The 42,227-nt window shown below is 71.1% G+C and carries 38 protein-coding genes, 1 other RNA gene and 1 riboswitch; of the genes, 30 read left to right on the top strand and 9 right to left on the bottom strand.

Features of this window, described 5'->3' with window-relative positions; genetic code table 11:
- Positions 1-321: 321 nt before the first annotated feature.
- Positions 322-795 (bottom strand): RDD family protein, encoded by a 474-nt coding sequence (locus TX83_RS15505; protein WP_064748865.1) that lies wholly within the window; start codon positions 793-795, stop codon positions 322-324.
- 123 nt (positions 796-918) lie between these two features.
- On the opposite strand from TX83_RS15505, the gene xerD reads away from it, so the two are divergent.
- The 19 genes from xerD (at position 919) to TX83_RS15405 (ending at position 23,400) form a co-directional block, all read left to right on the top strand.
- Complete coding sequence (gene xerD / locus TX83_RS15500) at positions 919-1,860, top strand: site-specific tyrosine recombinase XerD (RefSeq protein ID WP_064748864.1); 942 nt, start codon at positions 919-921, stop codon at positions 1,858-1,860.
- 467 nt (positions 1,861-2,327) lie between these two features.
- Positions 2,328-3,212 (top strand): DsbC family protein, encoded by an 885-nt coding sequence (locus tag TX83_RS15495; RefSeq protein ID WP_064748863.1) that lies wholly within the window; start codon positions 2,328-2,330, stop codon positions 3,210-3,212.
- Between the two features lie 218 nt (positions 3,213-3,430).
- Complete coding sequence (purL, locus tag TX83_RS15485; RefSeq protein ID WP_064748862.1) at positions 3,431-7,459, top strand: phosphoribosylformylglycinamidine synthase; 4,029 nt, start codon at positions 3,431-3,433, stop codon at positions 7,457-7,459.
- Positions 7,460-7,572: 113 nt separating this feature from the next.
- Positions 7,573-7,959 (top strand): hypothetical protein, encoded by a 387-nt coding sequence (locus TX83_RS15480; protein ID WP_064748861.1) that lies wholly within the window; start codon positions 7,573-7,575, stop codon positions 7,957-7,959.
- The gene (locus tag TX83_RS15475) at positions 7,959-8,489 is read left to right on the top strand and encodes a hypothetical protein (RefSeq protein WP_064748860.1); all 531 of its coding nucleotides are present in this window, start codon (positions 7,959-7,961) and stop codon (positions 8,487-8,489) included. Before TX83_RS15480 ends, TX83_RS15475 begins: the two co-directional genes overlap by 1 nt.
- Positions 8,490-9,249: 760 nt before the next feature.
- Complete coding sequence (gspE, locus tag TX83_RS15470; protein ID WP_064748876.1) at positions 9,250-10,965, top strand: type II secretion system ATPase GspE; 1,716 nt, start codon at positions 9,250-9,252, stop codon at positions 10,963-10,965.
- 112 nt (positions 10,966-11,077) lie between these two features.
- Positions 11,078-12,295 carry a type II secretion system protein XpsF gene (gene xpsF, locus TX83_RS15465; protein WP_064748859.1) on the top strand — a complete coding sequence of 406 codons (1,218 nt, stop codon included), beginning with the start codon at positions 11,078-11,080 and terminating at the stop codon, positions 12,293-12,295.
- Positions 12,296-12,510: 215 nt separating this feature from the next.
- The gene (gene gspG, locus TX83_RS15460; protein WP_064748875.1) at positions 12,511-12,945 is read left to right on the top strand and encodes a type II secretion system major pseudopilin GspG; all 435 of its coding nucleotides are present in this window, start codon (positions 12,511-12,513) and stop codon (positions 12,943-12,945) included.
- Between the two features lie 146 nt (positions 12,946-13,091).
- Complete coding sequence (gene xpsH, locus TX83_RS15455) at positions 13,092-13,526, top strand: type II secretion system protein XpsH (protein ID WP_261370150.1); 435 nt, start codon at positions 13,092-13,094, stop codon at positions 13,524-13,526.
- A complete protein-coding gene (xpsI, locus tag TX83_RS15450; protein ID WP_064748858.1) occupies positions 13,523-13,978 on the top strand; it encodes a type II secretion system protein XpsI in 456 nt (151 codons plus the stop codon). The genes xpsH and xpsI overlap by 4 nt, the downstream gene beginning before the upstream one ends.
- Positions 13,975-14,652: a prepilin-type N-terminal cleavage/methylation domain-containing protein gene (locus TX83_RS15445; protein WP_064748857.1), complete on the top strand. Its 678-nt coding sequence runs from the start codon at positions 13,975-13,977 to the stop codon at positions 14,650-14,652. Before xpsI ends, TX83_RS15445 begins: the two co-directional genes overlap by 4 nt.
- A 59-nt stretch (positions 14,653-14,711) precedes the next feature.
- Entirely contained in the window at positions 14,712-15,638 is a 927-nt protein-coding gene (locus TX83_RS15440; protein ID WP_064748872.1) for a general secretion pathway protein GspK, read from the top strand.
- Positions 15,635-16,798, top strand: a complete 1,164-nt coding sequence (locus tag TX83_RS15435) for a PilN domain-containing protein (RefSeq protein ID WP_064748856.1) — start codon at positions 15,635-15,637, stop codon at positions 16,796-16,798. Before TX83_RS15440 ends, TX83_RS15435 begins: the two co-directional genes overlap by 4 nt.
- On the top strand, positions 16,788-17,459 hold the full coding sequence (gspM, locus tag TX83_RS15430) for a type II secretion system protein GspM (protein WP_064748855.1): 672 nt from the start codon (positions 16,788-16,790) through the stop codon (positions 17,457-17,459). The genes TX83_RS15435 and gspM overlap by 11 nt, the downstream gene beginning before the upstream one ends.
- On the top strand, positions 17,449-18,273 hold the full coding sequence (locus TX83_RS15425) for a hypothetical protein (protein ID WP_064748854.1): 825 nt from the start codon (positions 17,449-17,451) through the stop codon (positions 18,271-18,273). The genes gspM and TX83_RS15425 overlap by 11 nt, the downstream gene beginning before the upstream one ends.
- Before the next feature lie 9 nt (positions 18,274-18,282).
- Positions 18,283-20,538, top strand: a complete 2,256-nt coding sequence (gspD, locus tag TX83_RS15420) for a type II secretion system secretin GspD (protein ID WP_075575194.1) — start codon at positions 18,283-18,285, stop codon at positions 20,536-20,538.
- Between the two features lie 74 nt (positions 20,539-20,612).
- Positions 20,613-21,452 (top strand): glycosyltransferase, encoded by an 840-nt coding sequence (locus TX83_RS15415; RefSeq protein WP_064748853.1) that lies wholly within the window; start codon positions 20,613-20,615, stop codon positions 21,450-21,452.
- On the top strand, positions 21,436-22,347 hold the full coding sequence (locus TX83_RS15410) for a glycosyltransferase (protein WP_428992571.1): 912 nt from the start codon (positions 21,436-21,438) through the stop codon (positions 22,345-22,347). Before TX83_RS15415 ends, TX83_RS15410 begins: the two co-directional genes overlap by 17 nt.
- A 159-nt stretch (positions 22,348-22,506) precedes the next feature.
- Entirely contained in the window at positions 22,507-23,400 is an 894-nt protein-coding gene (locus TX83_RS15405; RefSeq protein WP_064748851.1) for a hypothetical protein, read from the top strand.
- Here TX83_RS15405 and pyrF read toward each other — a convergent pair.
- The 4 genes from pyrF to lpxO form a co-directional block, all read right to left on the bottom strand.
- The gene (gene pyrF, locus TX83_RS15400) at positions 23,384-24,196 is read right to left on the bottom strand and encodes an orotidine-5'-phosphate decarboxylase (RefSeq protein ID WP_064748850.1); all 813 of its coding nucleotides are present in this window, start codon (positions 24,194-24,196) and stop codon (positions 23,384-23,386) included. The genes TX83_RS15405 and pyrF overlap by 17 nt on opposite strands.
- Positions 24,197-24,288: 92 nt before the next feature.
- Entirely contained in the window at positions 24,289-25,026 is a 738-nt protein-coding gene (gene map, locus TX83_RS15395) for a type I methionyl aminopeptidase (RefSeq protein ID WP_064748849.1), read from the bottom strand.
- Positions 25,027-25,230: 204 nt separating this feature from the next.
- Positions 25,231-26,892, bottom strand: a complete 1,662-nt coding sequence (gene ettA / locus TX83_RS15390) for an energy-dependent translational throttle protein EttA (protein WP_064748848.1) — start codon at positions 26,890-26,892, stop codon at positions 25,231-25,233.
- A 308-nt stretch (positions 26,893-27,200) separates the two neighbouring features.
- Positions 27,201-28,103, bottom strand: coding sequence for a lipid A hydroxylase LpxO (gene lpxO, locus TX83_RS15385; RefSeq protein WP_064748847.1), 903 nt, complete (start codon positions 28,101-28,103; stop codon positions 27,201-27,203).
- Between the two features lie 235 nt (positions 28,104-28,338).
- On the opposite strand from lpxO, the gene glyA reads away from it, so the two are divergent.
- The 9 genes from glyA (at position 28,339) to thiL (ending at position 36,720) form a co-directional block, all read left to right on the top strand.
- Complete coding sequence (gene glyA, locus TX83_RS15380; RefSeq protein ID WP_064748846.1) at positions 28,339-29,592, top strand: serine hydroxymethyltransferase; 1,254 nt, start codon at positions 28,339-28,341, stop codon at positions 29,590-29,592.
- A 132-nt stretch (positions 29,593-29,724) separates the two neighbouring features.
- Entirely contained in the window at positions 29,725-30,243 is a 519-nt protein-coding gene (gene nrdR / locus TX83_RS15375; RefSeq protein ID WP_064748845.1) for a transcriptional regulator NrdR, read from the top strand.
- A 182-nt stretch (positions 30,244-30,425) separates the two neighbouring features.
- Complete coding sequence (ribD, locus tag TX83_RS15370; RefSeq protein WP_064748869.1) at positions 30,426-31,520, top strand: bifunctional diaminohydroxyphosphoribosylaminopyrimidine deaminase/5-amino-6-(5-phosphoribosylamino)uracil reductase RibD; 1,095 nt, start codon at positions 30,426-30,428, stop codon at positions 31,518-31,520.
- A gap of 74 nt (positions 31,521-31,594) precedes the next feature.
- Positions 31,595-32,374, top strand: a complete 780-nt coding sequence (locus TX83_RS15365) for a class I SAM-dependent methyltransferase (protein WP_064748844.1) — start codon at positions 31,595-31,597, stop codon at positions 32,372-32,374.
- A gap of 165 nt (positions 32,375-32,539) precedes the next feature.
- Positions 32,540-32,707, top strand: a riboswitch (FMN riboswitch).
- A 170-nt stretch (positions 32,708-32,877) separates the two neighbouring features.
- The gene (locus TX83_RS15360) at positions 32,878-33,486 is read left to right on the top strand and encodes a riboflavin synthase (protein ID WP_064748843.1); all 609 of its coding nucleotides are present in this window, start codon (positions 32,878-32,880) and stop codon (positions 33,484-33,486) included.
- Positions 33,483-34,628 carry a 3,4-dihydroxy-2-butanone-4-phosphate synthase gene (gene ribB / locus TX83_RS15355; RefSeq protein WP_064748842.1) on the top strand — a complete coding sequence of 382 codons (1,146 nt, stop codon included), beginning with the start codon at positions 33,483-33,485 and terminating at the stop codon, positions 34,626-34,628. The genes TX83_RS15360 and ribB overlap by 4 nt, the downstream gene beginning before the upstream one ends.
- Positions 34,629-34,716: 88 nt before the next feature.
- The gene (ribH, locus tag TX83_RS15350; protein WP_064748841.1) at positions 34,717-35,184 is read left to right on the top strand and encodes a 6,7-dimethyl-8-ribityllumazine synthase; all 468 of its coding nucleotides are present in this window, start codon (positions 34,717-34,719) and stop codon (positions 35,182-35,184) included.
- Positions 35,181-35,642 (top strand): transcription antitermination factor NusB, encoded by a 462-nt coding sequence (gene nusB / locus TX83_RS15345; protein WP_064748840.1) that lies wholly within the window; start codon positions 35,181-35,183, stop codon positions 35,640-35,642. The genes ribH and nusB overlap by 4 nt, the downstream gene beginning before the upstream one ends.
- 73 nt (positions 35,643-35,715) lie before the next feature.
- Complete coding sequence (thiL, locus tag TX83_RS15340; RefSeq protein WP_064748839.1) at positions 35,716-36,720, top strand: thiamine-phosphate kinase; 1,005 nt, start codon at positions 35,716-35,718, stop codon at positions 36,718-36,720.
- Positions 36,721-36,807: 87 nt separating this feature from the next.
- On the opposite strand, the gene TX83_RS15335 is transcribed toward thiL, so the two are convergent.
- Genes TX83_RS15335 through TX83_RS15320 form a run of 4 tightly spaced genes read right to left on the bottom strand, consistent with a single transcriptional unit; the run spans position 36,808 to position 40,561 of the window.
- Positions 36,808-38,193 carry an FAD-binding oxidoreductase gene (locus tag TX83_RS15335; RefSeq protein WP_064748867.1) on the bottom strand — a complete coding sequence of 462 codons (1,386 nt, stop codon included), beginning with the start codon at positions 38,191-38,193 and terminating at the stop codon, positions 36,808-36,810.
- A complete protein-coding gene (locus tag TX83_RS15330) occupies positions 38,190-38,735 on the bottom strand; it encodes a metal-dependent hydrolase (protein WP_064748838.1) in 546 nt (181 codons plus the stop codon). The genes TX83_RS15335 and TX83_RS15330 overlap by 4 nt, the downstream gene beginning before the upstream one ends.
- Before the next feature lie 40 nt (positions 38,736-38,775).
- Positions 38,776-39,186 (bottom strand): YraN family protein, encoded by a 411-nt coding sequence (locus TX83_RS15325; protein WP_064748837.1) that lies wholly within the window; start codon positions 39,184-39,186, stop codon positions 38,776-38,778.
- On the bottom strand, positions 39,170-40,561 hold the full coding sequence (locus TX83_RS15320) for a penicillin-binding protein activator (protein ID WP_425605943.1): 1,392 nt from the start codon (positions 40,559-40,561) through the stop codon (positions 39,170-39,172). Before TX83_RS15320 ends, TX83_RS15325 begins: the two co-directional genes overlap by 17 nt.
- A gap of 75 nt (positions 40,562-40,636) precedes the next feature.
- On the opposite strand from TX83_RS15320, the gene rsmI reads away from it, so the two are divergent.
- Together rsmI and rnpB are read left to right on the top strand one after the other, a co-directional pair.
- Complete coding sequence (gene rsmI, locus TX83_RS15315) at positions 40,637-41,467, top strand: 16S rRNA (cytidine(1402)-2'-O)-methyltransferase (RefSeq protein WP_064748836.1); 831 nt, start codon at positions 40,637-40,639, stop codon at positions 41,465-41,467.
- 123 nt (positions 41,468-41,590) lie between these two features.
- Positions 41,591-41,950: RNase P RNA component class A (gene rnpB / locus TX83_RS15310), an RNA gene on the top strand.
- Positions 41,951-42,227 lie beyond the last annotated feature (277 nt).

Here is a 42,227-nt window from a genome sequence, read left to right as displayed (position 1 = left end):
GCTTGGCGAACGCCCGGCGCGCTGCGCCGGGCCGGGGCCGTACCCTCCAGTTCATGCATAGCCGCCCGAAGCCGCGTGCGGCACTGCCGCCCGGGCTGGTCGAACGCCCGGCGCGCTGCGCCTGGCCGGGGCCGTACCCTCCAGTTCACGCATAGCCGCCCGAAGCCGCGTGCGGCACTGCTCGCTGGGCTTGGCGAACGCCCGGCGCGCTGCGCCGGGCCGGGGCCGTAACCCTCCAGCTCATGCATAGCCGCCCGAAGCCGCGTGCGGCACTGCCGCCTGGGCTGGTCGAACGCCCGCGGTCCCTACGCCCCCTCGCAACTAACGCTTCGGCAATCGCACCATCCGCGTCCCGCTCGCGCGGTCGTGCCAAGTCAGCCGTTCGCGATCGAACAGCGCCCACCAGAAGCCGAGCCCGCCGGCCAGCAGCGAGAGCGTGCCCACCGCGTAGCGGATCCACAGCGCCCTCCAGCCTGGGGCCGCACCGTCGGCGCCGATCACCCGCAGCCGCCAAGGCCGCATGCCCAGGGTCTGGCCGCCGCGGCGCCAGCTCAGCGTCGCGTAACCGCCGGCGGCCAGCCAGCACAGCGCCCACTCCAGCCACCACCAGCCGGTCAGCGGCCGGATGTTCTCGTGGGTGTCGTGGCCGGCCAGAGTGAAGGCCAGCACCATCAGCAGGCCGATCAGCATCCACAGCGCCAGCACCGGCCAGAAATCGTAGAACAGCGAGAACAGCCGCCAATGCAGCAGGGCGGCGGGGCGGGGCGGGGCAGCGGTGGGGGCGGTTGCGGTCATCGCGGCAGGATACGTGCAGGAACCGGCGCAGAGGAGTGAGAAGTGAGCGCGGGCGGGGACCGCTGTTCCCCTGCAGTTGCTGCCTCACTCCTTTCCACTCGCCCCTCGCCGTAAGCTTCCCCCATGCCCACGCCCGCCGATCGCCGCACGCTCGCCATGGCTCTGCCGCCGCTGGAGGAGCGCGACGACGCCGACATCGCCGCGTTCCTCGATGCGATCTGGGCCGAGAGCGGCTTGGCGCAGCAGACGTTGCACAGCTATCGCCGCGACCTGGAAGGGCTGGCGCGCTGGCGCGACGGCCGCGGGCTGGCCGGCGCCGACCGCACCGCGCTGTTCGAGTACCTGGCCTGGCGCACCCGCGAGGGCTACTCGCCGCGCAGCAATGCGCGGCTGCTGTCGGCGCTGCGCGCGTTCTACGCCTGGCGCCTGCGCCGCGGCCTGCGCAGCGACGATCCGACGGCGCTGCTGGAGCCGCCGAAACTGCCGCGGTCGCTGCCCAAGGCGCTGGCGGAAAGCCAGATCGACGCCTTGCTGGCCGCGCCGGAGACGGACGCGCCGCTGGGGCTGCGCGACCGCGCGATGCTGGAATTGATGTACGCCTCCGGCCTGCGCGTCAGCGAACTGGTGAACCTGCCGGCGACCGCGGTCAATCTGCGTCAGGGTGTGCTGCGGGTCACCGGCAAGGGCAGCAAGGAGCGGCTGGTGCCGCTGGGCGAAGAGGCCCAGCACTGGCTCGAGCGCTACCTGAGCCAGGCCCGCCCGCGACTGGCCGGCAAGCGCGCCCTGGCGCCCTTGTTCATCGGGGCTTCCGGCGAAGCGCCGAGCCGGCAGGAGTTCTGGCACCTGGTCAAGCGCTACGCTGCCGTCGCCGGCATCGATCCGGCGCGGATCAGCCCGCATGCCTTGCGCCACAGCTTCGCCACCCACCTGCTCAACCGTGGCGCCGACCTGCGCGCGCTGCAGATGCTGCTCGGCCACAGCTCGCTGTCGACCACCCAGATCTACACCCTGGTAGCGCGCGAGCAGCTCAAGCGCCTGCACGCCAAGCACCACCCGCGTGGGTGAGGATCAGCGCTCAGGCGGCACGGCCGCCTGCTGATCCGAACGCCCGGCGCCCCTGCGCCGGGCCGGGCGCATCGGATCAGGTCGCGAGTACCCCCAACGAAGCCGCGTGCGGCACGGCCGCCTGCTGATCCGAACGCCCGGCGCCCCTGTGCCGGGCCGGGCGCGTCGGGTCAGGTCGCCAGCACCTCCGCGTCACGGCGGGCGTCGAGCGGGCTTGCCCCCCTCCCTCCCTGGCTTCCGTCCGCCGGTCCTTGTCCCCCGCACATCGGCGCATTCACCCCGGCGGCCCCGGGCCGGCGCACACTCCACGCGACGGGCGGCCCGCGCCGCAAACCGCGACCGGCATCGCCACTCGCGCGGCGATCCGGTCGCGGTACCGCGATCGCGGCGCCGCCCGTGCCACAATCGGCAGAACCTATTCCCCGTCGGGCGGTCCAAGCCCGACCTCTGAACCAAGGATTCGATGGATGAAGCGCATCATTTTCGCCGTGCTCGGCGCGATCAGCCTGTCCGCCTGCGCCCAGGCGCCGCAGGGCGCCGCCGCCAAGGCTGAGCCGGCCGCCAAGGCCGATGCCGTCGCTGCCGCACCGACCGGCAAGGCGCCGGAGGTCAAGGCCGGCAGCGCCGAGGCGCGCGCGGTCGAGGCGATCCGCCAGCTCAACCCCAACATCACCATCGACAAGGTCGGCGCGGCGCCGATGCCGGGCTTCCGCGAAGCCCTGGCCCAGGGCCAGGTGGTCTACATCAGCGACGACGGCCGCTACCTGTTCCTGCCCGGCTCGGGCGGCGCGCTGTTCGACACCCAGGCCAAGAAGAACCTCAGCGAGGACAGCCTGGCGGCGATGCGCAAGGACCTGCTGAAGACCATCCCGGCCAGCGAGCGCATCGTGTTCGCCCCGGCCAACCCCAAGCACACCGTCACCATCTTCACCGACGTCGAGTGCGGCTACTGCCGCAAGCTGCACAGCGAAATCGCCGAGTACAACCGCCAGGGCATCGCGGTCGAGTACCTGGCGTTCCCGCGCATGGGCATCGGCAGCGAGGACTACAAGAAGATGGTTTCGGTCTGGTGCGCGGCGGACCGCCGCAAGGCCCTGACCGACGCCAAGGCCGAGCACAGCGTGCCCAGCAAGGACTGCAAGAACACCGTCACCCAGCAGTACAACGTCGGCCAGCGCGCCGGCCTGACCGGCACCCCGATGATCCTCACCGCCGAGGGCGTCCAGGTCGGCGGCTACGTGCCGCCGGCGCAGCTGCGCCAGACCCTGGACAAGATCGCCGCGGACAGCAAGCCGGCGGCCGCCGGCGCCAAGCCCTCCGCCGCGGTCGCCGCGCCGGTCGGCGGCCTGTAAGCCGCGGGCCCTGCCGCGTTCGCCTCGACGCCGCCTTCGGGCGGCGTCGTCGTTTGTGGGGCGGGAAGGGGCGCACGGGGCGGGCGGGCGAGGCCCGTGCGGAGCGGGGCGACCGGGTCGGCCGGCCGCCGCGGACGCCGGCCGAAGCCTGGAGCCGCCCGAGCCGGGCCGGCGTTTTGGTTACAATACCGGGCCCTGCGTTGCACGGTTCCCCGGACATGATCGTCCTCGAGGGCCCTTCGGCCCTGTCTTCGTTCCGCCGCGATCGGCTTCAAGCCCGCCTGCAAGTCATCCACCCCGATGTGCGTCTGCTCGATGCCTGGCCCGTGTATTGGGTCGAGCCCGAGGCCGGCGCCGCGCCCGACGATGCGACCCTGCGCCGCATCCTGCAGGCGCAGCCTGAGGCCGCCGCGCGCGCCGACGGCGCGGTCTCGCGCTACGTCACCCCGCGCCTGGGCACCTTGTCGCCCTGGGCCAGCAAGGCCACCGAGCTGCTGCGCGGCGCCGGGCAGCCGGTCAAGCGGGTCGAACGCGGCACCCGCTACGACCTCCTGGGCTGGCCGGCCGATGCCGCCACCCAGGGGGCGCTGGCCAAGGCCCTGCACGATCCGATGACCCAGTCGCTGCTGGACGCACGCGACGATGCCGCGGCGCTGTTCGCGGTGCCGGCGCGCGGCGAACTGGAACGCATCCCGCTGGATCGGCTGGAGGCCGCCAACGCCCGCCTCGGCCTGGCCCTGGCCGACGACGAAATCGCCTACCTGCGCGAGCGTTACGCCGCGCTCGGCCGCGAGCCGGCCGACGTCGAACTGATGATGTTCGCTCAGGCCAATTCCGAGCACTGCCGGCACAAGATCTTCAACGCCTCCTGGACCGTCGACGGCCGCGAACAACCGCTGTCGCTGTTCAAGATGATCAAGCACACCCATGCGCAAACGCCGGAGAACACTCTGTCGGCGTACAGCGACAACGCGGCGGTGGTCGAGGGCTATGCCGCGCGCCGGTTCCGGCCGCAGCCGGGCAGCCAGGCCTACGCGGCCGAGGCGGAAATCCCTTCGGCGTTCTGCATCAAGGTCGAAACCCACAATCATCCGACTGCGATCGCGCCGTTCCCCGGCGCCAGCACCGGCAACGGCGGCGAGATCCGCGACGAAGGCGCGACCGGCCGCGGCGGCCGGCCCAAGGCCGGCCTGTGCGGTTTCAGCGTCTCGCACCTGCGCATCCCGACCCTGCCGCAGCCCTGGGAAAGCCCGCGCGCGCTCAATCCGCGCATGGCCCCGGCGCTGGAAATCATGCTCGACGGCCCGATCGGCGCGGCCGCGTTCAACAACGAATTCGGCCGGCCGAACCTGACCGGCTACTTCCGCAGCTTCGAACTGGGCCAGGGCGAGATCGCCCGCGCCTACGACAAGCCGATCATGCTCGCCGGCGGTCTCGGCGCGATCGACCGGGTCCAGGTGGCCAAGCTCGGCCTCAGGCCGGGCCATGCGGTCATCGTGCTCGGCGGCCCGTCGATGCTGATCGGCCTCGGCGGCGGCGCGGCCAGCTCGGTCGCCTCCGGCGACAGCGCGGAGGAACTGGATTTCGCCAGCGTCCAGCGCGACAACCCGGAAATGGAGCGTCGCTGCCAGGAGGTGATCGACCGCTGCGTCGCGCTGGGCGAGGCCAACCCGATCGACAGCGCTCACGACGTCGGCGCCGGCGGTCTGTCCAACGCCATTCCCGAACTGCTGCACGACTCCGGCCTGGGCGGCGTGATCGACCTGGCCAAGGTGCCCAGCGACGACCCCTCGTTGTCGCCGATGCAGCTGTGGTGCAACGAATCGCAGGAGCGTTACGTGCTCGGCCTGCCGGCCGATCGCGTGGCCGACTTCGCCGCGATCTGCGAGCGCGAGCGTTGCCCGTTCGCGGTGGTCGGCTACGCCACCGCCGAAGAGCGGCTGGTGGTCGGCTACGGCGCTACCGTCGAGTCGGTGTACGGCGACGGTGCCGAGCCCGCGGCGGACTGGCCGATCGATCTGCCGATGGACGTGCTGTTCGGCAAGCCGCCGAAGATGCACCGCGACACCCGCCATCCGGCCGCAGCGCCGTGGCCGGCGCTGGACTGGGACGGGCTGGACCTGCACCAGGCCGGCTTGCGCGTGCTCGCGCACCCGACCGTGGCGGCGAAGAACTTCCTGGTCACCATCGGCGACCGCACCGTCGGCGGCCTGGTCGCGCGCGACCAGATGATCGGCCCCTGGCAGCTGCCGCTGGCCGACTGCGCGATCACCCTGAGCGGTTTCGACGGCTTTGTGGGCGAAGCGATGGCGATCGGCGAGCGCACCCCGCTGGCCCTGCTCGACGCGGCCGCGGCGGCGCGCATGGCGGTCGGCGAAGCGATCACCAACCTGTGCGCGGCGCCGGTGGAATCGCTGAACCGGATCAAGCTGTCGGCGAACTGGATGGCCGCGGCCTCGCATCCGGGCGAAGACGCGTTGCTGTTCGACGCGGTCAAGGCGGTCGGCCTGGAGCTGTGCCCGGAGCTCGAGTTGAGCATCCCGGTCGGCAAGGATTCGCTGTCGATGCAGGCGCAATGGAGCGACGGGATTCGGGATTCGGGATTGGGGATTGGCAAGAGCGATTCCCCGGCGACCGATGCCGAATCCCGAATCTCCAATCCCCAATCCCATAAGTCGGTGTCGCCGGTGTCGCTGATCGTCAGCGCGTTCGCGCCGGTGGTCGACGTGCGCCAGCAGCTGACTCCGCTGCTGTCGCGCGAGGCCGAGACCGAGCTGTGGCTGATCGGCCTGGGCGCGGGCAAGCAGCGCCTCGGCGGTTCGGTGCTGGCCCAGGTGCATCCGGAGGCCGGCGCGGCCGACGGACTGCCCGCGTTCGCCGGCCTGCCCGGCGAGGGCGCGCGCTTCGACACCGGCGTGCCGGACCTCGACAGTCCGCAGCGCCTGCGCGATTTCTTCGAGCTGATCCGCGACGCGCGCGAGGCCGGCCTGCTGCTGGCTTACCACGACCGCAGCGACGGCGGCGCCTTCGCCACCCTGGCCGAAATGGCGTTCTGCTCGCGCCTGGGCCTGGACATCAGCCTCGACGGCTGGGGCGAAGATCCGTTCCGCACCCTGTTCAACGAAGAGCTGGGCGCGATCGTGCAGATCCACGACGAGGACCGCGCCGAGTTCGCCGACCTCATCGCCCGCCACGGCCTGATCGACTGCGCCCAGCGCATCGCCAAGCCGACCACCGCCGCTTCGGTGCGGGTCAAGGAGGACGGCAAGGTGCTGGTCGAGTGGCGCTGGGAAGAATTGTTCGACGCTTGGTGGTCGACCAGTCACGCGCTGCAGAAATTGCGCGACAACCCCGACTGCGCCGACGAGGAGCGCGCGATCGCGCGCGACTTCAACGCCCCGGGGCTGAAGCCGAAGCTGGGCTTCGACGCCAACGACGATATCGCCGCGCCGTTCGTCTCCCATGCCGTTCACATCGGCGGCGCGCGGCCCAAGGTCGCGATCCTGCGCGAGCAGGGCGTCAACGGCCAGATCGAAATGGCGGCGGCGTTCCACCAGGCCGGCTTCGAAGCCTACGACGTGCACATGAGCGACCTGATCGCCGGCCGCTTCCGGCTCGAAGACTTCAAGGGCTTCGCCGCCTGCGGCGGTTTCAGCTACGGCGACGTGCTCGGCGCAGGCCGCGGCTGGGCCACCAGCATCCTCGAGCGCAGCGCGCTGCGCGACGCCTTCGCCGCTTTCTTCGCCCGCGAAGACAGCTTCTCGCTCGGCGTCTGCAACGGCTGCCAGATGCTCGCCCAGCTCAAGCCGATCGTGCCCGGCGCCGAGCACTGGCCGGTGTTCCTGCGCAACCGCAGCGAGCAGTTCGAAGCGCGCCTGGGCCTGCTGGAAGTGGTCGAGTCGCCGTCGCTGTTCCTGCGCGGCATGGCGGGCTCGCGCATCCCGGTCGCGGTCGCGCACGGCGAAGGCCGCGCCGACTTCGCCAGCGGCCTGGACCAGGCCGCGGCCAACGTCGCGCTGCGCTACGTCGACGGCGACGGCCGCGTCGCCGACCGTTACCCGCTCAACCCCAACGGCTCGCCCGACGGCATCGCCGGCCTGACCAGCGCCGACGGCCGCGCCACCATCCTGATGCCGCACCCCGAGCGCACCCTGCGCAGCGCCAACTTCAGCTGGGCGCCGAAGGACTGGAGCGGCGACTCGCCGTGGCTGCGGATGTTCCGCAACGCGCGGGTGTGGGTGGGCTGAGACCCGTACCGCATCGATGCACGCCAAGACGGGCGCCCTGCAAGGCGCCCGTCTTCGTTGTACGGCGACATGATCGATAGGCCGAATACACCGTTGTCGAAAGAGGCGGCTGCATGCAGGGCCCACCCGAGTCTGCGCACGACTGGACGCTGAGCGCAATCGAAGTGGACCGGGGCGGCGCGACGGCGACGATTCGTTTTCTCGACTGCGGCTCGTCGCCGGCGGCCTTGCTCGCCGAGGGGCTGCGCAGACCGACCGTGAACCGGGAGCTGCCCTGGGGCGTCAGCGGATCGGTGCAGGAGATGGCCGGCCCGGTCACGCGATCGGACGGGGCCGTGTGGTTGGATCTGTGCATTCAGTCCGGCGACGCGGTGTGTGTGGAGGCGCGGCGTTTCACTTGGTTGCGGCCCGCGCGCGCTGCGGCGCTCGGCACAAGCGCAGCGGACGGGCCGAGCGGTCCGCCCATCGTCGTTCGGGACGTTCCGGAGCGCGGGATCTGATGTTCGACCAGGCATTCGCCAGTGTCTTTTCCGAGCGCGCCCATTCCGATTTCCCATTCCGGGATCGCAGTTGGATCGCGGTCGCGTTCGAAAGGAACGCCTACGACCGCACGCGCATGCCGGAATGGTTCTTCAGGGCGGCATCGAAGCGCTTCGGCGACCGCGTAGCGCTGCTTGTGGCCGGCGATGGCTTCGCCGATGCGGGGCTTGCGGAGGTGTGCGCGCTGCCCTTCGCGTGGGAAGACTATCGTGAGTTCATGGCGCGGCCGCGGGCGTATTCGCTGGCGTATCGAATGACGGGCGCCGATGCGGCGTTCGGCTGCGTCGCAGACGCCGACATGACCGTGTTCGCGGGCGAGGCTGCACGGATGGAGGCGTTGCTGGCCGATGTGGGCGGGGCCGGGCGCTTGCTGGAACACATGCGGCAAGAGTTCCTGCTGGGCGACACGGGCGGCTATCCGGAAATGGATCTGTTCTTTCAGCGGCTGTTGTTTCCGTCGAAGCGCGAGGGCAGCGATGCCGGCGCTTGAGCCGTTCCGGCGGCGCCCGCATCGGTCATCGCAGGCTCGATGGAACCCGCGGCCTGCGGACCCCGAAGATGCGCCGCCGCAGGCGATCGACATGACCGCCGGGTCGACCGGAGACGGCGACGAGCCGGACTGACCGCGAGCGCCGTCGCCGCATGGCTCACGCGGCCTTGGGTTTCCTCACCGATCCCCCGCGGGCAGGGCCGGCCTTTGAATCGCGACCGCCCGCAGCCTGCGAAGACGTGCGGCGTTCTGGTTGAGCGAGCCTTTTCCCAGTGGGGGCGGCTCCGATGCCCGTCCCCGTCCCCGGCGCCGCCGAGCCGGCAACGCACAGGGTCGCCGCCGGGTCCCGGCCGATGCCCGCGCCCGGCTTGCGCGATGCGGCGCTGCGGCGATCGCCGGCCTGCGCGCGAAGTCGGCCGGCCCGGACGGCGACGGTACGGCACGCAACGCAGGCCCGGATTCGAGCGTCCGAAAGGGCGTAGCATGAATCCGCTGTCGACGGCCGGTTTGTCCGGCGCGGAGGGCCTGTGAAGTGTGATGATCCGAGCAGTCCGATCGTGCTTGGCCGCCTGAATCCGAATACGTGCGACAACTCTCGCACACTCTGTGCGAACGCGCGGCCGGACACGCCGGCAAGGAACCGGAGCGGTCGCGCGCGGTCTGGTAGAGACCATGAGCGAAACTGCTAAAGTCCAGGGTTCACGCGCAGGAGGGTGACGTGAACGCAGTAGTGAACAGTGCCGGCGCGGGCGCCGGCGGGATCGCGGACGGCGTGGCCGAAGACGGTCAGGCCGCGGTCGATGCGCGCATCGTCGATGCGCTGCTCGCCAAGGGGCGGCTCAAGGAGCCGGATCTGGCGCGGGCGCGGCGCTTGCAGGAAGAGACCGGCGGCAGCCTGCTGGCCTTGCTGGCCCGGCTCGGCCTGGTGTCCGAGCGCGACCACGCCGAGACCGTGGCCGCGGTGCTCGGCCTGCCCTTGGTCAACGTCAAGGACGCGCCCGAGCTGCCGCCGGAAGGGGTCAGCCTGACGCCGAAATTCATGAAACAGTTCGCCGTCTGCCCGGTCGCCGAGAGCGAGGCGCGGGTCGACGTGCTGATGGCCGACCCGCAGGACGCCTATCAGGTCGACGCCCTGCGCCTGGCCACCGGCCGCGAGATCCGGCCGCTGGTCGGCTTGCGCTCGGAGGTCGGCGATCTGGTCGAGCGCTGGTACGGCCAGGGCCGCAGCGCCATGGGCGCGATCGTCGAGACCGCCGAGGGCGAAGGCGCCGGCGATCTGGACGATGTCGAACATCTGCGCGACCTGGCTTCGGAAGCGCCGGTGATCCGCCTGGTGAACCTGGTGATCCAGCGTGCGGTCGAGCTGCGCGCTTCGGACATCCATATCGAGCCGTTCGAGAATCGGCTCAAGGTGCGTTACCGCATCGACGGCGTGCTGGCCGAGGGCGAAAGCCCGCCGGCCAACCTGACCGCGGCGGTGATCAGCCGCATCAAGATCATGGCCAAGCTCAACATCGCCGAGCGCCGCCTGCCGCAGGACGGCCGGATCATGCTGCGGGTGCAGGGCAAGGAACTCGACCTGCGCGTCAGCACCGTGCCGACCGCGCACGGCGAGTCGGTGGTGATGCGACTGCTCGACCGCGAAACGGTGGTGTTCGACTTCTACAAGCTCGGTTTCACCGACGAGTTCCTGCCGCAGTTCCAGAAGGTGCTGGACCTGCCGCACGGGATCATGCTGGTCACCGGCCCGACCGGTTCGGGCAAGACCACCACCCTGTACACCGCGCTGAGCAAGCTCAACACCAGCGACGTCAAGATCATCACCGTCGAGGACCCGGTCGAGTACCAGATCGAAGGCATCAACCAGATCCAGGCCAAGCCGCAGATCGGCCTGGACTTCGCCCATGCGCTGCGTTCGATCGTCCGCCAGGACCCGGACATCATCATGATCGGCGAAATGCGCGACCTGGAGACCTGCCGGATCGCGATCCAGTCGGCGCTGACCGGTCACCTGGTGCTGTCGACGCTGCACACCAACAACGCCGCCGGCGGCATCACCCGCCTGCTCGACATGGGGGTCGAGGACTACCTGCTGACTTCGACCATCAACGGCATCCTCGCCCAGCGCCTGGTGCGCCGGCTGGAGCCGACCCATGCCGAGAAGTACCCGGCCTCGCCGGAGGAAATCGACAAATTCGGCCTGCGCCGTTACCAGCCCGAAGGCGAGATCTTCCTGTACCGCCCGCGCGGCTCGGCGCTGGCGCCGTCGGGCTACCTCGGCCGCACCACGATCATGGAGTTCCTGGTCATGAACGACGAACTGCGCCGCGCGGTGATGCGCCATGCCGGCATGGGCGAGATCGAACAGATCGCCCGCCAGGCCGGCATGCGCACCATGTACGAGGACGGCATCGTCAAGGCTCTGGCCGGCCAGACCACAATCGAGGAAGTGTTGCGTGTTACCGAAGATGGCTGATCGTTCGGGATTGGGGATTGGGGATTCGCAAAGCGGATCCACCCGACTCGATCGTCTTCGACCCCTCCCGCTTTTACTGATCCCTAATCCCTAATCTCCAATCCCGGCCTCCATGCCCCTCTACCACTACAAAGCCCTGAACGCGCGCGGCGAGCTGCTCGACGGCCAGATGGAGGCCGCGAGCAACGGCGAGGTGGTGCAGCGCCTGCAGGAGCAGGGGCATTTGCCGGTCGAGGCGAAGCTGGCTTCGGAGGCGGGCGCGGCTTCGTCGTGGAAGGGCTTGTTCAAACCCAAGCCGTTCACCGGCGCGCGGCTGGTGCAGTTCACCCAGCAGCTGTCGACCCTGCTCGGCGCCGGCCAGCCGCTGGACCGGGCGCTGACCATCTTGCTCGATCTGCCCGAGGACGAGGCGGCCAAGAGCACCGTCGCCGACATTCGCGACGCGGTGCGCGGCGGCACTTCGTTGTCGGTGGCGCTGGAACGCCAGCACGGCACGTTTTCGCGCCTGTACATCAACATGGTCCGTGCCGGCGAGGCCGGCGGCAATCTGCACGAGACCCTGGCCCGCCTCGACGATTACCTGGAACGCAGCCGCCAGTTGCAGGGGCGGGTGATCAACGCGCTGATCTATCCGGCGATCCTGCTGCTGATGGTCGGCGCCAGCCTGCTGTTCCTGCTCGGCTACGTGGTGCCGCAGTTCGGCGCGATGTACGAGAGCCTGGACGCCGAGCTGCCGATGTTCACCCAGGTGGTGCTGGCGCTGGGCCTGTTCGTGCGCGACTGGTGGATCGTGCTGATCGTCGCGCCGGCGCTGGCCTTGTGGTGGTTCGACCGCAAGCGCCGCGACCCCGCGTTCCGCGAGGCGCTCGACGCCTGGCTGCTCAAGCGCAAGTTCGTCGGCCCGCTGATCGGCAAGATCGAGACCGCGCGCCTGGCGCGCACGCTGGGCACCTTGGTGCGCAACGGCGTGCCGCTGATGACCGCGATCGGCATCGGCCGCAACGTGCTCGACAACCGCGTGCTCGCCGCCGACGTCGACGCGGCCGGCGAAGAGGTCAAGAACGGCGTGGCCTTGTCGACCGCGCTCGGCAAGGGCAAGCGCTTCCCGCGCCTGGCCCTGCAGATGATCCAGGTCGGCGAGGAGTCCGGCGCGCTGGATTCGATGCTGATCAAGACCGCCGAAACCTTCGAGCAGGACACCGGCATGGCCCTGGACCGAATGCTGGCGGCGCTGGTGCCGGTGGTGACGGTGGTGCTGGCCGGCATCGTCGCCACCGTGGTCATGGCGGTGCTGCTGCCGCTGTACGACCTGACCAACGCGATCGGGTGAGCATGAACCGCCTCTCGCCCCTGCCATCCGCCGCCGCCTGGTTGAACGCCGGCTGTACCGATGCCGGCGAGCGCCGAACTTTGCAAATCCACGCGGAACACACTCCAGGGCGGCCCAGACCGCCGGCTCGACCCCGCGGCCGCTGCCGGCGCGTTTGATACCCAGGCCGGCTCCGCGTTTTATTCAGCTACCACCACCTACGGATGACGATCGAAATGCGCAATCCCCGTTCGATGACCCGCTCCCCGTCCCCGGCCCGCCAGCGCGGCATGAGCCTGATCGAGATCATCATCGTGATCGTGCTGATCGGTGCGGTGCTCGCCTTCGTCGGCAACCGCGTGCTCGGCGGCAAGGACCGCGGCGACTACAACCTGGCCAAGGGCCAGATCCAGACCCTGGCCGGCAAGGTCGATTCGTTCCAGATGGACACCGGTCGCCTGCCGGGCTCGCTGGAAGAACTGGTCAAGCAGCCGGCCGACGCCAATGGGTGGCTCGGCCCCTACGCCAAGGATGCCGAACTCAAGGACCCGTGGGGCCATCCGATCGAGTACCGCCAGCCGGGCGAGAGCGGTCCCTACGATTTGGTCAGCTACGGCAAGGACGGCAAGGCCGGCGGCAGCAGCGTCGACGCCGACATCAAGAACAACTGAGTCCAGCGCTCATGACGCGCCTGCGGCATAGCCCTTCCCGCGCCGGAGGGCGCGGGAACGGGGCCGCGGCGCGCAGCGCCCCCGGCCGCGCCGGGCGGACTCAGCGCACGCCGGGTGCGGCCACGGTGCGCCGGACTTCGCGCGGCATGTCCTTGCTGGAGATGCTGCTGGTGATCGCGCTGATCGCCGCGATCGGCGTGCTGACCGTGGCCGCGCTCACCGGCGGCGTAGCCGGCATGCAGTTGCGTAGCGCGGCCAAGGAAGTCGCCGCGCAGTTGCGCTTCACCCGCAGTCAGGCGATCGCCACCGGGCGGCCGCAGAAATTCACCCTCGACCCCTCCGCGCACACCTGGAGCGCGCCGAGCGGTCGCCGCGGCGAGATTCCGAAGAAAGTGCGGATCGTGTTCACCGGCGCGCGCGAAGTGCAGCCGCGCCGCGGCGAGGGCGCGATCGTGTTCTTCGCCGACGGCGCCTCCACCGGCGGCCGGGTGCAGTTGGCGGTCGAGCAAGCGGCGTGGAACGTCGATGTCGCCTGGCTGACCGGCGAGGTCAAGCTCAAGCGCAGCGAGGCGCGGCGATGAGCCGGTCGCGGCGAACGCGCGCCCTGCTGTCGCGGCCCGCGCGAACGCGCGGCTATACCCTGTTGGAAGTGATCGTCGCTTTCGCTCTGCTCGCCATGGCCTTGACCCTGTTGCTCGGCACCCTGTCCGGCGCCGCCCGCCAAGTGCGCTGGTCCAACGATGCCGGGCGCGCGGCGATGTACGCGCAGTCGCTGATGGACCAGGTCGGGGTCGGCCAGGCGCTCAAGCCGGGCCAGCGCAGCGGCGATTTCGAACAAGGGCGTTACCGCTGGACGCTGGGAGTGAAGCCATGGCGCGATCCGGCGCCGGCCTCGACCCAGCCGATCGATCCCAACGCGCTGCGGCTGATGGAAGTGCAGTTGGCGGTGGAGTGGGGCGACGGCGGTTCCGGCCGGCGGTTGATGCTGCGCAGCCTGCGCAGCGCGCCGCCGTCCAACGAGATTTCGCCATGAACGGCGCCGTCGTCCGCCCGCGCCTTGCGCCGCGCGCCGCTGCGCGCGGCTTCACCCTGATCGAAGTGCTGCTGGCGATGGTGTTGCTGGTGGCCGGGCTGACCCTGGCCTTCGCCACCTTGTCGGCGGCGACCAAGACCGCCGCGCGCGGCGAGTCCCTGGCCCAGCGCAGCGAACGCGAGCGCGCCGTGGTCGGGTTCCTGCGCAAGCGCATCGCCGCGACCCGTCCGATCCCGTTCGCCTTCGACCAGAGCACGGCGGTGCCGCAGCGCTTCGTCGGCGAGCCCGACCGTCTGCGCTTCGTCGCCGACCTGCCGGACTACCTCGGCCAGGGCGGGCCGTATCTGCACGATTTCGCGATCGAGAGCGACGGCGACCAGGCGCGCATGGTGCTGTCGCTGTCGATGGTGCTGGCCGGCGAGACCATCAAGGACCCGCAGCCGCGCCCGCCGGAGTTGCTGGTCGACGGACTGAAGTCGGCACGCTTCCGTTACCGTTCGATCGACCCGCAGCGCGGCGAACTCGGCGAATGGCAGGAGCGCTGGACCACGCCGGAGCAACTGCCGCTGTTCGTCGAGGCGACCTTCGTCGATCGCGACGGCCGCCGCTGGCCGCCGCTGATCGTGTCGCTGCCGTTGGCCACCGCCAGCGGCGGCTTCGTGCCGGAGTTGTGATGAGGACGGCGCGAGCGATCGGGACGACAACGCAAGGCATCGCGCGACGCGCGGCGCCGCTGCCGGCTTGCGCCGGCGAGCGCCGCGATCCGGCAACCGCGCCTGGACGCTCGCGTGGGGCGGCGCTGCTGTTGGTGCTGTGGCTGATCGCGCTGCTGACCGCGTTGATCGGCGCCTTCGCCCTCACCGCCCGCACCGAGAACCTGCAAGGACGGGTGATGGTGCGCGGCCTGGTGGCACAGAACGCAGCGCGCGCCGGCCTGGAGTACGCCATGACCCGGGTCGCGATGAACGACCCCAAGCTGCAGTGGCAGCCCGACGGCCGCCCGCATCGTTGGCGTTTCGGCGACGCGCAGCTGGAGATCGGCATCGTCGATGAGAACGGCAAGGTCGACCTCAACCAGGGCGACGCCACCGTGCTGGCCGGACTGATGCAGAGCGCCGGCGGACTGGAGCAGGCCGAGGCCGCGCGCCTGGCCGCGGCGATCATGGATTGGCGCGATGCCGATACCCTGACCCAGCCGGCCGGCGGCGCCGAAGACGCCGACTACGCCTCGGCCGGTCGTCCTTACGGCGCCAAGGATGCGGAGTTCGAAAGCGTGGCCGAACTCGAACAGGTGCTGGGCTTCACGCCGGCGCTGTACGAAAAGATCGAGCCGCATGTCACGGTTTACAGCGGCCGCACGCGGCCCGAACCTGCGTTCGCGTCCAAGGAAGTGCTCGATGCTATCGGCATGAATGGCACACAAATCGTCGAGCAACGGCGCAGAACGCAGCCCGGATCACAATTGCCCGGCGGCACCGGCGGCGGAGATCTTCCCGGTCTCGTCGGCGAACGCAGCGGCACCTATAGTATCGACAGCCGCGCCCGGCTAGCGGATGGCCGCGAAGCGGTGTTGCGAGCGGTCGTGCGGGCGGGGGGAGGTTCCATGCCCGGCATGGCCTACACGCCGCTGCGTTGGGAGGAGGGAGCTTCGTCACGATGAATGCGCAGGTTGCCGAGGGTCGGTCGGGCAATGACCGGTTGCGACGTCTCAGCGCCCGGTTCGCGCCGGGTGCGGGCGGCTTTTTCTCTTGGTGGGGGCGCACGCTGGCGTCGTGGCTGCCGTTGCGGACCCGTCAGGCGCTCGGCGTCGACCGCGGCCGTCTGTTGCTGCAGGTCGACGGCGACAGCGTGCATCTGCGCCTGCAACAGGCCGGCGAAGTGCGCGACCTGGCGGTGCTGCCGAGCCTGGCCGACCTGACCGCAGCGGCCGCGTCCGATCCGTTGGAACCGTTGCTGCCGCCGCGCGTGGCCGAGCTGCCGCGCTGGCTGTTGTTGCCGCCGGCGTCCAGTCTGCGCCGCCGCCTGAACCTGCCGGCCGCCGCCGCCGAGCGCTTGCGCGACGTGGTCGGCTTCGAGATCGACCGGCAAACGCCTTTCACCGCCGATGCGGTGGCCTACGACGCGCGCGTGCTGGCGCGCCGCGACGCCGACGGCCAGCTCGACGCCGAACTGGTCGCGGTGCCGCGCCAGGTGCTGGACCCGCAGCTGGCCGCGATCGGCCCGCTGGCGTCGACCCTGTCGGGGATCGAAGTCGCCGGCGCCGACGGCGCACCGCTCGGGGTCAATCTGCTGCCTCCGGCGCAGCGCAGCACCCGCAGCGATCCGTTCCGCTACTGGAATCTGGCCCTGGCCGCGGTCGCCGTGCTGGCCCTGGCCGCGGCTCTGTGGCAGGTGCTGGAGAACCGCCGCGAAGCGATCGCCGACCTCAAGCAGACCATTTCCCGCAACGCCGCCGGTGCGCGCCAGGCCGCGATCCAGCGCCAGGAACTGGTCGACCTGATCCAGGGCCAGGCCTTCCTCGACCGTACCCGCAAAGCGCGGCCCAGCACCGTCGAGGTGATCGACGAACTCAGCCGCCGCTTGCCCGACGGCACTTATCTGGAAAAACTCGCGATCGAAGACGAGAGCCTGCTGATGATCGGCCTCAGCGGCGAAGCCTCGGCGCTGATCGGCAAGCTGCAGGGCACGCCGCTGTGGCGTTCGCCGGCGCTGACCGGCGCGGTGCAACCGGACCCGGCGACCAATCGCGACCGCTTCACCCTGACCGCCGAGATCGGCCCGCCCAAACCGCAAAACCCGGAGGCCGCGCGTGGCCCGTAACTGGCGATCCCTCGGCGCGGACCGCGAACGCTGGCTGGCCCTGGGCCTGCTGCTGGCGACGCTCGCGGTCGCCTATGCGGTGCTGATCCACCCCTGGTGGACGGTGCCGATGATGGAAGCCGGCGACGAACTGTCCGACCTGCAGCAGCGCGAACTGCGCCAGCGCATGGAGCTGCGGCAGGCGCCGCAGATCCGCAACCGCCTGGACGAGGTGCGCAAGCGCCAGGCCGACCGCCCTGGCTTCCTGCCCGAGGCCACCGCCGAGCTGGCCACCGCCGGCCTGGTCCAGCGCTTGGAAACCGTGGTGTTGCAGGCCAGCCCGGGCAACCGCAGCTGCGGCATCGTCAACCGCTCGCCGCTGGCCGAGCCGCGCCGCGACCGCTACGCGCGGGTGGTGGTGCAGGTGCGCCTGCGCTGCGGCGCGCCGGAGACCGCGGCGGTGCTGCATTCGCTGGAAAGCGGGTCGCCCCGGCTGTTCGTCGGCAACCTCAACCTGCTCTCCACCCGCGGCTACTTCGTGCCCGGCACCGCCGGCCCGGCCAACGACGGCGGCCTCGACGTGAGTTTCGACCTGTACGGTTACCTGCGTCCGGGCCCGGGCACGGCAGGCGCTGCCTCCGCCGCCACCAACACCGCTGCGGGGGACGCCGATGCGCCTTGACGACGCCAGCCCGCGCACCTGGTTGTTGGCCACCGTGGCCGGCTGGGCGCTGTTGTCCTGGGTGCTGGCCTTGGCCGGCATGGGCCGCAGCGTGGCTCAGCTCGACGAAGACCCGACCCTGATCAAGCCGCTGCCGCAATCGGGCAAGAGCGCTGCCGATTCGCTCGGCCCGCTGGCCAAGTACAGCGAGATCGCGGCGCGGCCGTTGTTCGTCGACGACCGCCGGCCGAAGCCGTTCTTCATGCAGGGCAAGGGCGAAGGCGAGAACCAGGCCGCCGCGTTCGACTACCTGCTGACCAGCGTGCTGATCACTCCGCAGCTGTCGATGGCCTTCCTGCAACCGGCCGACGGCAGCGAATCGGTGCGGGTCAAGCTCGGCGAAGTGCCCGAATCGCACCCTGCCTGGCGGCTGACGTCGCTGGAACCGCGGCGGGCGGTGTTCGAGGGCCCCGAGGGGCGGCGCGAACTGGACCTGCGCGTGTTCAACGGCCAGGGCGGCGAACCGCCGACCCAGGTCGCCGGGCCCACGCCGGGCAGCGTGCCGGGCGCGGTGCCGCAGCCGGGCCGGCCGATCCCGCCGCCGCAACCGCCGCAGCCGGTGCCGCAACCCCAGCCGCAGCCGCCCAATCGCAGCGTGTCGCAGGTGCCGCCGCCGCAGCCGGTCAAACCGGCCGAGGCGGCGCCGAACGAAGCCAGCAACGCCGCGCCGCTGACCGAGCAGGCGCAAATGGAAGCCATCCGCAAGCGGATCGAGGCGCGACGCGCGCAACTGCGGCAGCAGCAAGCCGCTCAACCCCCGGCCAACACGCCGTAGAGTGAACGCATGAAGCTACGTCCCCAGCAATACGCCAGCAATGCCCTGGTCGCGGCGATCATCGCCACGCAATTGGCCTCGTGCGCCAGCGTGGTGTCGCCGCGCGTGCATCGCGACGGCGATCCGTCCGCCTTGCGCGGCAACCAGGCCGGCGAGTCCGCCGCCGACAGCGGCGTGCGCGTCACCCGCGACGGCGTGGTCCAGCAGCCGCTGGAGGCCAAGGCCGACGAGGAGGGACCGCAGGCGCAGATCCGCCGCGGCACCGGCCAGACCATCAACCGGCGCGCCGCTTCGGCGCCGCCGCCAGGGCTGGGCGCGACCAGCGGCAGCGCCACCTTCAACTTCGAAGGCGAGTCGGTGCACGCGGTGGCCAAGGCCATCCTCGGCGACATGCTCGGGCAGAACTACGTCATCGCGCCGGGCGTGCAGGGCACCGTGACCCTGGCCACGCCCAAGCCGGTCAGCGCCTCGGAAGCGCTGAACCTGCTGGAGATGGTGCTGAGCTGGAACAACGCGCGGCTGGTCTACACCGGCGGCCGCTACAACATCGTGCCCTCCGACCAGGCCCTGGCCGGCAACGTCGCGCCCAGCACCGCCTCGCCGGCCGCCGCGCGCGGCTTCGAGGTGCGCACCGTGCCGCTGAAGTTCATCTCGGCCACCGAGATGGAGAAGATCCTCAAGCCCTACGCGCGGCCGAACGCGATCGTCAACGTCGACAATTCGCGCAACGTCATCACCGTCGGCGGCACCCGCGCCGAACTCGAGAACTACCTGCGCACGGTCGAGGTGTTCGACGTCGACTGGCTGTCGGGCATGTCGGTGGGCGTGTTCCCGCTGCAGTCGGGCAAGGCCACCAGGGTGGTGGCCGACCTGGAGAAGGTGTTCGGCGAGCAGAGCAAATCGCCGGTCTCGGGCATGTTCCGCTTCATGCCGCTGGAAGGCGCCAACGCGGTGATGGTGATCACCCCGCAGGCCGACTACCTGGACGACATCAAGGACTGGCTGGACCGGATCGACAGCGCCGGCGACAACGTCCAGCTGTACACGCGCGAACTCAAGTACATCAAGGCCAAGGATCTCGCCGACCGCTTGGCCGAGGTGTACGGCGCCGGCCGCAGCGGCGGCGGTGGCGGCGGCGACGGCGCGCCCTCGCTGATGCCGGGGCTGGAGTCGGTCGAGCTGCGCGACGGCGACGGCGGCTCCACCGCCGACATCGGCAAGAGCTCCAGCGATGGCGGTTCCAGCGGCGGCAGCAGCGGTGGCGGCCTGGGCAGCGGCATGTCGCTGGGCTCGCGCCAGGCCGGCAACGGCGCGGTGACGCTGGAAGTCGACGGCGCCAAGGTCGGCGTGGCCGCGGTCGAGGAAACCAATTCGATCCTGGTGCGCAGCAGCCCGCAGGCCTGGAAGTCGATCCGCGACGTGATCGACAAGCTCGACGTCATGCCGATGCAGGTGCACATCGAGGCCCAGGTCGCCGAGGTCGAGCTCAACAACGGCCTGGAGTACGGCGTGCAGTGGTTCCTCGAGCGCGCCACCATCGACAACGGCTTCGGCGACCTCAACCGCCGCACCAATCCGCTGGTGCCGTCGAAGTGGAGCACGATCGCCGGCAGCATCGGCGGCAAGAGCGGCGAGGGCCTGGCCTGGTCGCTGATCAAGAACAACGCCGCGGCGGTGCTGACCGCGTTGGACCAGGTCACCGACGTGCATATCCTGCAGACCCCGTCGGTGTTCGTGCGCAACAACGCCGAGGCCACCCTCAACGTCGGCACCCGCATCCCGATCGAGTCGGTGTCGGTCAACGCCGGCACCGGCAACAACAACACCTACAGCCAGGTGCAGTACCTGGACACCGGCGTAATCCTCAAGGTGCGGCCGCGGGTCAGCCGCGACGGCATGGTGTTCCTGGACATCGTCCAGGAGGTCAGCTCGGCCGGCAATCCGCTCAACGCCAACAGCAGCAACGTCGTCATCAACACCAAGAAGCTCAAGACCGAGGCGGCGGTGCAGAGCGGCGAGACGGTGCTGCTGGCGGGCCTGATCGCCGACCAGACCGACCGCGGCTCCAAGGGGCTGCCGGGGTTGAGCCGGATCCCGGTGGTCGGCGGTTTGTTCGGCCGGCAGAACTCCAAGACCACCCGCCGCGAAACCATCATCCTGCTGACCCCGACCCTGGTCCGCAATCCGATGGAGTCGCGCGAGCTGACCGACGAGTACAGCCGCCGCTTCCGCGCCATGGAGCCGCTGCAGCCGAAGAAGAAATAAGCGGCGCCCCTCCGGTGACGGCCCCGCGGCCGCACCGGCTGCGGGACCCTGCGGGTTCGTGATAGAACCGCGGCATGACAGAACTGCCCATCGTCGTGGTGCCGGTCGGGGTCGACGACGACGCGCTCGACGCCTGCCTGGCCGCGCTGGACCTGTGCACGCCGCCGGGCGCGCGGGTCTGGCTGGCCGACGATGCCCAGGCCGGGCCGCGCGGCTACGCCATCGTCGAACGCTGGCTGGCGCGCACCGCCTTGCGTGCCGACTACAGCCGGCGCCAGCGCAGCATCGGCGAGGTGGCGCATCTGGACGAAGTGCTCGGCGCCTGCGGCGAAGCCGACGTGGCGGTGCTCGCGGCCGACGCCGTGCCCGCGCCGGGCTGGCTGACGCGGCTGAGCGCCTGCTTCGCCGCCGACGGCGCGATCGCCACCGCCACGCCCTGGTGCAACGCCGGCGAAGCCGCGGCCTGGCCGCGCGTCGGCGAGATCGCGCCGCAACCGGACGGCGACGACGCCGACCGCCTGGCGCGCGCGCTGGCGCAGATGCCGGCGGCGCATCCGGAGCTGCCGGCGGCGGTCGGCCATGCGGTGCTGTTGCGCGGCAAGGCGCGGCGCCGCGCCGGCGGCCTGGACGCGGCCAGCTACGGCTCCTGGTACGCGGCGCTGACCGATCTGTCGCTGCGACTGGCCGGATTGGGGTGGCGCAACGTATTGTGCGACACCGCCTATGTCGCGCGCGGCGGCGAAGGCCGTCCCTGCGACGGCGACATGGAGGCCCTGGCCGCGCGCTGGCCGGACTGGCACCCGCGCCTGGCCCATTTCCTCATGCAGGACCCGCTGCGCGGGCTGCGCGAACAACTCGCCGAGCGCCTGGAACGCATCGGCCCACCGGAACCGCAACGTGATTTTTTCCTCTGAGCCCGATCCGTCCGTCCGCCCCGAAACCGCCTCGGGGGCCGGATTGGGCGCGGTCGTGGTCAGCTACCGCAGCGCCGCGACCATCGACGAGTGCCTGACCCGGCTGCGCAACGGTCGCGGCGTCGGCGCGATCCGGGTGGTCGACAACCAGTCCGACGACGGCACCCTGGAGATCGTCCAGCGCCACGCCTCGCTGGACCCGCGCGTGCGTTTCATCGCCAACCCCGACAATCCCGGCTTCTCGGTCGGTTGCAATCAGGGCGTGGCCGAGCTGGAACCGCCGCCGCCGGGGAGCCACTGCGGCTGGGTGGCGTTCGTCAATCCCGACTGCATGGTCGAGCCGGACACCTTGCAGCGCCTGCACGCCGCCGCGGCCTCGCTCGGCGAGGCCCTGGTCAGCGCCGACCTGGTCAGCGAAGACGGCGAGCGCGATGCCGCGGTGCGCCGGCGCGATCCCGATTTCGGTGCGATGCTCGGCGGCCTGCTGCGCCCGTGGGCGGCGCCCAAGCTGGCGATCGCGCCCGACGACACGGCGGTACTGCAGCGGGTCGAGGCGACCTCGGGCGCCTTGATGCTGATGCCGCGCCGGCTGTTCGAGCGCATCGGCGGCTTCGACGAAGGGTATCGCCTGCACGCCGAGGACCTGGACCTGTGCCGGCGGGTGCGCCAGGCCGGCGCCGAGGTCGCGGTCGCCAACGGCGTGCGCGTGGTGCACGTGCGCGGCGTGTCCAGCCGTTCGCGGCCGTTCTTCGTCGAATGGCACAAGCACCGCGGGCTGTGGCGCTACTTCTGCAAGTTCGAGGCGCCGCGGCGCGGCGCGGCGATGCGCGCCGGGGTGTTCGCGGCGATCTGGCTGCGCTTCCCGATCGCGGCCTTGCGCGCCTGGTTGCGCTGAGCGTCGGCCGGGCAGGGCGGGCCGCGCCGGCCCGCGGCCTCGCCCCGCGGCGCGCGTCTCCGACGGCCTGTGCCGTCAGTCGGAAAACCGCGGCGGCGGCGATTGCGCCTGTCACATGCGCCGTATAGTCCGGGGACGCTGGCCCACAGGGGGTAGGTCATGTCGTTGTTCAGCAAGCTGTTCGGCGGCAGGCGCGAGGCTGCGCAACGCGCCGAGCCGATGGATCTGGTGGCGTTCGCCGAACGCTACGCGCAGGCGATACGCGCGGCCTGGCCCGAGGCCACGGTCGCGATCTCGCACGGCGCCGGCGCGGCCGACGCCAAAATCGACTGGCGCCTGCCGGACGGGTTTCAGGCGACCCATTTCCTCGGCAACAGTTACCAGCGTTACCTCGATGCGCCGGACGAGCCGGAAGCGGTGTTCGCCGATCAGATCGCTTCGGCGCGCGAGCTGCAGCTCGGCATCGGCCGCGGCAGCGACGCGGCGCGCTCGGCCATCCTGCCGGTGCTCAAGACTCGCGGCTGGCACGAGATCGCCTTGCAGCAGACTCGCTCGATGGGCATCCGCAACGCGATGCCGTTCATCGTCGAGCCGCTGGCCGGCGACCTGGTGCTGACCTATGTCGAGGACTCGCCGGATTCGATGAGTTATCTCTCGCCGGCCGAGGCCGAACGCCGCGGCCTGGATGCGCAGGCCCTGCGCGCGCAGGCGCTGGAGAACCTGACCCGGTTCCTGCCCGAACTGGACGTGCAGGGCGGCGGCGGCCGCTACGCCGCGCGCCTGGACCGCAACTACGACGCCAGCATGGTGCTGCTGTTCGAACACTGGCGCGACCGCCTGGAGATCCGCGGCGAGCCGGTGTTCGCGATCGCCGCGCGCGACGAGCTGATGGTCTGCGGCAGCGAGGACGCCGACAGCCTGGCCTCATTGCAGGACGTGGCCGGCGAAATCGTCCAGTCCTCGGCCTACAACCTGTCGCCGCGGCTGTACGTGCACCGCGACGGGCGGCTGCACGAATTCGCCGGCGCGCAAGCGCTCAGCGATAGCGGTTGATCTGATCGCGCAGCTCGCGCGCAGCGGCCGCGGCGGCGGCCGCGTAGTCGTCGCCGGAAGAGGCGTACAGGATCGCACGCGAGCTGCTGACCATCAGGCCGCTGCCGTCGGCGGTCTTGGCGTTGCTCACCACCGCTTCGACGTCGCCGCCCTGGGCGCCGACGCCGGGCACCAGGAACGGCATCTCGCCGACGATCGCGCGCACTTCGCGCAACTGCGCCGGCCAGGTCGCGCCGACCACCAGCGCGCAATTTCCGTGCCCGTTCCACTCGCGCGCGACCTTCTCGGCGACGCGCTGGTACAGCGGGCGTCCGTCGACGATCAGATCCTGCAGATCGCCGGCGCCGGGGTTGGAGGTGCGGCACAGCACCACCACGCCGCGCTCGGCGCGGTCGAGGAAGGGCTGCACCGAATCGCGCCCGAGATACGGGTTGGCGGTGACCGCATCGGCGCGGTACCGGTCGAAGGCCTCGGCGGCGTAATGCTGTGCGGTGCTGCCGATGTCGCCGCGCTTGCTGTCCAGGATCACCGGAATGCCCGGATGCGCGGCGTGGATGTGTTCGATCAGCCGGTTCAGCGCCGCTTCGGCGCCGAGCGCGGCGAAGTGGGCGATCTGCGGCTTGAACGCGCAGGCGTATTCGGCGGTGGCGTCGACGATGTCGCGGTTGAAGGCGAACACCGCATCGGCGTCGCCGGCGAAACGCGCCGGAAACCGCGTCGGCTCCGGGTCCAGCCCCACGCAGACCAGGGTGCCGGCCTGCTGCCAGCGGTTGCGCAACGTCTGCATGAAGTTCATGGCGATCAAGTCCTATTCCAATGCAAGTTCAAACAACGAAAACCCGGCCCCGGCTTTTCCGAATCCCGAATCCCGAATCCCCATCCCGGCCTTCAAGTCACCACGATCGGTTCGCCCGAAGTCACCACCACGGTGTGCTCGAATTGCGCGGCGAAGCCGCGCCGGCACAGCATCGACCAGCCGTCTTCGCCTTCTTCGGTGCGGGTGGTGTGGGTGGCCAGGAACGGTTCGATCGTAATCACCATGCCCTCGTGCAGGCGGCGGGTGTCGCGCGGATCGTAGTAGCCGGGGATGTTGCCCGGCGCTTCGTGCAAGGCGCGGCCGACGCCGTGGCTGCCGAGGTTGCGGATCACCTTGAAACCGCGCCGGGCCGCGACCGATTCGACCGTGCGGCCGATGCTGTTGATCGGCTGGCCGGCGCGCAACTGCGCGATCGCGGCGTCGCGCGCCTCGCGGGTGGCATCGAGCAGCTTCTGCTGCGCGGCGCTGGCCTGGCCGACCACGAAGCTGCCGCCGGTGTCGGCGAAATAGCCGTCCAGTTCGGCGGAGACGTCGATGTTCACCAGGTCGCCCTCGCGCAGCACGCTGAGGTCGGGAATGCCGTGCGCGGCGACCTGGTTGATGCTGATGCAGGTGGCGCCGGGAAAATCGTAGGTCAGCTGCGGCGCCGATCGCGCGCCGGCCTCGCGCAGCATCGCCGCGCCGATCGCGTCGAGATCGCGCGATACCGCGCCGGGCACGGCGGCCTCGCGCATGGCCGCCAGGATCGAGGCGACCAGCGAGCCTGCGCGGCGCAGGCCTTCGAGTTCGAATGCGTGCAGTACGGTCATGGCGGAATCCGTGAGGCGGTGCTCGGTGCAGGGTAACGCCGGCGGCGGCGCGGGAAAACCGCGGCGCTGCGCTGGCCGGCGGCCGGTCGCGCCGGCAATGCGACCGATGCCCGTTGCGCGAGTCCGCGCCGGATAGCGCGACGGGACCGTCGCCGGTCCCGTCGCGTTCGCATCGCGGCGGCCGCTCGCGCGGCGGGCTGCGGCTTACTTCAGCGCCTTGAAGCGCAGGCGATGCGGCTTGGCGCCTTCTTCGCCCAGGCGGCGCTTCTTGTCCTCTTCGTACTCGCGGTAGTTGCCCTGGAAGAACTCGACGTGCGAGTCGCCTTCGAAGGCCAGGATGTGGGTCGCGATGCGGTCGAGGAACCAGCGGTCGTGCGAGATCACGAAGGCGTTGCCCGGGAATTCGAGCAGGGCGTCTTCCAGCGCGCGCAGGGTTTCCACGTCGAGGTCGTTGGACGGTTCGTCGAGCAGCAGCACGTTGCCGCCCTGCAGCAGGGTCTTGGCCAGGTGCAGACGGCCGCGTTCGCCGCCCGACAGGCTGCCGACCATCTTCTGCTGGTCCTGGCCCTTGAAGTTGAAGCGGCCGATGTAGGCCCGCGACTGGATCTCGATGCCGTTGATGTTGAGGATGTCCAGGCCGCCGGACACTTCGTGGAAGACGTTGTGGTTGCCTTCCAGCTTGTCGCGGCTCTGGTCGACGTAGGCCAGGTTGACGGTCGGGCCCATGTCGATCTCGCCCGAGTCCGGCTTCTCCTGGCCAATGATCATCTTGAACAGGGTCGACTTGCCGGCGCCGTTGGGGCCGATGATGCCGACGATCGCGCCCGGCGGCACGACGAAGCTGAGGTCGTCGATCAGCAGGCGGTCGCCGAACTTCTTCGACACGTTCTTGAACTCCATCACCTTGCTGCCCAGGCGCTCGCCCGGCGGGATGAAGATTTCGTTGGTTTCCTGGCGGCGCTGGTAATCGACCGCCTGCAGCTCTTCGATCCGGGCCAGGCGCGCCTTGCCCTTGGAGCGGCCGCCCTTGGCGTTCTGCCGCGCCCACTCCAGTTCCTTCTGGATCGCCTTCTGGCGCGCCTTTTCCTGGTTCTCTTCCTGCTTCAGGCGCTCGTCCTTCTGCACCAGCCACTCGGTGTAGTTGCCCTTCCACGGAATGCCGCGGCCGCGGTCGAGCTCGAGGATCCACTCGGCGGCGTTGTCGAGGAAGTAGCGATCGTGGGTGACCGCCACCACGGTGCCGGTGTAGCGGGCCAGGAACTGTTCCAGCCATTCGACCGATTCGGCGTCGAGGTGGTTGGTCGGTTCGTCGAGCAGCAGCATGTCCGGCTTCTGCAGCAGCAGGCGGCACAGCGCGACGCGGCGCTTCTCGCCGCCCGACAGCTTGCCGACCACCGCATCCCACGGCGGCAGGCGCAGCGCGTCGGCGGCGACTTCGAGCTGGTTTTCCAGGGTGTGGGCGTCGCCGGCGGCGAGAATCGCCTCCAGCCGCTCCTGTTCCTTGGCCAGGGCGTCGAAGTCGGCGCCTTCCTCGGCGTAGGCGGCGTACACCGCTTCCAGCGCGGCCTGGGCGTTGAGCACTTCGCCCACGCCTTCCTCGACCGCTTCGCGCACGGTCTTTTCCGGGTCGATCTGCGGTTCCTGCGGCAGGTAGCCGACCTTGATGCCGGTGGCCGGGCGCGCTTCGCCGGTGAAGTCGGTGTCGACGCCGGCCATGATCTTGAGCACGGTGGACTTGCCGGCGCCGTTGAGGCCGAGCAGGCCGATCTTGGCGCCCGGGAAGAACGACAGCGAAATGTCCTTGATGATCTGACGCTTCGGCGGCACGGTCTTGCTGACGCCGTTCATGGTGTAGATGTATTGCATGCAGACTCCGAAGCAGAGGCGCGCGCCGAGCCCGGCCGGAACGGCCGGAAGGCGGGGCGGGGGGCGTTGCGAATAGCCGATTATCCCGCAGCCGGGGGGCGGGTTCCAGCGCGGGGCCTTGCGGGCAGGTGAACCTGCGGGCGCCGGGCCGCAGGGGCGGGCGGCGCAAGCCCGGGCCGGCCGTTGGATCCGTTAATGCCTTGCCGGCCGTCGCGCCTGCGCAGGCCGGCCTGCGCAAGCTTCAGCGCCAAGCTGCGTCCCAGCGACGTTTCCAGGCCGGCGCATCGGCGGTCGCGCCGTGCGGCGGCTCACCACCAGACGATCAGGGCCACCACCGCCAGCACCGCCAGGTACTTGATCGCGTAGTAGGAGCCCTTGCTGCGCTCCTTGAGCGCCTTGGTCTTCAGCCGCACCGCGTAGAAGTACTTGAACAGCTTGTTGATCGCGCCGGTCTTGTCGCCTTCCTGGTTGGGCGAGGCGCCGGCGGCGATCAGGCGCTGGGCGATGAAGCGGTTCAGCCCGCGCGCCCAGGCCCAGCGCATCGGCCGTTCGATGTCGCAGAACAGGATGATCCGGTTCTGGCTGGAGCCGTTCTGGGCCCAGTGGATATAGGTTTCGTCGAACATGGTCCACTCGCCGTCGCGCCAGCTGTAGCGCTGGCCGTCGACGTCGATGAAGCAGGCGTCGTCGTTGGGCGTGTCCAGGCCCAGATGCAGGCGCAGCGAGCCCGCGTAAGGGTCGCGGTGCGGGCGCAGCTCGCCGCCCGGCGGCAGCTCGGTGAACATCGCCGCCTTGACCCCGGGGATCTCGCGCAGCAACTGGGTGGTGACCGGGCACAGCTCGGCCGCCGAGGGATGGGCGTCGTCGTACCACTTCAGGTAGAAGCGCTTCCAGCCGCGGCGGAAGAACGAGTTGAAGCCGACATCGTTGTAGCCGTCGGCGGCCTTGATCTGCTGCAGCTCGCGCAGGTGCAGGGCCTCGGCGCGGATCTCGCGCCAGCGCGCGCGCAGCGGCTCCAGCTCGGGGAAGTGCTGGTCCGGGTTCAGGAAGGCGGTGGTCGGCACCCGCGAGCAGGCGTACATCAGCACGTTGATCGGCGCCATGAAGGTCGAATGGTCGAGCAACTGGCGGCCGAGCCGGTGCCGGACCCGGCCGCGGAAATGCACGTACACGGCGCTGGCGAGGAACGCGAAGACGAAGACCCATTTCACGGTCGGGGCATCCAAGATCGAGCGGGCCGGCCGGGGAGGGCGGGCCTTGGGGAGGGGAGGTCGGCGCATTGTCCGCCGGGTCGGGGCGCCGCGGCAGCCCCGCTTTGGCGGTTGGCCGCCATACGCCCCTAGGCTAACATTTCAAGTCTTACGTCAAGCCCGCCCCCTGCCACGCGGGCCCGGCCTGACGCGGCGTACCTCCCCCTCCCGTCCGTACTTCTTTCCGAGGCCGCGAATGTTCCCCAGCCACACCCGTATTGCCGGATTCGACGACGAGCTCGCCCAGGCCATTGCGGCCGAGGCCCGCCGCCAGGAAGACCACGTCGAACTGATCGCCTCGGAAAACTACGCCAGCCCGCGCGTGCTGGAGGCCCAGGGCAGCGTGCTGACCAACAAGTACGCCGAGGGTTACCCGGGCAAGCGCTACTACGGCGGCTGCGAATACGTCGACATCGCCGAGCAGCTGGCGATCGACCGGGTCAAGCAGCTGTTCGGAGCCGACTACGCCAACGTGCAGCCGCATTCGGGCTCGCAGGCCAACCAGGCGGTGTATTTCGCCCTGCTCAACCCCGGCGACACCATCCTCGGCATGTCCCTGGCCCACGGCGGCCACCTGACCCACGGCGCCAAGGTCAACGCCTCCGGCAAGCTGTTCAACGCCGTGCAGTACGGCGTCGACGCCCAGGGCCTGATCGACTACGACGAAGTCGAGAAGCTGGCCCTGGAACACAAGCCGAAGATGGTCGTGGCCGGCTTCAGCGCCTACTCGCAGAAGATCGACTGGGCGCGCTTCCGCGCCATCGCCGACAAAATCGGCGCCTACCTGTTCGTCGACATGGCCCATGTCGCCGGCCTGGTCGCCGCCGGCGTCTACCCGAACCCGCTGCCGCACGCCCATGTGGTCACCTCGACCACCCACAAGACCCTGCGCGGCCCGCGCGGCGGCATCATCCTGGCCAAGGGCGCCGACGAGGACCTGACCAAGAAGCTGCAGAGCATCGTCTTCCCGGGCATCCAGGGCGGTCCGCTGATGCACGTGATCGCGGCCAAGGCGGTGGCGTTCAAGGAAGCGCTGGACCCGGAGTTCAAGGCCTACCAGGAACAGGTGGTCAAGAACGCCCAGGCCATGGCCAAGACGATCATCAATCGCGGCTACAAGATCGTCTCCGGCGGCACCGAGAACCACCTGATGCTGGTCGACATGATCGGCAAGGGCATCACCGGCAAGGACGCCGAAGCCGCGCTCGGCCAGGCCCATATCACGGTCAACAAGAACGCCGTCCCGAACGACCCGCAGAAGCCGTTCGTGACCTCCGGCCTGCGCATCGGCACCCCGGCGGTGACCACCCGCGGCTACAAGGAAGCCGACTGCGTGGCCCTGGCCGAGTGGATCTGCGACGTGCTGGACCATCCCAAGGACGCCAAGGTCATCGCCGGCGTGCGCGAGAACGTCACCAAGCAGTGCGCGCAGTTCCCGGTGTACGGCTAAGCGCCGGGATTCGGGAGTAGGGATTCGGGGATGGAGAGCGCATTCGCGGCGGCTTGGCACTATGCTGGCATCCGCCGCAAGCGCTTTTGACTTTCCGAATCCCGATTCCCGAATCCCAAATCCCGGCTTCCCATGCATTGCCCCTTCTGCCAGCACCAGGACACCCGCGTGATCGATTCGCGGGTGTCCGACGACGGCGCCACGATCCGGCGCCGGCGCGTCTGCGAGGCCTGCGGCGAACGGTTTTCGACGCTGGAGACCATCGAGCTCAAGCTGCCGATGATCATCAAGGGCGACGGCCGCCGCGAGCCGTTCGACGCGCGCAAGCTGCGTCTGAGCATGGACCGCGCGCTGCACAAGCGGCCGGTCTCGGAAGAGCAGGTCGAGGCCGCGGTGCGCGCGGTGGTGCACCGCCTGCGCATGACCGCCGAGCGCGAGCTGGCTTCGCGGCGGGTCGGCGATTTCGTCATGGACGAGCTGCGCAAGCTCGACCACGTCGGCTACGTGCGTTTCGCCTCGGTCTATCGCGCCTTCGAGGACGTGGCCGATTTCCGCGAAGAACTCGATCGGCTCGAACGCGACGCGCCCGGCGACGGGCAACTGCCGCTGCTCGGCGAGGAACCCGCGCACGAGCGCAACCGCAAGCGCTGAATCTGCGGCCGTTCGCTTCCGGCGAGAACCGCCGGCGCCCGCCGCTCGTGCGGCGGCCGCGCCGCTGCGCCGTCACGCGGGCCATCGCCGCGATCCCGATCGGCGCTGTCACGGCCGGCGCGATGACGCCCAGCGATGCGGACGCGGTCGCTATTCGCGCGCGTCGGGCCCAGAATGAGCCGATGACCGCCTCCTTCAGCGCTATCGATCACGCCCTGATGGCCCGCGCGTTGCGCCTGGCCGAGCAGGGTGCCTACACCACCAAGCCCAATCCCATGGTCGGCTGCGTGCTGGCGCACGGCGAAGAGGTCGTCGGCGAGGGCTGGCACCAGCGCGCCGGCGAGCCGCATGCCGAGGTGCTCGCGCTGCGCGCCGCCGGCGATCGCGCGCGCGGCGCCACCGCCTACGTGACCCTGGAGCCCTGCGCCCATACCGGCCGCACCGGGCCCTGCAGCGAGGCCTTGATCGAGGCCGGCGTGGGACGGGTGATCGCGGCGATGCGCGACCCGTTCCCGCAGGTCGACGGCGCCGGTTTCGCCCGCTTGCAGGCGGCCGGCATCGAGGTCGCCAGCGGCCTGATGGAAGCGCAGGCGCGCACGCTCAACCGCGGTTTCCTGTCGCGGATCGAGCGTGGCCGGCCGTGGCTGCGGGTCAAGCTGGCGACCAGCCTCGACGGCCGCAGCGCCTTGGCCAGCGGCGAATCGAAATGGATCAGCGGCCCGGCCTCGCGCCTGGACGTGCAGCGCTGGCGGGCGCGTTGCGGCGCGATCGTGACCGGTGCCGGAACCGTGCTCGCCGACGACCCCGAGCTGACCGTGCGCCTGGGCGACGACACGCCGTTCGTGGCGCCGCTGCGGGTGGTGCTCGACCCGGGCCTGGCCACGATCGCCCGCGGCCGCGTGCGCGGCGGCGAGGCGCCGACCCTGTACCTGCACGCGCCCGACGCCAAGCTGCCGCGCGGCTTCGCCGCCGAACACGCCGCGGTGCCGGTGCGCGAAGGCCTGATGGACCTGGAAGCGGTGCTCAAGCTGCTCGCCGCTCGCGGCGTCAACGAAATCCAGCTCGAAGCCGGCGCGACCCTGGCCGGCGCCTTCCTGGCCGGCGGCTGGGTCGACGAAGTGCTGCTCTACATGGCCCCGGTGCTGCTCGGCGAACGCGCGCGGCCGCTGTTCGACGGCCTCGGCATCGAGGCGATGGCGGACAAACGCAAGCTGGAGCTGGTCGATGTGCGCCAGCTGGGCGGGGATATGCGGGTGCTGCTGCGGCCCAAACCCTAGACGTCGGCGGGCCGGCGTCAGGAGCCCGCCCGAAGCGTCGCCGACTCTTGCCTCCTGACCGTTGGGCCTGCCTCATGAGCTCGAATCCCTTCAAGGACCATTTCTCCGCCCTGGCGCAAAGCTACGCCGCGTCGCGGCCGGAGTATCCCGACGCCATGTTCGACGCCATCGCCGCGCAACTGCCGGCGACGGCGGTGCGGGTGTGGGAGCCGGGCTGCGGCAGCGGCCAGGCCACCCGAGGCTTGGCCGCGCGGTTCGAGCGGGTGCACGCGACCGAGCCGAGCGCGGCGCAGATCGAGCGCCATTGGGCGCGCGAGGCGGCATTGCGCGGCGAGGGCCGGGTGAGCCTGGCGATCGAGCCGGCGGAGCGCTGCTCGCTGGCCGATGCCAGCGTCGAACTGGTCGCGGTCGCGCAGGCGATGCACTGGTTCGATCGCGAGCGTTTCTACGCCGAATGCGAGCGCGTGCTGGTGCCCGGCGGGGTGCTGGCGGTGTGGGCCTATGGCGATTTCCTGCCGCCGGAGGGCATGGTCGAGGCGGTCGAGGCCTTCCGTGCCCGCATCGGTCCCTATTGGCAGACGGAGAACGCCGAGGTCCGCGACGGCTATGCCGGCTACCGCTGGCCGTTCGCCGCCCTGCCGGCGCCGGCGTTGTGGCTGGAGGCCGAATGGAGCCTGAGCCGCTGGCTGGGCTATTTGCACAGTCTGTCGGCTGTCGAGCGCTGCCGAGCCGCCACCGGCGACGACCCGGTGGCGCTGCACCGCGCGGCGCTGAGCGCGGCCTGGGGCGCGGCCGAGGACGTGCGCACCGTCCAATGGCCGCTGCACCTGCATTTGCGGCGCAAGCCGGGCTGAGGCCAGCGGCCGGCGCGGCCGCCCGGAGGCCGCACCGGGGCGGCCCGCGACCGGTCCGGCCGCGCCGCGGCGGAACGCTGCATCGCGGCCGCGGCGGTGGGCCGGCTCCGGACGCTCGGGCGGCCGGTGCTAAACTGCGCGCGCCGGTTCGCCGGCACCCACAGGTAACGTCTTCAGGGCGGGGCGGAACTCCCCACCGGCGGTAGGCGCGGCGACGCGCGAGCCCGCGAGCGCTGCCCGGCCGCGCGTCCCAGGACGTCCCGGCCGGGCGGGTCAGCAGATCCGGTCCGATGCCGGAGCCGACGGTCACAGTCCGGATGAAAGAAGACGGCTACGCGCGACGCCCGCCGCAAGGACGGGCGCCCGAGGCTGCGGCCGCGCCGCGGCCCGTGCGTTGTCTTCGAGCCTTGAGGCGTTTTTCGCTCAACATCACGCGGGAAACGTTTCATGACCCAGTTCGTTCGCAACACCTGCCCGGCGGCCGCCCGCCAGGAGGCCGGCTGATGTTCACCGGCATCATCGAAGGCGTCGGCTCGCTCGCCGCCACGCAGGATCTCGGCGGCGACGTGCGCCTGCGCATCGCCACCGGCACGCTGGATTTCTCCGAACCCAGGCTCGGCGAGAGCATCGCCGTCAACGGCGTGTGCCTGACCGCGATCGCGTTCGAGCGCGATTGGTTCGAGGCCGACGCGTCCACCGAAACCCTGGCGCTGACCACGCTCGGCGCGCTGCGTCCCGGCGCCGTGCTCAACCTGGAACGGGCGATGCGCCCGACCGACCGGCTCGGCGGGCACATGGTCAGCGGCCACGTCGACGGCGTCGGTGCGGTGCTGGGCGTGCACGAGGACGCGCGCGCGCAGCGCTGGCGCTTCCGCGCGCCCGCGGCGCTGCTGCGCTACATCGCCAAGAAAGGCTCGATCTGCGTCGACGGGGTCAGCCTGACGGTCAACGAAGTCGACGCCGAAGGCTTCGAGGTCGCGCTGATTCCGCATACCGTCGCCCACACCGCCTTCGCCGCGACCTCGGTCGGCGACGCGGTCAATCTGGAAATCGATCTGGTCGCGCGCTACGTCGAGCGTCTGCTCGGCGCGCGCGCGGAGGAAACCGCATGAGCTTCGCCACCGTTCCCGAACTGCTGGAAGAAATCCGCGCCGGCCGCATGGTCGTGATCGTCGACGACGAGGACCGCGAGAACGAAGGCGACCTGATCATGGCCGCCGAGCTGGTGCGCCCGGCCGACATCAACTTCATGGTCACCCACGCGCGCGGCCTGGTCTGCTTGTCGCTGATGCGCGAACGCTGCCTGCAGCTCGGCCTGGGGCCGATGGTGCGCGACAACACCTCGCCGCACCACACCAACTTCACCGTCAGCATCGAGGCCGCCGAAGGCGTCACCACCGGCATCTCGGCCTACGACCGCGCCCATACCGTGCGCACCGCGGTGCGTCCGGACGCCAAGCCCAGCGATTTGGCCCAGCCCGGCCACATCTTCCCGTTGATGTCGCAGCCCGGCGGCGTGCTCAGCCGCGCCGGCCACACCGAGGCCGGCACCGACCTGGCCCTGCTCGCCGGCCTGGAGCCGGCGGCGGTGCTGGTGGAGGTGCTCAACCCCGACGGCAGCATGGCGCGGCGCCCGGAGCTGGAGGCCTTCGCCGCCGAGCACGGGCTCAAGATGGGCTCGATCGAGGAACTGATCCGTTATCGCCTGGCCACCGAGCACACGGTCGAGCGGGTCGACGCGCGCACCATCGAAACCGAGCACGGCCCGTTCCAGCTGCTGAGCTACCGCGACCGGCTCAGCCACGCCCTGCATTTCGCCCTGCTGCGCGGCGAGCCCGACCCGGCCGCGCCGACCCTGGTGCGGGTGCACGTGCAGAACCCGCTCGCCGATGCGCTGCACTGGCGCCGGCCGGACTTCGGCCCGGCGATCGGCGAGGTGCTCGGCGCGATCGCCCGGGAGGGCCGCGGCGCGCTGGTAGTGCTGGCCGACCATGCCGACGCCGAGGCGCTGCTGGCGCGAGTCCGCGGCCAGGCCGCGCACGAGCCGGCCGGCGAGGGCGGCCCCGACGAGGCGGCGCCGCCGACCCGCGGCCACGCTCTGGCCGAATGGCGCCGCAACGGCGCCGGCGGCCAGATCCTGGCCGACCTGGGCCTGGGCAAGCTGCGCGTGATCGGCACCCCGCGCCGGCAGATCGGCCTGGCCGGTTTCGGCCTGGAAGTGGTCGAGTACGTCGACCCGCACCGGCTCGGCTGAGCCGGCGCGTCCCATCCGCCGAGGCGGCCGGACCTGAGCCGGCCGCCAACCCGCTAAACTACCCCTTTCGTCCGGTCGATCCCCCACCATGCCCCATTACGAAGGCGACCTGCGCAGCCCCCAGGGCGCGCGCTACGCCATCATCGCCAGCCGCTGGAACCCGCGCATCACCGATACCCTGGTGGCCGGCGCGCGCAAGACCTTCGCCGATCACGGCGTCGCCGAGGACGCGATCGACGTGTTCCGCGTGCCCGGCGCCTGGGAACTGCCGGTGCTGGCCAAGCGCCTGGCCGCGGCGGGCCGCCATGCTGCGGTGGTCGCGCTGGGCTGCGTGGTGCGCGGCGACACCCGCCACTACGAGCAGGTCGCCGACGGTTGCTCGGACGGCCTGATGCGGGTTTCGCTCGACTACGGCCTGCCGATCGCCAACGGCGTGCTCGCGGTGGAAATGCACGAGGACGCCATGGCCCGCGCCGGCGGCAGCCACGGCAACAAGGGCGAGGAAGCGGCGCTGGCCGCCCTCGAGATGAGTCACTTGCTGGAACAATTGCCATGAACCGCCGTCGTCAGGATGGAATCGATCCGGTCGCGCGCTCGCGCGCTCGCCGCCGCGCGCTGCAGGCCGTGTACGCCTGGCAGATGTCGGGCGCCAAGGCCAACGACGTCATCGCCCAGTTCGCTCACGAGCAGGCGCACGAAGTCGCCGACCTGGCCTACTTCGAAGACCTGGTGCGCGGCGTCGATGCGCATCGCGCCGAACTCGACAAGGCGCTGACGCCGTTCCTCGACCGCGAGGTCGAGCAGGTCGATCCGATCGAGCGCGCCGCGTTGCGCATCGCCGCCTACGAGCTGCGCCACCGCGTCGACGTGCCGTACCGGGTGGTGATCAACGAAGCGATCGAGACGGTCAAGCGCTTCGGCGCCGAACACGGCCACACTTACGTCAACGGCGTGCTCGACCACGCCGCGGCGGACTGGCGCGCGGTGGAATTCGCCGCGTCGAAGAAGCGCTGATGCGCGGGCGCTGCGCCGCCGCGCAGCGCCGGAACGCGGCCGCGCCGACGCGCGCGCCGCGCCGGGCGGCACGATGAGCGCGGCCGAATTCGACCTGATCGCGCGCATCCGCGCGCGCGCCGGCGTGCGCGACGACGTCGCGCTCGGCATCGGCGACGATGCCGCGCTGTTGCAGCCGCCGCCGGGGCGGCAACTTGTGGTGGCCACCGACACCCTCAACCGCGGCGTGCACTTCGGCGAAGGGGCCGCGGCGGCCGACATCGGCTGGAAGTCGCTGGCGGTGAACCTGTCCGACCTGGCGGCGATGGGCGCCGAGCCGGCCTGGTGCACGTTGTCGCTGTCCCTGCCGACGCAGGCGGACAACGCCGCTTTCGTCGACGCTTTTCTCGACGGCTTCCTCGACCTGGCCGCGCAGCATCGCGTCGCCCTGGTCGGCGGCGACACCACCCGTGGCCCCTTGTCGGTCTGCGTGACCGTGCTCGGTCTCGTCGCGCCCGGCGCGGCCTTGCGCCGCGATGCGGCGCAGCCCGGCGACGAGATCTGGGTCACCGGCACGCTCGGCGATGCCGCGGCGGCGTTGGCCCTGGACGGCATCGCGCCGTACCGCGAACAGGCCGTGCGCCGCTGTGCCGGCGATCCGGCCACCGATGCGGCGCGCCTGCACGAGCGCCTGGCGCGGCCGACGCCGCGCGTCGCCGCCGGGCGTTCCCTGGCCGGGCTGGCCTCGGCCGGCATCGACGTGTCCGACGGTCTGCTGGCCGACCTCGGCCACGTTTGCGCGGCATCCCAGGTCGCCGCGCGGATCGAGTTGGCGCTGCTGCCGGTGTCGCCGGCCTTGGCCGCGGCCGCCGAAGGCGCCGCGCGCTGGCAGCTGCAGGCGGCCGGAGGCGACGATTACGAGCTGTGCTTCACCGCCGTGCCGGAGCGGCGAACCGCAATCGAGCGCGCGCTGGCCGAGGCCGCGGTGCCCGGCTGCAGGATCGGGCGCATCGAAGCCGGTCGCGGCGTGCGCGCCTTCGCGCCGGACGGCACGCCGTGGCGACCGGCGCGGACCGGCTACGAGCATTTCGCCGGCTGAGCGCCGCGGCGGCCGGTTCGGTCGCTGGGCCGGGGCGGTGCCGCACCGTCGGGCGGTGGCGGATTGGGTCGGCGCACTCCGCCGCGCTCACGCGTCCGGCAGCAGCTTGCCCGGGTTGAGGATCGCGTCGGGGTCGAACACCTGCTTGAGCTGGCGCATCAGCGCCAAGGTCTGTGCGCTCACCGCCTGCGGCATGAAGTCGCGTTTGGCCAGGCCGATGCCGTGCTCGCCCGACAAGGTGCCGCCGAGCGCCAGCGCCAGCGCGAACACCCGCGCCATCGCCGCGCGCGCGCGTTGGTCCTGCGCGACGTCGGCGGGGTCGTAGAGCAGGTTGACGTGCAGATTGCCGTTGCCGGCGTGGCCGAAGCAGACGATGGGCAGGTCGAACTCGCTCGCCAGCGCCTGCACGCCGTCGACCAGCTCGGGGATGCGCGACACCGGCACCACCACGTCTTCGTTGATCTTGCCCGGCGCCAGCGTGCGTAGCGCCGGCGACAGCGCCTTGCGCGCCGCCCATAGTTTTTCCCGCGCGGCCTCGTCGACGGCGTCGTCGAGCGCGAGCAGGCCGTCGCCGGCGGCGGCGCGGCGCAGCGCTTCCAGCGCGTGCGGCAGGGTATGCGCATCGCCGTCGGCTTCGATCATCAACAGCGCGCCGGCCTCGTGCGGCAGCTCGGCGCCGCCGACGTCGCGCGCCAGGCGCACGCATTGCGCGTCCATGAATTCCAGCATCGACGGCGTGACCGGCTGGGCCATCAGCCGCGCCACCGCGCGCGCCGCGCTGGACACGTCGCGATAGATGCCGCGCAGCGCCGCGCGCGCCGGCGCGCTCGGGGTCAGGCGCAGGCTGGCCTCAACGATCAGCGCCAGGGTGCCTTCGCTGCCGACCAGCAGGCGGTGCAAGTCGTAACCGGTGCTGCCCTTGGTGGTGGCGGTGCCGCAGACGATCAGCTCGCCGGCGCCGGTGACGGCGGTCAGCGCCAGCACGTTGTCGCGGCTGGCGCCGTACTTCACCGCGCGCGGACCGCCGGCGTTGCAGGCCAGGTTGCCGCCGACCGTGCTGAACGCCGCGCTGGTCGGGTCCGGCGGCCAGAACAGGCCGTGCGGCTTGAGCGCGGCCTGCAGGTCGCCGTTGAGCACGCCCGGCTCGACCACCGCGCAACGGTCGCCGGGGCGGATCTCGAGGATCCGGTCCATGCGTTCGAACGAGACCACCACGCCGCCGGCCACCGGCACCGAGGCGCCGGTGGTGTTGGTGCCGCGGCCGCGCGCGATCACCGGCACGCGATGACGGCGGCAGGCGCGCACCAGGGTCTGCACCTGCTCGCGCGTGCGCGGCAACGCGACCGCGTCGGGCAGGGACTGGCGGCGCGAATTGTCGTAGGCGTAGGCCAGCCGTTGCCCCGGGTCGGTCAGCCAGCCATCGCCGAACACCGCGGCCAGCTCGCGCTGCAGGGCGTCGGGCAGGGCGATCATGGCGTCGCTTCCGCGCGCGGCGCGGTCCAGCGCCGCAACGCCGCGCCGCACAGGCCCAGGGCGAAGGCCGGCAGCACGATCCAGCGCGCCTCCGACCACAGCACCTGCAGGCCGCGCAGGCTGAAGAAACGCGCGCCGATCGGCGAGACCTCGATCGGCCGCCACGGTGCGAACAGGCGCTGCTCCGACCACGGCCAGTACAGCGCGACGCCGAGGCCGCCGTTGGTCAAGGCGTCGAGCAGCGGGTGCGAAACCGTGCACAGGAACAGCCAGGCCGCGGCGCGCCACGGCGGGGCGCGCAGCCACGGCGCCGCCAGCGCGCCGAGCGCGGCGATCAACGCGGCGAATGCGAACGAGTGACTGGCGCCGCGGTGGCCGAAGCCGTCGGCGTAGGCGATGCCGAGCTTGAACGCGACCACATCCGCGTCGGGCAGCATCGCCGCGAGCGCGCCGGCGACCAGCAGTCGCGGCGGAACCGCGCGCGCGCCCAGGGCCAGGCCGAGGGCCAGCGGTACGGCGGCGTGGGTCATCACGGTCGGCATCGCGCGGCTCGGTCTCGATCGGGTATCGGCAGGAGAGGGGTCAGGCGTCGTCGGCGCGGAACGCGTCGCGCAGCCAGCGCAGTTGCGGCTCGGCCGGGTCGCCTTGGGCTTCGATCACGTCGAAACGGCAGGCGTGCTCGGCGTAGCCGGGGTGGGCGAGCAGGAACGACTGCGCCGCCAGCAGTAGTTTGCGCCGCTTGCGCAGGTCGACCGAGGCCGCGCCGCCGCCGTAGCGGGCGTCGCGGCGGTAGCGCACTTCGACGAACACCAGCACGGCGCCGTCGAGCATCACCGCATCGAGTTCGCCGCAGCGGTAATGGGCGTTCGCGGCGACTTCGCGCAGTCCGGCGCCGAGCAGATGACGGCGCGCGGCGGCTTCGATCGCGGCGCCGCGGGCGCGCCGCGAGGGCGCACCCGTGGAGCGGGCGTTGCCGTCAGCGGCGCGAGGCATCCGCCAGCGGCACTGCGACGCCGCTGCTGAAGGTCGACCAGGCCGGCGTGCGCAGCACGCTGCCGAAGCCGTCGACCCGCAGCACGCCGGTGGCGCCGGCGACGAAGGCGTCGGAGCGGCTGGCCAGGCGTTCCAGATAGGCCGACAGCAGCCACGCGTCGTAGCCGAATGCGAACAGGCGCGCGGCCGGACCGCGCGCGGTCGGCAGACCGGCCGCGACGCCCGGCGCCGGCGGCAGGCCGCGCACGCCGCCGCTGGTCCAGGATTCGGAGGGGAAGGCGATGCCGTCGAGCACCCGGTCCTGCTCCGGCTTGCCGGTGCCGGACAACAGCTGCGAGGTCGCCACGCGCGGCTTCTCGGCCAGGCCGGCGAGGGCGAGCTTGGGAATCAGCCCGCGCGCCGCGCTGCCCTTGACCGCCAGGAACACCGCGTCGATGCCGCCATCCTTGCTCGCGAACGGCGCCAGGTCCGCGGTGCCTTCGCCGATCGTGTCGGTGACCTGGGCACCGCGCGCGCTCAAGCGCTCCTTGAGCGCGGCGATGGCGCGGCGCTGGCTGTCGTCGCCGCCGCCGATGGCGAGCACGCGCGCGGCCTTGCGTTCGAGCAGGTAGTCGGCCGCGGCCACGCCTTCGTCCTCGGGCGTCAGCGAGAAGCTCACCGTGCCGCTGGGCGGGGCGACGTTGCCGCGGTTGAGCGCCAGCACCGGCACCGGCAGTGCGTTCTTGCCGAACAGGGCGCTGACCTCGTCGCGGCCGAGCGGCCCGACCACGAAGTCGTTGCCCTCGGCGGCGGCCTTGTCGTAGGCGGCGAGGGTGCCGCCGGCGGTGCCGTTGGTGTCGTAGAAGACGATTTCCGGGCGCCGCCGGGTTTCGCCGTAATAGCCGGCGAGCAGGCCATCGCGCACCGGCGCGGCGGCAGTGGCGAGCGAACCCGACAGCGGCAGCAGCACCGCCAGCTTGAGCGGCGGACGGTAGCCGTCGCTGTCGGCCGGCGGGCGCTGGGCCGAGGCCTGGTAGCGCCAGTTCGAGGTCTGGTCGAACGGCCGCGGCAGCGGCAGGCCGCGCTGCATCAGCTGGCGGCCGACGAAGTTGTACAGCGGGTCGCCGACCGGCAGGGCATCGGCTTCGCGCGTCAGCGCCGCATTGTCGAGCTGCGCCAGCAGGCGTTCGATCTGGCGTTCGTTCTCGGCACGCTCGGCGCCGCTGAGGTTGGCGTTGTTGTGCGCCAGATGCCCGGCCTGGGCGATCAGCGGATTGGAGGCGCTGACCGCGGCGGCGGGGCGGGTTTCGACCGTGGCGCAGCCGCCGAGCACGGCGGTGGCGGCCAGCAGGCTGAACATCCATGTCATCGCGGGCCGGTTCTTGCTCTGATTCATCGGCTTGCTTCCGCCGTCCAGCGGCGTTCCTGTGGGACCGGTTAGGATTCTACCCGGCCTCACCGCACCCGTACGATGCTCACTTCCGGCACCCTTCATATTGTCGCCACCCCGATCGGCAACCTCGGCGACCTGACGCCCCGCGCGCTGGAGACCCTGCGCTCGGTCGCGGCGATCTGTGCCGAGGACACTCGCCACACCCGCCAGCTGCTGGCCCATTTCGGCCTGGAGCGGCCCCTGTTGGCCCTGCATCAGCACAACGAGGACCAACAGGCGGCGCAGCTGGTGGCACGGCTGCAGGGCGGCGATTCGCTGGCCCTGGTGTCCGACGCCGGCACCCCGCTGGTCAGCGATCCGGGCTTCCGCCTGGTCCGCGCCGCCCGCGCGGCCGGCATCCGGGTGTCGCCGGTGCCCGGCGCCTGCGCCGCGATCGCGGCCCTGAGCGTGGCCGGGCTGGCCTCAGACCGGTTCAGTTTCGAGGGTTTCCTGCCGGCCAAGGCGTCGGCCCGGCGCGAGCGCCTGGCGCGGTTGGCGGCCGAGCCGCAGACCCTGCTGTTCTACGAATCGGCGCACCGGATCGAGGAAACCCTGGCCGACATGGTCGGCGCGTTCGGCGAACAGCGCCCGGCGGTGCTGGCGCGCGAGTTGACCAAGCTGTTCGAGACCGTGCTCGACGGCAGCCTCGGCGAACTCGCGCAGAAGGTCGCCGCCGACCCCAACCAGCGCAAGGGCGAGTTCGTGCTGATCGTCGAAGGCGCCGGCGACGACGCCGACGCCAAGGTGGTCGAGGGCCGGCGCATCTACGCCAAGCTCAGCGAGCACCTGCCGCCGTCGACCGCGGCCAAGCTGGCCGCCGAGCTGAGCGGGGCGCCGCGCAAGGCGCTGTACGGGCGCGGCGAGGAGTAGACGATGCTCATGAGCGCGACGCCGGAGCCGGCGCATCCGGCCCAGCGCGTGCCTGTGTGCGGCTGAGGCGGAGATGAAGCGTGCCGGCGCGCGAGCGGGTCGGGCGTGCGACAATGCGCCCGCGGAGTCGGCCAGGCAGTCGCGTCATCGGAGCGCAAGTTCCGGTGCCGAGGAAAGTCCGGGCTCCACAGGGCACGGTGCCAGGTAACGCCTGGGCGGCGCGAGCCGACGGAAAGTGCAACAGAGAGCAGACCGCCGAACGGCCCGCGAGGGCGCGTGGTAAGGGTGAAACGGTGCGGTAAGAGCGCACCGCGAGTCCGGCAACGGACCGGCACGGCAAACCCCACCGGGAGCAAAACCAAATAGGGAGACGATGCCGCGGCCCGCGGTGTCTCCGGGTAGGTTGCTTGAGCGTCGCGGCGACGCGGCGCCTAGAGGAATGACTGTCCACGACAGAACCCGGCTTATCGGCCGGCTCCGCGCTTTTTCAGGCTGCGCCTGAAAAACCCAAAGTTTGCTTTGCAAACTTTGGGCCCCGCTTCGTTCCCCCCAATCCCCGCCCCTTCGGGGTGGCGTTTTTCGGGCTTCGCCCTACAAACCCCAAAATTTGCTGCGCAAATTTCGGGCCCCGCTATGTGTCTCCAAATCCCCGCCCCTTCGGGGCGCCCCCCTTTACTAAAGGGGGCTCTCGGTTGCGGAAGAGTGTCGCTGCTTGTTGCCTTGCCCGAGTCCCGAGTCCCGAGTCCCGAGTCCCGAGTCC

Origin of the sequence: Lysobacter antibioticus HS124, assembly GCF_000336385.2 — a bacterium.
Taxonomy (GTDB): domain Bacteria; phylum Pseudomonadota; class Gammaproteobacteria; order Xanthomonadales; family Xanthomonadaceae; genus Lysobacter; species Lysobacter firmicutimachus.
This window is presented reverse-complemented; position numbering and strand designations above follow the sequence as displayed.

Bases quoted from the DNA above. Each gene is read 5' to 3' on its own strand.
- TX83_RS15505 (WP_064748865.1), bottom strand. From the start codon at position 795: ATGACCGCAACCGCCCCCACCGCTGCCCCGCCCCGCCCCGCCGCCCTG.
- xerD (WP_064748864.1), top strand. From the start codon at position 919: ATGCCCACGCCCGCCGATCGCCGCACGCTCGCCATGGCTCTGCCGCCG.
- TX83_RS15495 (WP_064748863.1), top strand. From the start codon at position 2,328: ATGAAGCGCATCATTTTCGCCGTGCTCGGCGCGATCAGCCTGTCCGCC.
- purL (WP_064748862.1), top strand. From the start codon at position 3,431: ATGATCGTCCTCGAGGGCCCTTCGGCCCTGTCTTCGTTCCGCCGCGAT.
- TX83_RS15480 (WP_064748861.1), top strand. From the start codon at position 7,573: ATGCAGGGCCCACCCGAGTCTGCGCACGACTGGACGCTGAGCGCAATC.
- TX83_RS15475 (WP_064748860.1), top strand. From the start codon at position 7,959: ATGTTCGACCAGGCATTCGCCAGTGTCTTTTCCGAGCGCGCCCATTCC.
- xpsF (WP_064748859.1), top strand. From the start codon at position 11,078: ATGCCCCTCTACCACTACAAAGCCCTGAACGCGCGCGGCGAGCTGCTC.
- gspG (WP_064748875.1), top strand. From the start codon at position 12,511: ATGCGCAATCCCCGTTCGATGACCCGCTCCCCGTCCCCGGCCCGCCAG.
- xpsH (WP_261370150.1), top strand. From the start codon at position 13,092: ATGTCCTTGCTGGAGATGCTGCTGGTGATCGCGCTGATCGCCGCGATC.
- xpsI (WP_064748858.1), top strand. From the start codon at position 13,523: ATGAGCCGGTCGCGGCGAACGCGCGCCCTGCTGTCGCGGCCCGCGCGA.
- TX83_RS15445 (WP_064748857.1), top strand. From the start codon at position 13,975: ATGAACGGCGCCGTCGTCCGCCCGCGCCTTGCGCCGCGCGCCGCTGCG.
- TX83_RS15435 (WP_064748856.1), top strand. From the start codon at position 15,635: ATGAATGCGCAGGTTGCCGAGGGTCGGTCGGGCAATGACCGGTTGCGA.
- TX83_RS15425 (WP_064748854.1), top strand. From the start codon at position 17,449: ATGCGCCTTGACGACGCCAGCCCGCGCACCTGGTTGTTGGCCACCGTG.
- gspD (WP_075575194.1), top strand. From the start codon at position 18,283: ATGAAGCTACGTCCCCAGCAATACGCCAGCAATGCCCTGGTCGCGGCG.
- TX83_RS15415 (WP_064748853.1), top strand. From the start codon at position 20,613: ATGACAGAACTGCCCATCGTCGTGGTGCCGGTCGGGGTCGACGACGAC.
- TX83_RS15405 (WP_064748851.1), top strand. From the start codon at position 22,507: ATGTCGTTGTTCAGCAAGCTGTTCGGCGGCAGGCGCGAGGCTGCGCAA.
- pyrF (WP_064748850.1), bottom strand. From the start codon at position 24,196: ATGAACTTCATGCAGACGTTGCGCAACCGCTGGCAGCAGGCCGGCACC.
- map (WP_064748849.1), bottom strand. From the start codon at position 25,026: ATGACCGTACTGCACGCATTCGAACTCGAAGGCCTGCGCCGCGCAGGC.
- ettA (WP_064748848.1), bottom strand. From the start codon at position 26,892: ATGCAATACATCTACACCATGAACGGCGTCAGCAAGACCGTGCCGCCG.
- glyA (WP_064748846.1), top strand. From the start codon at position 28,339: ATGTTCCCCAGCCACACCCGTATTGCCGGATTCGACGACGAGCTCGCC.
- nrdR (WP_064748845.1), top strand. From the start codon at position 29,725: ATGCATTGCCCCTTCTGCCAGCACCAGGACACCCGCGTGATCGATTCG.
- ribD (WP_064748869.1), top strand. From the start codon at position 30,426: ATGACCGCCTCCTTCAGCGCTATCGATCACGCCCTGATGGCCCGCGCG.
- TX83_RS15365 (WP_064748844.1), top strand. From the start codon at position 31,595: ATGAGCTCGAATCCCTTCAAGGACCATTTCTCCGCCCTGGCGCAAAGC.
- TX83_RS15360 (WP_064748843.1), top strand. From the start codon at position 32,878: ATGTTCACCGGCATCATCGAAGGCGTCGGCTCGCTCGCCGCCACGCAG.
- ribB (WP_064748842.1), top strand. From the start codon at position 33,483: ATGAGCTTCGCCACCGTTCCCGAACTGCTGGAAGAAATCCGCGCCGGC.
- ribH (WP_064748841.1), top strand. From the start codon at position 34,717: ATGCCCCATTACGAAGGCGACCTGCGCAGCCCCCAGGGCGCGCGCTAC.
- nusB (WP_064748840.1), top strand. From the start codon at position 35,181: ATGAACCGCCGTCGTCAGGATGGAATCGATCCGGTCGCGCGCTCGCGC.
- thiL (WP_064748839.1), top strand. From the start codon at position 35,716: ATGAGCGCGGCCGAATTCGACCTGATCGCGCGCATCCGCGCGCGCGCC.
- TX83_RS15335 (WP_064748867.1), bottom strand. From the start codon at position 38,193: ATGATCGCCCTGCCCGACGCCCTGCAGCGCGAGCTGGCCGCGGTGTTC.
- TX83_RS15330 (WP_064748838.1), bottom strand. From the start codon at position 38,735: ATGCCGACCGTGATGACCCACGCCGCCGTACCGCTGGCCCTCGGCCTG.
- TX83_RS15325 (WP_064748837.1), bottom strand. From the start codon at position 39,186: ATGCCTCGCGCCGCTGACGGCAACGCCCGCTCCACGGGTGCGCCCTCG.
- TX83_RS15320 (WP_425605943.1), bottom strand. From the start codon at position 40,561: ATGAATCAGAGCAAGAACCGGCCCGCGATGACATGGATGTTCAGCCTG.
- rsmI (WP_064748836.1), top strand. From the start codon at position 40,637: ATGCTCACTTCCGGCACCCTTCATATTGTCGCCACCCCGATCGGCAAC.